We start from the raw sequence: 57,671 nt of genomic DNA, 5'->3' as shown, positions 1-57,671 counted from the left end.
CATGACCGTCGAAGACATCTTCGGCATGAACATGATCGACCCGTGGTTCCTGGTGCAGATCGAAGATCTGATCAAGGAAGAAGAGAAGGTCAAGACCCTCGGCCTGTCCTCCATCGACCGCGACCTGATGTTCCGCCTCAAGCGCAAAGGTTTCTCCGACATGCGTCTGGCCAAGCTGCTGGGCGTGACCGAGAAGAACCTGCGCACCCATCGCCACAAGCTGGACATCTTCCCGGTCTACAAGCGCGTTGATACCTGTGCGGCCGAGTTCGCCACCGACACTGCATACATGTACTCCACCTACGAGGAAGAGTGCGAAGCCGCGCCGTCGGGCCGCGACAAGATCATGATCCTGGGCGGCGGTCCAAACCGTATCGGCCAAGGCATCGAGTTCGATTATTGCTGCGTACACGCCGCTCTCGCCCTGCGCGAAGACGGGTACGAGACCATCATGGTCAACTGCAACCCGGAAACTGTTTCCACTGACTACGACACTTCCGACCGTCTGTACTTCGAGCCGGTAACGCTGGAAGACGTACTGGAAATCTGCCGTGTCGAGAAGCCAAAAGGCGTGATCGTCCAGTACGGCGGCCAAACCCCGTTGAAACTGGCTCGCGCACTTGAAGCTGCTGGCGTGCCGATCATCGGCACCAGCCCTGACGCTATCGACCGCGCCGAAGACCGTGAGCGCTTCCAGCAGATGGTTGAGCGCCTGAACCTGCGTCAGCCGCCAAACGCCACTGTGCGCAGCGAAGACGAAGCGATCCGCGCGGCCAGCAAGATTGGTTACCCGCTGGTGGTGCGTCCGTCCTACGTACTGGGTGGCCGGGCGATGGAAATCGTCTACGAAGAAGACGAACTCAAGCGTTACCTGCGTGATGCGGTGAAAGTGTCCAACGACAGCCCGGTGCTGCTGGACCACTTCCTCAACTGCGCCATCGAGATGGACGTGGATGCGGTCTGCGACGGCACCGACGTGGTGATCGGCGCGATCATGCAGCACATCGAACAGGCTGGCGTTCACTCCGGTGACTCCGCTTGCTCGCTGCCGCCATACTCGCTGCCTGCACACATCCAGGACGAGATGCGCGAACAGGTCAAGAAAATGGCCCTGGAGCTGGGCGTGGTCGGCCTGATGAACGTACAGTTGGCGCTGCAAGGCGAAGACATCTACGTCATCGAAGTCAACCCGCGCGCCTCGCGTACCGTGCCGTTTGTTTCCAAGTGCATCGGTGTTTCCCTGGCAATGATTGCTGCCCGTGTGATGGCCGGTAAGACCTTGAAGGAAATCGGCTTCACCAAGGAAATCATTCCGAACTTCTACAGTGTGAAAGAGGCGGTGTTCCCATTCGCCAAATTCCCTGGTGTGGACCCGATCCTGGGCCCGGAGATGAAGTCCACCGGTGAAGTGATGGGCGTGGGCGATACCTTCGGTGAAGCATTCGCCAAAGCCCAGATGGGCGCCAGCGAAGTGCTGCCTACCGGCGGTACTGCGTTCATCAGCGTGCGCGATGATGACAAGCCGCTGGTTGCAGGCGTGGCCCGTGATCTGATCAACTTGGGCTTCGAAGTCGTGGCCACTGCCGGGACCGCCAAGCTGATCGAGGCTGCCGGCCTGAAAGTGCGTCGCGTGAACAAGGTAACGGAAGGCCGTCCACACGTGGTCGACATGATCAAGAATGACGAAGTCACCCTGATCATCAACACCACCGAAGGTCGCCAGTCGATCGCGGACTCCTACTCCATTCGTCGTAACGCCTTGCAGCACAAGATCTACTGCACCACCACCATTGCTGCTGGCGAAGCTATCTGCGAAGCGCTGAAGTTCGGTCCTGAAAAAACCGTGCGTCGCTTGCAGGATCTACACGCAGGATTGAAGGCATGATCAAATACCCAATGACCGTCCAGGGCGCAAAAGCCCTGGAAGAAGAGCACGCCCACCTGACCAAGGTCGTCCGTCCAAAGCTGAGCCAGGACATCGGTACGGCCCGGGAATTGGGTGACCTGAAGGAAAACGCTGAATACCATGCTGCCCGCGAGCAGCAAGGTATGGTCGAGGCGCGGATCCGTGACATCGAAGGCCGCCTGCAGAATTCGGTGGTTATCGACGTCACGACCATCCCGCATACCGGCAAGGTGATTTTCGGCACCACCGTGGAAATCGCCAACGTCGAGACTGACGAAAGCGTGGTTTACCACATCGTGGGTGAAGACGAGGCCGACTTCAAACTCGGCAAGATCTCCGTCGGTTCGCCGCTGGCCCGCGCCTTGATTGCCAAGGAAGAGGGTGACGTGGTGGCCGTCAAGACGCCTGGTGGCGTGATCGAGTACGAGATTGTCGAAGTTCGTCACATCTGAAAGACGGCGCCCGCTTCGTGCGGGCGCCATGCTTTGGCAGTTTGCCCAGATGCTTTGGGTTGGCGGCCTATGGCTGTTACATATTGGTGTGCTGCCGGCGCTGGGCCTGATTGGCCTGGCACCGTTGCTGATCGATGAGGTCAGCGGATTATTAAGCGCGTTGCTGGTAGGTTTTGCAGCAGCGTGCGTGACGCTTCAGGCGCTGGTGCTGATCAAGGCCGAAGGCTTGGGGAGTCTGTGGCGGGATATTCGCGGGCAACTGCTGTTGATGGCGCTGTATGCGTGCGCAATGTTTTGCGTGGTGCGTATCTTTCTGCCGGAGGCGTTGCGCTGGCAGCTGTTCAGCTATCTTGTGCTAGGGTTTTCCGGGTTGGTGCTGGTTGTACAGCCGGCGCCAGGATGGAGTGGCAGGGCGTGCGAAGCACGCCCGTGACCCTTGTTTCACTTGAAGCGGTGTACGTTCGACAGTTGCTTGTTGGCGCTGAAGTTCTTGCGATACAGCAGCGCCATCTTGCCGATGACCTGAACCAGGTCCGCTTTGCCAGCCTTGCACAGTTCTGCAATAGCTGCCAGGCGCGCCTCGCGATCAAGGATGCTGACCTTGATCTTGATTAGCTCGTGATCGCCCAATGCGCGTTCAAGTTCGGCTAACACACCTTCAGTCAAACCGTTGTCAGCCACAATCAAAACTGGTTTCAGATGGTGGCCAATGGATTTGTACTGTTTCTTCTGCTCTTGAGTGAGCGGCATAATCTGACCCCTGCGTCTGATCTTGTAAAAAGCGGCGGCCAGTTTACCCGAGCGAGTCCGGGACCGCCCAGTTAATCACGACCCGTTTTATTTTCGAGGTGGCCCGTGGCCCGTTCCAAAACTAGCCTTAAGTGGCTGCAAGAGCATTTCAACGACCCTTACGTCAAAATGGCGCAAAAGGATGGCTACCGTTCCCGGGCCAGCTACAAACTGCTGGAGATCCAGGAAAAGGACAAGTTGATCCGTCCTGGCATGAGCGTTATCGACCTGGGTGCCGCCCCGGGTGGCTGGTCCCAGGTGACCAGTCGTCTGATTGGTGGACAAGGTCGTTTGATCGCTTCCGACATCCTGGAAATGGACAGCATCCCTGACGTGACCTTTGTTCACGGCGATTTTACCCAGGATGAAGTGCTGGCACAGATCCTTGAGGCCGTCGGAAATTCGCAGGTAGACCTTGTGATTTCCGATATGGCCCCCAATATGAGTGGATTACCGGCTGTTGATATGCCGCGAGCCATGTTCCTGTGCGAATTGGCACTGGACCTGGCAGGACGGGTACTGCGTCCGGGTGGTGACTTCCTGGTCAAGGTCTTCCAGGGTGAAGGCTTCGACGAGTATCACAAGAACATCCGCAAACTGTTCGACAAGGTACAGACACGCAAGCCTGACTCTTCCCGGGACAGGTCTCGCGAGCAGTATTTGCTGGGTCGCGGCTTCCGTGGCATTGAAGGCGCTGCCAGTGAAGAGCGTTTTTGAGAAATTTGACGGAGGCGATAGGTTTTTTTATATCGCTTTCGTCATGAAGCTTTACGAATATTGTGTAGTCAAAGTTTCACAAAGGGTTACAGACGGCGCCTGCCAGAGTTGTAGGTAATGTAGTAAGTTAGGCCGGTGAATATCATGCGAAGCACGCGCCAGTAGCGGAGCTTGCTTCAGAGGGTAGTTAATTGAACGATATGGCAAAGAATCTGATCCTGTGGTTGATCATCGCGGCTGTCCTCGTGACGGTGATGAACAACTTCTCCAGCCCTAACGAGCCGCAGACCCTCAACTATTCCGACTTCATCCAGCAAGTTAAGGATGGTAAGGTCGAGCGCGTAGCAGTTGATGGCTACGTGATTACCGGCAAGCGCAACGATGGCGACAGCTTCAAGACCATCCGTCCGGCAATCCAGGACAATGGCCTGATCGGCGACCTGGTGGATAACCACGTGGTTGTCGAAGGCAAGCAGCCTGAGCAGCAGAGCATCTGGACCCAGCTCCTGGTGGCCAGCTTCCCGATACTGGTGATTATCGCCGTGTTCATGTTCTTCATGCGCCAGATGCAAGGTGGTGCGGGAGGCAAGGGCGGGCCGATGAGTTTCGGCAAGAGCAAGGCGCGCCTGCTCTCCGAAGACCAGGTGAAAACTACCCTGGCTGACGTTGCCGGTTGCGACGAAGCCAAGGAAGAAGTGGGCGAACTGGTTGAATTCCTGCGCGATCCGGGCAAGTTCCAGCGCCTGGGTGGCCGTATTCCTCGCGGTGTGCTGATGGTTGGCCCGCCAGGTACCGGTAAAACCCTGTTGGCCAAGGCCATTGCCGGCGAAGCCAAAGTACCTTTCTTCACCATTTCCGGTTCCGACTTCGTCGAAATGTTCGTCGGTGTAGGTGCCAGCCGTGTTCGCGATATGTTCGAACAGGCCAAGAAGCACGCTCCGTGCATCATCTTCATCGATGAAATCGACGCCGTTGGTCGCCATCGTGGCGCCGGCATGGGCGGCGGTCATGATGAGCGTGAGCAGACGCTTAACCAGTTGCTGGTTGAGATGGACGGCTTTGAAATGAACGACGGCATCATCGTGATCGCCGCAACCAACCGTCCAGACGTACTCGACCCCGCGTTGCTGCGTCCGGGCCGTTTTGACCGTCAGGTCGTTGTCGGTTTGCCAGACATCCGCGGTCGTGAGCAGATCCTGAAAGTACACATGCGCAAAGTGCCAATGGGCGACGACGTGGCTCCGGCCGTGATTGCCCGTGGTACTCCAGGCTTCTCCGGTGCCGACCTTGCCAACCTGGTGAACGAGGCGTCGCTGTTTGCCGCCCGTACCGGCAAGCGCATCGTTGAAATGAAGGAGTTCGAGCTGGCGAAAGACAAGATCATGATGGGCGCAGAGCGCAAATCCATGGTCATGTCCGAGAAAGAGAAGCAGAACACCGCTTATCATGAAGCCGGTCACGCCATTGTTGGCCGCGTTGTGCCTGAGCATGACCCAGTCTACAAGGTATCGATCATTCCTCGTGGCCGGGCGCTGGGCGTCACCATGTTCCTGCCGGAAGAGGATCGCTACAGCCTCTCCAAGCGTGCCTTGATCAGCCAGATCTGCTCGCTGTATGGCGGCCGGATCGCCGAAGAGATGACCCTGGGCTTCGACGGTGTTACCACCGGTGCCTCCAACGACATCATGCGTGCCAGCCAGATTGCGCGGAACATGGTGACCAAGTGGGGTCTGTCGGAGAAACTCGGTCCTTTGATGTATGCCGAGGAAGAAGGCGAAGTATTCCTGGGTCGCGGTGGTGGTGGTCAAGCTGCCAGCTTCTCCGGCGAGACAGCCAAGCTGATCGACTCCGAGGTGCGCAGCATCATTGACCAGTGCTACGGCACGGCCAAGCAGATCCTCACCGACAACCGCGACAAGCTCGACGCCATGGCTGATGCCTTGATGAAGTACGAGACCATTGATGCCGAGCAGATTGACGACATCATGGCTGGTCGTACGCCTCGCGAGCCTCGCGATTGGGAAGGTGGTTCGGGTACTTCGGGCACGCCGCCAGTGGTACAGAACGAACGCCCTGAAGCCCCGATCGGCGGCCCGGCTGCTGACCATTAAGGTTTGAAATGACTTCTGCGTTGTCCTCGACCCGGTTGCCTTGCGGCAGCCGGGTTCTTGATTTGGCCCATACACACGTTATGGGCATTCTTAATGTAACCCCTGATTCCTTTTCCGATGGTGGTCGCTTCAGTCAGCTTGATGCTGCGTTGCGCCATGCGGAAGCGATGGTGGCTGCCGGTGCGACTCTGATTGACGTCGGTGGCGAATCAACCCGGCCCGGCGCGCGCGCAGTTTCTCCCCTGGAGGAACTGGAACGGGTTGCTCCGATTGTCGAGCGCATCCATCAAGAGCTGGACGTCATCATCTCTGTCGACACCTCGACCCCTGCCGTTATGCGCGAAACTGCGCGGCTGGGAGCAGGGTTGATCAACGATGTGCGCTCTTTGCAGCGCGATGGCGCTCTGGATGCGGCCGCCGCGACGGGGCTGCCGGTTTGTCTGATGCATATGCTTGGCGAGCCGGGCACGATGCAGGACGACCCGCATTACGACAATCTGGTCGGTGAAGTGAAAGGTTTTCTTGCCGAGCGCATGGCTCAATGCGCGGCGGTGGGGATTGCTCCCGAGCGGATAATCCTCGACCCGGGATTTGGCTTTGCCAAGACCTTGCAGCACAATTTAAGCCTGTTCAAGCATATGGAATCCCTGCATGCCCTTGGTCGCCCCTTGTTGGTCGGGGTTTCGCGCAAGAGCATGATAGGTCTGGCGTTGAATCGTCCCGTGGGTGAGCGGCTGCATGGCGGCCTGGCACTTGCGGCACTTGCCGTGGTCAAGGGTGCGCGCATCTTGCGCGTGCATGACGTGGCCGAGACGATAGATGTAGTGCGGATGATCGCAGCGGTTGAATCAGCCGAATAAGAATGATGGAGCACTTATGACTAAAAAGTATTTTGGCACCGATGGCATTCGCGGTCGGGTCGGCGAATTCCCGATTACTCCCGATTTCATGCTCAAGCTGGGCTGGGCCGCCGGCATGGCGTTCCGCAGCATGGGGGCCTGCCGTATCCTGGTGGGTAAGGACACGCGTATCTCGGGTTATATGTTTGAGTCTGCGCTGGAGGCAGGTCTGTCTGCTGCCGGCGCTGATGTGATGCTGTTGGGGCCGATGCCTACGCCGGCGATCGCTTACCTGACGCGTACCTTTCATGCTGAAGCCGGTATCGTGATCAGCGCTTCGCACAATCCCCATGATGACAATGGCATCAAGTTCTTCTCGGGCCAGGGCACCAAGCTGCCGGATGAGATCGAGCACATGATCGAAGAGTTGCTGGATGCGCCGATGACCGTCGTCGAATCGAGCAAGCTGGGCAAGGTATCGCGGATTAACGACGCTTCCGGCCGTTACATCGAATTCTGCAAAAGCAGCGTGCCTAGCAGCACCAATTTTGCCGGGTTGAAGGTCGTCATCGACTGCGCCCACGGCGCGACGTACAAAGTCGCACCGAGTGTGTTCAAGGAGCTTGGCGCAGACGTTACTGTACTGTCGGCGCAGCCGAACGGCCTGAACATCAACGACAACTGCGGCTCAACCCACATGGGGCAGTTGCAGGCGGCTGTCCTGGCTGAGCATGCCGACTTGGGCATCGCGTTCGATGGTGATGGCGACCGCGTATTGATGGTCGACCACACTGGCGCGATCGTCGATGGCGACGACCTGTTGTTCATCATCGCCCGTGACCTGCATGAGCGTAACAAGCTGCAAGGCGGCGTCGTCGGTACCTTGATGAGCAATCTTGGCCTGGAGCTGGCCCTGGCAGATCTGGGGATCCCGTTTGTGCGCGCCAATGTCGGTGACCGCTACGTGATTGCCGACCTGCTGGAGCGTAATTGGCAGGTGGGTGGCGAAAATTCCGGTCATATCGTCTGCTTCCAGCACACGACTACCGGGGATGCGATCATTGCGGCGCTGCAGGTGCTGCTGGCGCTGCGTCGCCGTGAAGAAAGCCTGGCCCAGGCGCGGCAGGCGTTGCGCAAGTGCCCGCAAGTGCTGCTCAACGTGCGCTTTGCAGGCGGTGACAACCCTATCGAGCATCCGGCTGTCAAAGAGGCCAGTGAGCGCGTGACTGCCGCCATGGCGGGGCGTGGTCGGGTCTTGCTGCGCAAGTCGGGTACCGAGCCTTTGGTGCGTGTAATGGTCGAGGGCGAGGACGAAACACAGGTTCGCGGCTATGCCGAAGAGCTGGCAAAACTGGTAACTGAAGTTTGCGCCTGAATTCGGCTTGCCAGTGATGATGTGGTTGGGTAACATCTGCGCCCACTTTGACCGACGAGGTACAGCATGCGTCGCACTATGGTAGCTGGTAACTGGAAGATGCACGGTACCCGCGCCAGTGTCGCTGAGCTGATCAATGGCCTTCGTCATTTGGCCTTGCCTAGCGGTGTTGATGTCGCGGTATTCCCGCCTTGCTTGTATATCAATCAAGTGATTGATGGCTTGAAAGGCAAGTCGATCCAGGTCGGCGCGCAGAACTCTGCGGTGGAATCCATGCAAGGTGCGTTGACCGGTGAGATTGCACCGAGTCAGCTGGTTGATGCGGGTTGCTCCCTGGTGCTTGTTGGGCACTCCGAGCGCCGCCAGATCATGGGCGAGCGTGATGGGACACTCAATCGCAAATTCGCGGCGGCACAGGCTTGCGGCTTGGTTCCGGTGTTGTGCATAGGGGAGACCCTTGAGCAGCGTGAGTCCGGTAAAACTCTTGAGGTTGTCGGGCGTCAGCTGGGCAGCATCATCGAGGAGCTGGGAGTCGGTGCCTTTGCAAATGCAGTAATTGCTTACGAGCCGGTCTGGGCCATTGGCACCGGGCTGACTGCTTCGCCGCAACAGGCGCAGGATGTGCACGCAGCCATCCGCGCGCAGTTGGCGGCAGAGAATTCTGAGGTCGCACGAGGTGTGCGGCTTCTATACGGCGGCAGCGTGAAGGCGGCCAATGCGGTCGAACTGTTCGGCATGCCGGATATCGATGGGGGGCTCATTGGTGGGGCTTCCCTGAATGCAGATGAGTTCGGTGCGATTTGTCGCGCCGCGGGAAACTGAAAAAATGCTGGAAACAGTCATCGTTGTTTTTCATCTGCTGGGTGCACTGGGCGTAGTTGCTCTGGTTTTGCTGCAGCAGGGTAAAGGTGCGGACGCTGGTGCGTCTTTCGGGGCAGGTGCTTCAAATACTGTGTTCGGAAGCCAAGGTTCCTCTACCTTTCTTAGTAAGTTTACTGCTATACTTGCCGCCGGTTTCTTCATAACCAGCTTGGGGTTAGGTTACTTTGCTAAAGAGAAAGCTCATGTGCTGACTCAAGTAGGTCTCCCAAACCCAGCAGTGTTGGAAGTACCAAAAGCAAAACCGGCTTCTGATGATGTCCCGGTGCTTCAAGAGCAAAAGTCGGCTACTCCAGCGACTGACGTACCTCCAGCTCAAGAGCAGAAGTAAGAAGGTTGTAAACGCTGTATTGCCGAGGTGGTGGAATTGGTAGACACGCAACCTTGAGGTGGTTGTGCCCATAGGGTGTAGGGGTTCGAGTCCCCTTCTCGGTACCAATTATCAGGAGAGCCCGCTGTTGCGGGCTTTCTTGTAGGTGGAAGGTTACATTGACCCTGTAAGGGATCGGTCGTATACTTCCGCCCCAGCTTTGTCGCGGGGTGGAGCAGTCTGGTAGCTCGTCGGGCTCATAACCCGAAGGTCGTCGGTTCAAATCCGGCCCCCGCAACCAGTTTTAGCGGAGCCCCTTTTAAGGGGCTTTTTGTTAGCTGGACACTTTCAACGCCGCTGTTCGACGGCGTTTCAAGGATGGGCGTTTCGCCCATTTTTTTATTTTGCACAGCATGCACATACATGCACGAGGGGGTTCAGGTGTCGAGCAAGCTAGAAGAGTTGCAGGCCTTGTTGGCCCCGGTGGTCGTGGCCCTAGGCTATGAATGCTGGGGTATTGAGTTTTCGGCTCAAGGTCGCCACTCAATGTTGCGCGTTTATATCGATAAAGAGGGCGGCGTGCTGGTGGACGATTGTGCCATTGTCAGCCGTCAGATCAGCGGTGTCCTGGATGTTGAAGATCCGATCTCCGTTGAATACACCCTCGAAGTTTCCTCGCCTGGCATGGAACGCCCACTGTTCACTATTGATCAGTTTGCAAAATTTGCCGGTGAACAAGTGAAGATCAAGCTGCGCTCTCCCTTTGAAGGGCGACGCAACTTTCAGGGCCTTCTGCGCGGTGTAGAAGAGCAGGACGTCGTGGTGCAGGTAGAAGACCATGAGTTCTTGTTGCCGATCGATATGATCGACAAGGCCAACATTATTCCCAGTTTTGACTGAGACGCGGATCCCGCGGATCCAATGGCTTGCGAAAGGCGAGGCGTACGATGAGCAAAGAAGTACTGCTGGTTGTTGAGTCGGTATCCAATGAAAAGGGCGTACCGGCAAACGTGATTTTTGAAGCGCTGGAGCTGGCCCTGGCCACTGCTACCAAAAAGCGTTTTGAAGACGAAGTTGATCTGCGTGTGGAAATCAACCGCCACACCGGTGCCTACGAGACTTTCCGTCGCTGGACGGTCGTCGAAGAAGCCGATCTTGATGATCCGGCCATCGAAACCTGGCCGAGCAAGGTTGCTGAAACGCATCCGGGCGCCCAGGTCGGTGATGTCGTCGAAGAAAAGATCGAATCCATCGAGTTCGGCCGCATCGCTGCACAGACTGCCAAGCAAGTCATCGTGCAGAAGGTCCGCGAAGCCGAGCGCGCTCAAGTCGTTGACGCTTATCGCGAGCGCCTGGGGGAAATCATCTCCGGCACCGTGAAAAAAGTCACCCGCGACAACGTGATCGTCGACCTGGGTAACAACGCTGAAGCGTTGCTGGCCCGCGAAGACATCATTTCCCGCGAAACTTTCCGGGTTGGCGTGCGCTTGCGTGCGCTGCTCAAGGAAATCCGCACCGAGAACCGCGGCCCTCAGTTGATCCTGTCGCGTACCGCGCCGGAAATGCTGATCGAGCTGTTCCGCATCGAAGTGCCGGAAATTGCCGAAGGCCTGATCGAAGTCATGGCTGCGTCCCGCGATCCGGGTTCACGCGCCAAGATCGCGGTCCGCTCCAAGGACAAACGCATCGACCCGCAAGGCGCTTGCATTGGTATGCGCGGTTCGCGCGTCCAGGCAGTGTCGGGCGAATTGGGCGGTGAGCGTGTGGACATCGTCCTGTGGGACGATAATCCTGCGCAGTTCGTGATCAACGCAATGTCGCCTGCTGAAGTGGCGGCAATTATCGTTGACGAGGATGCCCATGCAATGGACATCGCCGTTGGCGCAGACAATCTGGCTCAGGCCATCGGTCGCGGTGGTCAGAACGTACGTTTGGCCAGCCAGTTGACCGGCTGGACCCTGAACGTGATGACCGAATCGGACATCCAGGCTAAGCAGCAAGCAGAAACCGGTGACATTCTGCGCAACTTCATCGACGAGCTGGAAGTCGACGAAGACCTGGCACAGGTGCTGGTAGATGAAGGCTTCACCAGCCTGGAAGAGATTGCCTACGTACCGTTGGAAGAAATGCTCAACATCGACGGCTTTGACGAAGACACCGTCAACGAGCTTCGCGCTCGGGCCAAGGATCGTTTGTTGACTAAAGCCATCGCTACTGAGGAAAAGCTGGCAGACGCCCATCCGGCCGAAGACCTGCTCTCGCTTGAGGGTATGGACAAGGATTTGGCGATGGAACTGGCGGTGCGCGGCGTAATTACCCGCGAAGACCTGGCCGAGCAGTCTATTGACGACCTGCTCGACATCGACGGCATTGACGATGATCGTGCCGGCAAGTTGATCATGGCCGCCCGAGCCCATTGGTTCGAGTAATTAGGCGCGGCCTGAGGAGAGAAGTGCATGACGCAAGTCACGGTGAAACAACTGGCCGATGAGGTCAAAACACCGGTAGAGCGCCTGTTGCAGCAGATGCGTGAGGCAGGTCTGCCGCACACCGCCGCCGATGAAGGTGTGAGCGATAGTGAGAAGCAGTCTTTGCTGACTCACTTGAAGAGCAGCCACAAGGCGAAAGTGGAAGAACCGCGCAAGATTACATTGCAGCGCAAAACCACCAGCACCCTGCGTGTTGCTGGCAGCAAGAGCATCAGCGTTGAAGTACGCAAGAAGAAAGTCTTCGTACAGCGCAGCCCGGAAGAAATCGAAGCCGAGCGCAAACGCGAACTGGAAGAACGTCGCGCAGTAGAAAATGCTGCTCGTCAGAAGGCTGAAGAAGAAGCCAAGCGTCGCGCCGAAGAAGAAGCGCGTCGCCAGCCTGCTGCTGCGCAACCTGCTAACACTGAGGCCGTTGCTGCGCCTAGCGCGCCTGTTGAAGCTGTTCGTGAGGCCGCTCCGGTTGCCGCCGCGCCAGCTCCTGCAGCCGACGCTCGCAAACGCGAAGAACCTCGCCGCCCGGACAAACCACGTGCCGACGATAACAATCGTCGTGGCAGTGGCGATGGTGAGCGCAAAAACGCTCCACATCGTGCTTCGGTCAAAGAGAAGGCCCCAGCGCCACGCGTTGCCCCACGTACTACCGACGAAGAAAGCGACAGCTTCCGTCGCGGTGGTCGCGGCAAGGCCAAGCTGAAGAAGCGCAACGCCCACGGTTTCCAGAGCCCAACCGGCCCTGTCGTGCGTGATGTGCAGATCGGCGAGACCATCACTGTTGGCGACCTCGCCAATCAGATGTCGGTCAAGGCTGCTGAAATCATCAAGTTCATGTTCAAACTGGGTACCCCAGCGACCATCAACCAGGTACTGGACCAGGAAACTGCCCAACTGGTTGCTGAAGAGCTGGGCCACAAAGTGACCCTGGTCAGCGACACCGCCCTGGAAGATTCCCTGGCCGAGTCCCTGAAGTTTGAAGGCGAGACGTTCTCCCGTGCGCCAGTCGTGACCGTAATGGGCCACGTTGACCATGGTAAGACCTCGCTGCTCGACTATATCCGTCGTGCCAAGGTAGCTGCAGGCGAAGCCGGCGGCATCACCCAGCACATCGGTGCATACCACGTTGAAACCGAACGCGGCATGGTCACCTTCCTCGACACCCCTGGTCACGCCGCGTTTACCGCCATGCGTGCCCGTGGTGCCAAGGCGACTGACATCGTGATCCTGGTAGTTGCAGCGGACGACGGCGTAATGCCGCAGACCATTGAAGCTGTCCAGCACGCTAAAGCCGCTGGTGTTCCTCTGGTTGTTGCAGTGAACAAAATCGACAAGCCGGGCGCCGATCTCGATCGCATCCGTAGCGAACTGTCGGTTCACGGCGTGACTTCCGAAGAGTGGGGCGGTGATACGCCATTCGTTTCGGTTTCGGCGAAAGTCGGTACCGGTGTAGACGAACTGCTCGAAGCTGTCCTGCTGCAAGCCGAAGTTCTCGAACTGAAAGCAACTCCATCGGCCCCAGGTCGTGGTGTTGTGGTTGAATCGCGTCTCGACAAGGGTCGTGGCCCGGTTGCAACCGTTCTGGTTCAAGACGGTACCCTGCGCCAAGGCGACATGGTCCTGGTCGGTTCGAACTATGGCCGTGTACGTGCCATGCTCGACGAGAACGGCAAGCCAATCAAGGAAGCCGGTCCTTCCATCCCTGTCGAGATCCTCGGCCTGGACGGTACCCCGGACGCTGGCGACGAGATGAGCGTGCTGTCGGACGAGAAGAAAGCCCGTGAAGTGGCTCTGTTCCGTCAAGGCAAGTTCCGCGAAGTCAAGCTGGCCCGTGCTCACGCCGGCAAGCTGGAAAACATCTTCGAGAACATGGGCCAGGCAGAGAAGAAGACGCTTAACATCGTCCTCAAATCTGACGTTCGTGGTTCCCTCGAAGCGTTGAACGGCGCCTTGAATGGCCTGGGTAACGACGAAGTGCAAGTGCGTGTGGTCGGCGGCGGTGTCGGTGGTATCACCGAATCCGATGCCAACCTGGCGCTGGCCTCCAACGCTGTACTGTTCGGCTTCAACGTGCGTGCCGATGCTGGCGCACGGAAGATCGTCGAGCAGGAAGGCCTGGACATGCGTTACTACAACGTCATCTACGACATCATCGAAGACGTCAAGAAAGCCCTCACCGGCATGCTTGGCAGCGACGTCCGGGAGAACATCCTGGGTGTGGCCGAGGTGCGTGATGTGTTCCGCTCGCCGAAATTCGGCGCGATCGCCGGTTGCATGGTTATCGAAGGTGTTGTGCACCGTAACCGTCCAATCCGTGTACTGCGTGAAGACATCGTTATCTTCGAAGGCGAGCTGGAATCCCTGCGCCGCTTCAAGGATGACGCTTCCGAAGTACGTGCCGGCATGGAATGCGGTATTGGCGTCAAGAGCTACAACGACGTCAAGGCGGGTGACAAGATCGAAGTCTACGAGAAGGTCCAGGTTGCTCGCAGCCTCTAACTCGCGTACTTCAAGGGCCACGCAGCGCCCGGGCATGCAAATGCCTGGCGCTGTGTCCGGACTCTAAACGCAACGCCCGGTCTGGCTTTTGTCAGGCCGGGCGTTTGCCGCTTTCAGACCCCACGGGTTTCACCGTGTGGCAGCAACAGGTAACAAGACATGGCAAAAGAATACAGCCGTACCCAACGTATCGGCGATCAGATGCAGCGTGAGCTGGCACAGCTGATCCGTCGTGAAGTAAAAGACCCACGTGTTGGCCTGGTCACCATCACCGCCGTTGAAGTCAGCCGTGACGTTGGTCACGCCAAGATCTTCATCACCGTGATGGGCCAGGACAACAGCGAAGAAATCGCGCAAAGCATCAAGGTGCTCAACTCCGCCGCAGGTTTCCTGCGTATGCAGTTGGCCCGTGAAATGAAGCTGCGCAGCGTTCCTCAGTTGCACTTCCACTACGACGAAAGTGTCGTGCGTGGCGCGCACCTGTCGGCACTGATCGAGCGGGCCGTGGCTGAAGACAATCAGCACCCGGAATCCGCCACGCCTGAAGACGCCAAGGAGTAATCGGTGGCTCAGGTCAAACGTATCCGTCGTAATGTCAGCGGCATCATTCTGCTCGACAAGCCCATTGGTTTTACCTCCAATGCGGCGTTGCAGAAGGTTCGCTGGCTGCTCAATGCCGAGAAGGCAGGGCACACCGGCAGCCTCGACCCCTTGGCCACCGGCGTGTTGCCGTTGTGCTTCGGCGAGGCCACCAAGTTTTCGCAATACCTGCTCGATTCCGACAAGGGCTACGAGACCCTGATGCAACTGGGCAAGACCACCACCACGGCAGACGCCGAAGGTGATGTTTTGCAGGTTCGCGAGGTGACCGTTGGTCGTGCTGATATCGAAGCTGCCTTACCTGCTTTTCGTGGGCAAATCAGTCAGATACCGCCGATGTACTCGGCTCTCAAGCGTGATGGCCAGCCTCTATACAAGCTGGCACGTGCAGGGGAAGTGGTGGAGCGCGAACCGCGTTCTGTTACTATTGCGCGCTTGGAATTGCTCGCCGCTGAAGGCGACACCGCCCGGTTGGCGGTGGACTGCAGCAAAGGCACCTATATCCGTACCCTCGTGGAAGATATCGGTGAGCAACTAGGCTGTGGCGCATACGTTGCAGAACTGCGACGCACCCAGGCAGGCCCTTTCACCCTGGCCCAGACGGTCACGCTGGAAGAGCTGGAAGCGGTACATGCCGAAGGCGGCAACGAAGCGGTTGATCGCTTCCTGATGCCATCGGACAGCGGTTTGCTGGATTGGCCATTGCTGCACTTCTCGGAGCACAGCGCGTTCTACTGGCTTAACGGCCAGCCGGTACGTGCACCGGATGCCCCGAAGTTCGGCATGGTACGGGTACAAGATCACAACGGTCGCTTTATCGGTATCGGTGAAGTGAGCGAAGACGGGCGCATCGCGCCGCGTCGACTGATTCGGTCAGAATGACCGAAACCAGTTTGTGGTAAAAGCGCAGTAGCTTTTACTCAAACTGGAACGAGGGTGGCTGTTAGCAGGCATGGTCACTACTCATTTTTAGATACAGGGATTTGTCCCTGGCCTGTTGAAACTGCCCTTTGGGTGGTTTCCTGAAAAAAGGATTGCCTCATGGCTCTCGACGTTCAAGAAAAAGCACAAATCGTTGCTGACTATCAGCAAGCTGTTGGTGACACTGGTTCGCCAGAAGTGCAAGTTGCACTGCTGACCCACAACATCAACAAGCTGCAAGGTCACTTCAAGGCCAACGGTAAAGATCACCACTCCCGTCGTGGTCTGATCCGCATGGTAAACCAGCGCCGTAAGCTGCTGGACTACCTGAAAGGCAAGGATCTGGGTCGTTATCAGACTCTGATCGGTCGCCTGGGTCTGCGTCGCTAATAAGCGATTGCGCTAGAGGTTGGTTGGCTGTCGTGTGTCAGTGGGTTTCCCGCTGGCCCATGGCAGGCTTCCAGCCTCAAGTTTTATCTGGATACACGTTTTACCCTGGACAGGCGTTGGGCCGATTCCCGACATTGCCCAAGAATTTCGCAAGAAGACAAGTTCCCCAAGAGCCACAAAGAAGGTAGGACACCGTGAACCCGGTTATCAAAAAATTCCAGTTCGGTCAGTCGACCGTTACCCTCGAGACAGGCCGTATCGCCCGTCAAGCCTCCGGCGCAGTGCTGGTTACCGTTGACGACGACGTCACCGTATTGGTGACCGTTGTAGGCGCCAAGACCGCTGACCCAAGCAAAGGCTTCTTCCCTCTTTCCGTTCACTACCAGGAAAAGACTTACGCTGCAGGTAAGATCCCTGGTGGTTTCTTCAAGCGTGAAGGCCGTCCTTCCGAGAAAGAAACCCTGACTTCCCGACTGATCGACCGTCCGATCCGTCCGCTGTTCCCAGAAGGCTTCATGAACGAAGTGCAGGTTGTCTGCACCGTCGTTTCCACCAGCAAGAAGACCGATCCGGACATCGCTGCGATGATCGGTACCTCGGCGGCCCTGGCCATCTCCGGTATTCCTTTCGATGGCCCGATCGGCGCTGCCCGTGTTGCATTCCACGAAAGCACCGGCTACCTGCTGAACCCGACTTACGAACAGCAGAAAGCTTCGAGCCTGGACATGGTCGTTGCCGGTACTTCGGAAGCCGTGTTGATGGTTGAATCGGAAGCCAAAGAGCTGACCGAAGACCAGATGCTGGGCGCTGTACTGTTTGCTCACGACGAGTTCCAGGTTGTGATCAACGCTGTCAAGGAACTGGCCGCTGAAGCTGCCAAGCCAACCTGGACCTGGGCTCCTCAGCCAGAAGCTACCGCACTGCTGGGCGCTATCCGCTCCGAGTTCGGCACCGCTATCTCCGACGCCTACACCATCACCATCAAGGCCGACCGTTACGCTCGCCTGGGTGAGCTGAAGGACCAGGTTGTTGCCAAGCTTTCCGGTGAAGAAGGCCAGCCTTCTTCCAGCGAAGTCAAAGCAGCCTTCGGCGAAATCGAATACCGCACCGTTCGCGAAAACATCGTTAACGGCAAGCCACGTATCGACGGCCGCGACACCCGCACCGTACGTCCGCTGAACATCGAAGTCGGCGTTCTGCCAAAAACCCACGGTTCGGCCTTGTTCACCCGCGGTGAAACCCAGGCCCTGGTTGTTGCAACACTGGGTACTGCCCGTGACGCACAGCTGCTGGACACCCTGGAAGGCGAGAAAAAAGACCCGTTCATGCTGCACTACAACTTCCCTCCGTTCTCGGTAGGTGAGTGTGGTCGCATGGGTGGCGCTGGTCGTCGCGAAATCGGTCACGGCCGTCTGGCCCGTCGTTCGATTGCAGCCATGTTGCCTGCCGCCGACGTGTTCCCGTACACCATTCGCGTTGTGTCGGAAATCACCGAGTCCAACGGTTCCAGCTCCATGGCTTCGGTCTGCGGCGCTTCCCTGGCTCTGATGGATGCCGGCGTTCCGATGAAGGCACCGGTTGCCGGTATCGCCATGGGCCTGGTTAAAGAAGGCGAAAAGTTCGCCATCCTGACCGACATCCTGGGCGACGAAGACCACCTGGGCGACATGGACTTCAAAGTAGCCGGTACCGCCAAAGGTGTTACCGCGCTGCAGATGGACATCAAGATCAAGGGCATCACCGAAGAAATCATGGAAATCGCTCTGGGCCAAGCCCTGGAAGCGCGCCTGAACATCCTCGGTCAGATGAACCAGATCATTGGCCAGTCCCGTACCGAACTGTCGGAAAATGCTCCGACCATGATCGCGATGAAAATCGACACCGACAAAATCCGTGATGTTATCGGTAAAGGCGGCGCGACCATTCGTGCGATCTGTGAAGAGACCAAGGCTTCGATCGACATCGAAGACGACGGCTCGATCAAGATCTTCGGCGAAACCAAGGAAGCGGCTGAAGCGGCACGTCAGCGCGTCCTGGGTATCACTGCTGAAGCCGAGATCGGCAAGATCTACGTCGGTAAGGTTGAGCGCATCGTCGACTTCGGCGCATTCGTCAACATCCTGCCGGGCAAGGACGGTCTGGTTCACATCTCCATGCTGAGCGATGCTCGCGTTGAGAAAGTGACCGACATCCTGAAAGAAGGCCAGGAAGTGGAAGTGCTGGTACTGGACGTGGACAACCGCGGCCGTATCAAGCTGTCCATCAAGGACGTAGCAGCAGCCAAGGCTTCGGGCGTTTAATCACCCCGTCGCTGCAAGCTGAAAAAGGACTCTTCGGAGTCCTTTTTTTATGCCTGCGGGAAACTGTTGCGAAATCAGGCGTTTAGCCATACCCCAAAAGCCGCAACTTGCATGCAGGCACGTTCGTCTTCATGCAAGTTGCACGATTCCGAAAATCACCTGTTTTCATAACGTGTTGTTTTATAAGGATTTAATTGGCCACGTCGAGTTGGCACACTGTCTGCAATATCCCTGTTAACGCTGCAGCATCAAGGTTTACGTACTGCAGACTTTTAATAAAACAGGAGTTACTCGTATGAAGAAGTTCGCTCTCGCTACTGCTACCGCTCTGACCCTGGCCATGGGTGCTAACGTAGCCTTTGCTCAGACTTCCCAAGCCCCTATGACGCTGGCGGCCGGTGAAGTCACCAAGGCTAAAGAGTCCACTTCGGATACCTGGATCACCACCAAAGTCAAAGCTGACCTGCTGACCGAGAAAGGTATTCCTGGTTCGGACATTAAGGTTGAGACCAACAAAGGTGTGGTTTCCCTGTCCTCGACAGTTGCTATCTCTGACGCTCAGAAAGCTACTGCTGTAGCGATCACCAAGAAAATCAAAGGCGTAACCGCAGTTTCGGCTGACGGCCTGATGGCTGGCGGCGCTACAAAGGCTGATAACGTCGACAAAACCAAAAGCGCAGCTGCTGGTGCCAAAGAGTCCACCTCGGACACTTGGATCACCACCAAAGTGAAAGCTGACCTGGTAACCGAGAAAGGTATTCCTGGCACCGACATCAAAGTCGAAACCAACAAAGGTGTAGTTTCCCTGTCGTCGACCGTCGCAGTGACTGAAGCGCAGAAAACCACCGCGGTGAACATCACCAAGAAAATCAAAGGCGTTAAAGCTGTATCGGCCGACGGCCTGAAAGCAGAGTAACGCTTAACGAATCGCCTGAGCTAGGCGGAGGCGGCCACGAGCGAGTCTAGTTATCCGCTCAATGCACCTCACAGGTTCATGCGACCGACCACACGGATGTGGTCATTACAGGCCCCGGCACTTGTGTCGGGGCCTGTTCTATTGTGGGTAGAAAAGTGGGGAGGTCAGCGAGGCTCTTGTGGCGAGGGGGCTTGCCCCCGTTGGGCTGCGTAGCGGCCCCTTGGTATGACGACGGTGATCCGCCAGAATGACCGCGACGCCCTCATTGGCGCCGCTACGCAGCCCAACGGGGGACAAGCCCCCTCGCCACAGGTGCTCAGCGGGTGCCGGTTTATTCGGCATCCAGATGCATCGGTGTTACCACCCGACCATCTTTCTCCGCTTCCCCAAGGTTTGCATCGATAAAGTAAACCCGCTCATCTTCCAGCTGCGCCTTGTCTACCAGGTAGTCCTTGATCGCGCTGGCGCGGTCCTGGCCCAGTTGGCGCAGCAACACGTCACTGCCACTCCAGAACTTGATCACACCGTCCCGCAGCTTGGCGGTGCGCTCGTCATTGCTCAGGTCTTTCCATTCGGCCGGAGGCTGTTGTTTCAGGCGGGTGCGGTAGATGCCTTCCAGCAGCGGCGCCTTTTCCTTTTCCGGTACTTCAAGCAGCGACGCCTGGGCCGGCACCTTGTCGCCACGGCGCTGGAGGATCTTGTAGTAGTTGTACTGGTATTCGCGTTCCAGCCGTTGTGCGGCCAAAAGCGGGCCGTCACTGCTGGCAGCGGCGGTGCCTTCGATCTCCAGGCGCAGCGCAGGGCGCTCCTTGAGGGCTTTGGCCAGGCTGTCGAGGGCCGACTGGGAATCCTTGCTCAGCTCGCTGGAGCCTGCCGCAAACGACACGTTGCCAAGGTCTTGGGCACCACCACCGCTGATCAGGCCGCCAATGAACTTGAATGGCGCCGTGGCCGCACGTACTACCAGGTTGCGCAGGGTCTGCCAGACAATCGGCATGACGCTGAACTGCGGGTTGTTCAAGTCGCCGGTCACCGGCAGTTCGATCGAGATCTTGCCGTCGGAGTCCTTGAGCAGGGCTATCGCCAGGCGAATCGGCAGGTCCACGGCGTCGGCGCTGTCGACCTTCTCACCCAGTTGCAGTTGCTCGACCACCACCTTGTTTTCGGCCTTCAACTGGCCCTTGGTGATGACGTAATGCAGGTCAAGGTTGAGCCGACCCTTGCGGATGCGGAACCCGGCAAACTTGCCCGAGTATGGCGTCAGGGTGGTCAGTTCGACGCGTTTGAAGCTGGTGGCGATATCCAGTGCGGCCATCGGGTCAAACGGATTCACGCTGCCCTTGATGGTGACCGGTGCATAACGGTCAACCTTGCCCTTGACGTCGACGCTCGCCGGTTTGGCCTGGCGACTGTCAATGGTGCCGATCTGGCCGTTGAGCTGCTGGATGGCCGTGGCGAAGTTCGGGGTCAGGCTGAAGTCGGCGAAGTTGGCCGAGCCGTCGTTGATCGCAATTTGACCAATATGAATGCCCAGGGGCTTCTCTTTGCTGGCCGCAGGTTTCGCCGCGGACTTGCCGGGGCTGTTGGCCGGCTGCGGGATCAGCAGGTCATCGATGTTGGTGGTGCGGTCATCGTTGATCATGAAGCGCGCATAGGGCTGCAACAGGTTGACCTTGTCGATCGACAGGCTGTCGCCATGTTGATAATTCACGCCTTCCAGCACCAGGCGCTGCCACTTGAGGAAGTCGCGGGTCTTCATGGTGTCCAGGGTGTGCAACTGGTCGACCTGGGCCCGGCCGGTCACCTGGAATGCCAGGGGGTCGGTGCTTTTCAGGTTCACGTCGAGGTTGCTGCCGAGCATGCCGCTACGCAGTTCCAGGCGGATAAACGGGCTGATATAGGACTGGGCGACGCGCAGGTCGATGTCTTTGGTGTCCACTTTCAGCTTGGCGCTGACCGGGCTCAGGTTGACCTGGCCGGTCGCCTCGAGCTTGCCTTGTTTGCCTACGCCGGTATCGAGCTTGAGGGTAAAAGGGCTCTGGTTAAGGCTGTCGAAACCCTGCAGGTCAAGGTTCAGCGGCCCGACTTCCAGGGCGACTGCCGGTTTGGCCGAGCGGTCAGCCAGATGCACTTGATAGTCGCGCAGCTGCACGTCCTTGAGCAGCACTTGCCAAGGCTTGCTCGGCGCTGCCGGTGCAGGTTTTGGCGAGTCGGCGGTAGCGGGTGCGGTGGCTGGCTCGGCTGCGGGTGCAGTTGCAGGTTTGCTCGGTTGGCTGGCAAACAGCTTCTGCCAGTCCAGCTGGCCGTCGGCTTCAAGGGCGGCCCAGGTTTCGAGTTTATTACTGCGGATCTTGCCGACGATCACTTGCTGTTTGGCCAGGTCCACGGTGGTTTCGCTGACGTCCAGCTTCTGCAGGCGCGCGAGCGGCCGGCCATCCGGTGCCTTGATCGCAAACGGCGCGACACTCAGGGCGACGTTGGTCAGGTTCAGCTCGGTTTCCTTGGCCAGGCTCAGCTTGTAGTCGGTGCTGAAGTTGAGGATGCCGTCTTCCAGAACCAGCGGCACCGCGTCACGTACATACGGCCACCAGACTTTCATCTTGCCGTCGGTAACCTTGAGTTTGCCCTCGGAGGCGATCGGGATCAGGCTGAAGTTGCCGGTCCAGTCGATCTGGCCGCCTTCAGGGCCGGCTGCCACCAGGGTCATGTCGGCGTTGTCATCGGGCAGCGTGCTGAGGTTTTTCAGCTCGAAATCGAGTTTGTCGTAGAGAAACTCGATCGGCTCGCTCGGGCGCAAATCCTGGAAGTGCACATAGCCGCCTGCCAGCTTGATGTTATCGATGCGCAGCGGGAATGGCTTGGCGTTTGGATCGGTTGGTGTCGGTTCGCTGGCCGGGAGTTTGAACAGCTGCGCCAGGTTGAGCTGGCCGGATTTGTCGAACAGCAGCTCGGTCTTGGGCTTGTCGAGTTGTACGTCGGCCAGGTGCAGGGCGCGGGTCCACAGGCTGTCGATCTGCAGGTTGGCATAGAGGCGTTCAAAGGCCACTTGCTCCTTGCCCGGCTCACCGATATTCAGGCCCCACACGGTCAGTTCGAGGCTGAACGGGTTGAGCTCGATACGCTCGACACGCGCCGGCACCGTGGCGTAGTTGGCCAACTGTTGGTTGGCCACGCGAAGGGCAATGCCGGGGAGAATCAGGAAGCCCAGCAAGCTGTACAGGGCAAGGGCGGTCAGCAAGGCGCCAGCGGCGCGAATCAATCCTTTGGGCATATGTGACGCCATCTATGTCAATCAAGAGTGCCTTGGAGTATGGCACGGGTTTACGGTTCCGAAGAGCCGGGCCTTTATTACTGCGCCCTGACCCTTTTGGGACAAGTCCTACAGTTGCAGGATCAGGGTCTTCAGCGGTGGTTGCTGGTCGTGGGACGGGAAGTCTGCGCCGGGTGTCATGACCTGCCATTCGCGCACCGGGCGCCCGGCCTTTTCGGCGCAGCGCAGGACCTGGTCGCGCCAGTCGTCCATGCTGACTTTTGCCAGGTTGTTGCAGCAGATCAGCACGCCGTTGTCGGCGGTGGTCAGCAGTGCAGGCTTGAGCAGGCTCTGATAGTCGCGCAGCAGGTCGACGGTGCCGAAGGCGCTCTTGGCCCAGGCCGGCGGGTCAAGCAGTACCAGGTCGTATTGGCGTTGCTCCAGGCGTGGATAACTCGGCAGTTTCTGGCCGCGACGCTGGCTGATGGGCAGGCCGGCCAGTTGGCGGATTGCCGGGAAGTAGTCGGACTGGATGAATTCCATCGTCGGCAATTGCGGGTTGAGCTGGCCGTTTTCGCGACCGACCGCCAGGTTGCCCTCGGCAAAGTCCAGGTTGCACACCTCACGAGCGCCACCGGCAGCAGCACTCAGGCCTACGCCGCAGGTGTAGGCAAACAGGTTCAGCACGCTTTTTCCGGCGCTGTGTGCCTTGACCCAGCCACGGGTGTTGCGCAGGTCCAGGAACAACAGCGGGTCTTGCCCGGCATGGCGGCCGCGCACGCGGTAATTGAGGCCCCATTCGTGGCCGACCAGGTCTTCCAGGGCTGCGGACTCGGCGCGGTACACCGTGTCTTCACGGTCGATGCGCGAGTTGCCCCGGGAGCGGTCGTTGTAGACCAGCAGCAGTTCAAGCCCCAGGTGCTGGTTGATTGCTTGATGCAGGTGCAACAGGTCGTCGCTTTCCAGCGACTGGTGAAAACTCTGCACCAGCAGTTGCGGGCCGTAGCGGTCGATCGTCAGGCCGCCGGCGCCTTCCTGGCTGCCGTGGAACAGGCGATAGCAATCGGTACCTTGTGCATGCAACTCGGCGAGCAGGTCCTGGCGATGATCGAGGGCGGCGCGCAGCGCCTGATTCAAGGAAGACATAGTGCGCGCCTTGCAGAGTAATTGGGGCGCGGGAGTTTAACAGTTATGGCTCCAGCAGGCCCATTCGCCTGTGGGCCCGCTGCACCGAACCATTGCGCATGGCCCAGCGCAACAACGGCGCGCTGCGCCTGACCCCGGCACGAATCATCTGGCGCTGGATCGGGCTTTGCTTCTGCCCGAGCATGTCGCTGGCCCAGTCCGGCAGCAGGTCGATACCGGCCTGCATCATCAGCGAGCCAAACGGCTTGGCCAGGGTGCTCGGAGACGGCGCATTGAGCAGCAGGCGCAGGACTTCGTGGCTGCGCTGGTCACACAGCAGTTGCGGGCGGATACGCTCAAGGTAATCGGAAATTTCCTGGCGCGAACGCGGCACATGGCGCGCGCCCAATTGCTCGGCCACCAGGGCGATTTCGCTGTAGTACCGGTCTTGATCCCTCGGAGATAAATCCGGGTTGCGATAACGCAGGTGGGCCGCGAGAAAGTTGCTGACCTCCGCCACATGCACCCAGGTCAGCAACTCGGGATCACTGGCGGCATACGGTCGGCCGTCCGGTGCATGGCCGACCACTTGCAGGTGAATGGTGCGCACTTTCTCGATCAGCCATTCGGCGTCACGCCGCGAACCAAACGTGGTGCCGGAAATGAACTGCGAGGTGCGTCGTAACCGCCCCAGCATGTCCTGCCGAAAGTTCGAGTGGTCCCACACGCCGGCCAACGCCAGCGGGTGCAATGCCTGCAACATCAACGCGCTGATGCCGCCGATCAACATGCTGCTGAAGTCGCCATGGACCTTCCAGCTCACCGAGTTCGGCCCAAAGAGACCCGGATCGCCCTTGGGGTTCTCCAGGTCGAGTTGGCCCAGCGACAAGCCGGTCAGGCTCATCAGCTGGTTTTCGATGCGGCTGCGAATGAATTCCATGGGTTCCTAGCGGTTGAGGCGCTTGTCGATCAGGCCGTCCACCACGCTCGGGTCGGCCAGTGTGGATGTATCTCCCAGGCTGTCCAGCTCGTTGCAGGCAATCTTGCGCAGGATCCGCCGCATGATCTTGCCTGAGCGGGTTTTCGGCAAGGCCGGCGCCCATTGAATCAGCTCGGGCTTGGCGAAGCTGCCGATTTCCTTGCTGACCAGGTCCAGCAGGTGCTTTTTCAGCGCGTCGTCGGGCTCGACGCCATTCATGGGCGTGACGAAGGCATAGATGCCCTGGCCTTTTACGTCGTGTGGATAACCGACCACCGCGGCTTCTGCGACCTGATCATGCAGCACCAGGGCGCTTTCGACTTCGGCGGTGCCGATGCGGTGCCCGGAAACGTTGATCACGTCGTCGATGCGGCCGGTGATCCAGTAGTCACCGTCCTCGTCGCGCCGCGCGCCGTCACCGGTAAAGTAGTAGCCGGGGTAGGGTTTGAAATAGGTGTCGATCATCCGCTGAGGGTCGCCGTACACGCTGCGGATCTGCCCTGGCCAGCTGGATTTGATCGCCAGCACGCCGCTGCCGGCGCCACTGATTTCCTTGCCTTGCTCATCGAGCAGCACCGGCACCACGCCGAACATCGGCTGGGTGGCGCAGCCGGGCTTGATCCGCTGGGCGCTGACCAGCGGGCTGAGCATGATGCCGCCGGTTTCGGTCTGCCACCAGGTGTCGACAATCGGGCAGCGTTGTTCGCCGACCGCGTTGAAGTACCAGTCCCAGGCCTCCGGGTTGATTGGCTCGCCGACACTGCCCAGCAGGCGCAGGCTGGCGCGGGAAGTGTTTTCCAGTGGGCCGTGGCCTTCCCGCATCAGCGCGCGTAACGCGGTCGGCGCGGTGTAGAAGATGTTGACCTTGTGTTTGTCGATCACCTGCCAGAACCGCGAGCTGTCCGGGTAGCTCGGCACGCCTTCGAACATCAGCGAGGTCGCACCATTGGCCAGTGGCCCGTACACGATATAGCTGTGGCCGGTGACCCAACCGACATCGGCGGTGCACCAGAACACTTCGCCGTCGCGGTAATCGAGCACGTACTTGAAGGTCATCGCAGCCTGCAGCAGGTAACCGCCGGTGGTGTGCAACACACCTTTGGGTTTGCCGGTGCTGCCGGAGGTGTAGAGGATAAACAGCGGGTCTTCCGCATCCATCTGCTCGGGCGGGCAGTCGTCGCTGGCTGCATTCAGGGCCTGTTGATACTTGAGGTCGCGCCCTTCAGTCCAATTGACTGCCGCGCCAGTGCGCTGCACCACCAGTACCGTGCTGACACCCGGGCAACTGGCCAGGGCCTTGTCGACATTCTGTTTCAGCGCCACCGGCTTGCCGCCGCGCACGCCTTCATCGGCGGTGATCACCGTGCGGCAATCGGCGTCGAGAATGCGGTCGCGCAGGGCGTCCGGCGAGAATCCGCCAAACACCACCGAATGCACCGCACCGATCCGCGTACAGGCCAGCATCGCGTAGGCCGCCTCGGGAATCATCGGCATGTAGATGCACACCCGGTCGCCTTTCTTCACGCCACGGCTTTTCAGCACGTTGGCCAGGCGGCTGACGTTTTGGTGGAGCTGGCGGTAGGTAATTTTGGAAGACGTCGCAGGATCATCGCCCTCCCAGATGAAGGCCGGCTGATCAGCGCGTTGCGCGAGGTGACGGTCGATGCAGTTGTAACTGACGTTCAGTTGGCCTCCGGCCAACCATTGCGCGGCGCCGGTCTTGATGTCGGATTTCTGGACGGTCTGCCAGGGCGTGGTCCAGTCGAGAAAACGCTTGGCCTGTTCGGCCCAGAACGTATCGGGTTGCTCGACGGATTGGCGGTAGAGGCGCTGGTAGTCCTCTTGACTGAGTTGCGCAGCCCGGCGGACGGCATCGGCGGTGGGGAACGTGCTGATATCGAACATGAGGGATCCTTATTCTTGTTTTTTGCGACAAGAGGGGAGCTTTGCGACCCTCGTAGGAGCTGGCAAGCCAGCTCCTACGAGGGTCCGCTCCCGCAGGTTCAGACCCTCATTGTAGTGCTGATACCATCAACCGCGGTGACGGCCGCGGAAGTAGTTGATCAACCCCTGGGTGGACGCATCGTCCGCAGGCTGTTCTTCGGTGCCGGTCAGGCGGTTGTAGACGCCTTTGCCCAGCTCCTTGCCCAGCTCCACGCCCCACTGGTCGAACGCGTTGATGCCCCAGATGACGCTTTGCACGAACACTTTGTGTTCATACATCGCCACCAGTGCGCCAAGACGGCGAGGGCTGATGCGTTCAACCACAATGGTGTTGCTCGGACGGTTGCCCGGGATCACCTTGTGCGGTGCCAGCTTCTGCACTTCGGCTTCGTCCATGCCCTTGTCGCGCAGCTCGGCTTCAGCCTCGGCGCGGGTCTTGCCGAGCATCAGGGCCTGGCTCTGGGACAGGCAGTTGGCGTACAGCCACTGATGGTGGTCGGAAACCGGGTTGAAGCTGACGATCGGCACGATGAAGTCGGCCGGGATCAGTTGGGTGCCCTGGTGCAGCAGCTGGTGGTAAGCATGCTGGCCGTTGCAGCCTACGCCGCCCCAGATAACCGGGCCGGTGTCGGTGGAAACCGGCGTACCGTCCTGGCGCACGCTCTTGCCGTTGGATTCCATGTCCAGCTGTTGCAGGTGCTTGGTGATGTTACGCAGGTAGTGATCGTACGGCAGGATTGCGTGGCTCTGCGCGCCCCAGAAGTTGCCGTACCACACGCCCAGCAGGCCGAGCAGCACCGGCATGTTCGCCTCGAATGGAGCGGTCTGGAAATGCTGGTCCATGGTGTAGGCGCCGGACAGCAGTTCCTTGAAGTTGGACATGCCGATGGCCAGCGCGATGGGCAGGCCGATGGCCGACCACAGCGAGTAACGACCGCCCACCCAGTCCCACATCGGGAAAATGTTCTCTTCGCGGATACCGAAGGCCACGGCCGCCGCGTTGTTGCTCGATACAGCGATGAAGTGGCGATACAGCTCGGCTTCCGAGCCACCCTGGGCCAGGTACCAGGCGCGGGCGGCCTGGGCGTTTTTCAGGGTTTCGAGGGTGTTGAAGGATTTTGACGAGACGATGAACAGTGTGGTCTCGGCGCGCAGCTTCATAGTTAGCTCGTGGAACTCGCTGCCGTCGATGTTCGCCAGGTAATGGCAGCGCACGCCTTTGTGGGCGTAGGACAACAGCGCTTCAGACACCAGCTCCGGGCCGAGGAACGAGCCACCGATACCGATGTTCACCACGTCGGTGATCGGCTTCTCGGTGTAGCCACGCCACAGGCCGTCGTGGATGCGGCCGACCAGGTCAGTGATCTGGTTCAGCACCTTGTGCACGTCCGGCATGATGTTCACGCCGTTGACCGACAGTTTGTCACCCACCGGGCGACGCAGTGCGGTGTGCAGCGCCGGGCGGCCTTCGGAAGAGTTGACCGGCTCGCCGTTGAACAGCGACTTGATCGCGCCCTGAAGGTCGACTTCCTTGGCCAGGCCTACCAGCAGGTCGCGGGTTTCGCTGGTGATCAGGTTTTTCGAGTAATCGAGGAAAAGTCCGCAGCTGCTCAAGGTGAACTGGGTAAAGCGCTGGGGATCGGCATTAAAGGCTTCGCGCATGCTGAAATCCTGCATGGCTTGGCGATGTTGATTGAGCGCTTGCCAGGCGGGCAGAGCGGTAACGTCATGAGGAGTGCGGTAGTACGCCATCGCTGCGGGTTTCCTTTTTATTGCTGGGACTGCTTTTAGGACACTTGAAAGCCGGGAATGTCCTGTCTTTGTGAAGATGACAGGCTCCGGTCAACGCCAACGAAGAGCGTAGGGCGAATACATTAAACCTAGCGTGTCGATCTGTCTTGGCTTTGTCTGCGCTGTGGCCGGTACTTTTTTATACCGGCCGATCAGGCAGTGCAACAGGCGGGGTGTGCGGCGGGGTCAGTTCAGGTGCAGATGCAGGTTGTCGATCAGCCGGGTGGCGCCCAGGTAGGCGGCGACCAGGATCACCAGGTCCTTGTCTTCGGCGGTGGCCGGACGCAGGTGCAGGCCCTGGCGAACCTCCAGGTAGTCCATGCGAAAACCTGCCGCTTCGATCTGCTGGACCTGTGCGGCGCGCAGTTTGGCGAAGTCGCGGTCGCCCGCTTCAATGGCGGCGGCAATCTGGCTGAGGCAGCGGTACAGCACCGGTGCGATCGCGCGCTGTTCGTCGGTGAGGTAACCATTGCGCGACGACAGCGCGAGGCCGTCGTCGGCGCGCACGGTCGGCTCGCCGATAATCTGGATCGGCATGTTCAGGTCATGGACCATGGCGCGAATCACCGCCAGTTGCTGGTAGTCCTTCTGGCCAAAGATCGCCAGGTCCGGCTGGACCATGTTGAACAGCTTGCTGACTACCGTGGCCACGCCTTCAAAATGCCCGGGCCGGCTGGCGCCGCACAGGCCTTCGGACAGTTGCGGCACGCTGACGCGTGTCTGGCCGGCCATGCCGTCGGGGTACATCTCCTCGACGGTCGGGGCGAACAGCAGGTTGCAACCGGCTTGCAAGAGCTTCTCCTGGTCGGCCGGCAGGGTGCGCGGGTATTTGTCCAGGTCTTCGCCGGCGCCAAATTGCAGCGGGTTGACGAAAATGCTCGCCACCACGAAGTCGGCTTGTTGCGCAGCCTTGGTGACCAGCGTGGCATGGCCGCTGTGCAGGTTGCCCATGGTGGGCACGAAGCCGATGCGTTTGCCCGCGCTGCGGGCATGGGTGACGGCGGCGCGCAGTTCGCGCACGGTCTTGACGGTGTTCATGCGGAGAATCCGTGTTCGGCGCCCGGGAAGGTGATGGCTTTGACTTCGCTGACGTAGGCGGCGAGGGCTGATTGGATACTGTCCTGGCCCGCCATGAAGTTCTTCACGAACTTGGGTACGCGGCCGGTAAGGGACAGGCCCAGCATGTCATGCAGTACCAATACCTGGCCGTCTGTGGCAGAACCGGCGCCGATACCGATCACCGGTACTTTAACGGCCTGGGTGATTTCCGCTGCCAGCTCGCTTGGCACGCATTCGAGCAGAATCATGCACGCACCGGCCTGTTCAAGGGCGATGGCATCGGCCCGCATCTGGCGCGCCTGGGCTTCGCCGCGGCCTTGTACCTTGTAGCCGCCGAGGATATTCACCGACTGTGGCGTCAGGCCCATGTGCGCGCAAACCGGCACGCCGCGTTCAGCCAGCAAACGAATCGACTCGGCGAGCCAGGCGGCACCTTCAACCTTGATCATGTGTGCACCGGCACGCATCAGTTGAGCACTGTTGGTCAGTGTCTGTTCGATGGTGGCATCGGCCATGAAGGGCAGGTCGGCAATGATGAAGGCGCCTTCGTTGCCGCGCTTGACGCAGGCCGTGTGGTAAGCGATTTCATCATTGGTGACGGGCAGGGTGCTGTCATTCCCTTGTAGAACCATGCCCAGGGAGTCCCCCACCAGCAACACTTCAACTCCTGCCTGGCTGCTGGCCTGGGCAAAAGTGGCGTCGTAGCAGGTCAGCATGGTGATCTTTTCACCTTTGAGCTTGAGGCTCTGCAAGGTGCTCAGGGTAACGTTTGGCATGAAAAGGGTCCTCATTCAGGCGCTTGGAAACAGCGAGTAACGCGCGTGAGTCTTCGTTTATACAGGCGCACTTTCTTAAGGATCAGTGCTTATAAGGCCTGGATTGCGCCCTTTAGCGCCGGGTAGGCGGCAGCGGGACGCCTATAGTCGTGAGGAGGACTCTGGAAGTCAATTGGATGTGTTACCGCATTGTTACGGCGATGGTGTTACCGCTGTTACTGATGCGATTCAGCAGTAAATGATGCGTAGTAAATGCAGGAGCGAGCTTGCTCGCGAAGGTCGTCAATGATGACGCGGGAAGCCTGGCGCCCAGCGGTGTTCTCAGGTTTTTCGCGAGCAAGCTCGCTCCTACAGGTTTGAAGGCAGGCGTTCCAGGCCGACAAACGGGCAGGCATCCAGCAGGTCGCCGAGCAGGCGGCCATCGGCCAGTTGCAGGCTGGCCGGGGCCAGTTCTGCCAGCGGGTAAAGCACGAACGCCCGCAAGTGCATTTGATAGTGCGGCACCTTCAGGCGCGGCTCATCGATCAGCCGGTCGCCAAACACCAGGACATCCAGGTCCAGGGTGCGCGGGCCCCAACGCTCAAGACGCTCGCGGCCCTGGTCATTCTCGATGGCTTGCAGCGCATCGAGCAGTTCCAGTGGTGCAAGCGCGCTGTCCAGGGCCGCGACCGCATTGGTATAGCGCGGCTGGCCCGGGAGCAGGGAATCACTTTGATAGAAGGCGGAGACGCCCGCCAGCGTGGTGTCCGGCAATTGCGCGAGGGCCTCGATGGCGTCGCGCAATTGTTGTTCAGGGGCAGCCAGGTTGCTGCCCATGCCGACGTAGATACGTTCCACGTGCTTACTCGCCCGACGCGCTCGATGAATCGCCAGCGCTGCGTTTGCGCTTGCTGCCACTGCTGCGGCGACGTTTTTTCGGGCCATCGCCGGTGGCTTCGCCTTTGCTGCTGAGCTCTTTGATCATCTCGCGGCGCTGGCTGTCGTTGGCGTCCTGGTAGTCGGTCCACCATTCGCCCAGGCCGTCGGTCTGTTCGCCGGCGCTTTCGCGCAGCAGCAGGAAGTCATAGCCGGCACGGAAGCGCGGGTTGTCCAGCAGTAGATCGGCGCGTTTGCCGCTGCGGCGTGGCAGGCGCTCCTGCATGTCCCAGATCTCGCGGATCGGCATGGTGAAGCGTTTCGGGATGGCGATGCGCTGGCATTGCTCGGCGATCAGCTCGTGAGCGGCTTCCTGCATGGCCGGAATTGCCGGCATGCCACGGTCTTGCAAGCGCATGACGCGTTTTGGAAGCGCTGGCCACAACAGGGCGGCAAACAGGAACGCCGGGGTTACCGGTTTGTTCTGCTTGATGCGCAGGTCGGTGTTGATCAAGGCTTCGCTGATCAGCGTGTGGGTGTAGGTCGGGTTGTACTCCAGTGCTTCGGCGCTGGCCGGGAACAGTGGGTCGAACAACTGCAGGTCAACCAGCATTTCGAAGGTGTCGGCAGCATAGCCGGAGAGGAACAGCTTGAGCACCTCTTCGAACAGGCGTGCCGACGGGATTTCCCGCAGCATCGGCGCCAGGTCGCGAATCGGCGCGGCCGTGTGCTTCTCGATGCCGAAGTTCAGCTTGGCGGCAAAACGCACGGCCCGCAGCATGCGCACCGGGTCTTCCTGGTAGCGTTGCGTCGGGTCGCCGATCAGGCGCAGCAAGTTGTTGCGGATGTCGTGTACGCCATTGGCGTAATCGAGGATGCGCTCGCTGACCGGGTCGTAATACAAGGCGTTGATGGTGAAGTCGCGGCGTTGCGCGTCTTCTTCCAGGGTGCCATAGACGTTGTCCCGCAGGATGCGCCCGCTTTCATTGCGGGAAGACTGGTTAGTGTCTTCTTCTTCATCGTTTTGCGGATGGTTGGCGCGGAAGGTCGCGACCTCGATGATCTCGCGACCAAAGTGGATGTGCACCAACTTGAAGCGCCGGCCGATGATCCGCGCATTGCGGAATTCGGCACGCACTTGTTCCGGCGTGGCGCTGGTGGCGACGTCGAAATCCTTGGGAGTGATATTGAGCAACATGTCGCGCACGCAACCGCCAACCAGGTAGGCCTGGTAGCCGGCGTTCTGCAAACGTTCGACGATGTTCACCGCATAACGGCTGAACTGGGCGCGTTGCAGCGAATGCTGGCTGCTATTGAGCACTTCAGGCGTGCTGCGTTTGTGTTGCGTACGACGCAAGGGAGAACGGAATGACTGGAACAACTTCTTCAGCATGGGATGCACTGTTTGAAGGAATGTTCGGCCATAACGAAGAATGACCGCATGATGGGCCGGGATTCTAGCATTTAGTCAGGGGATGGTGTAGGAACTAGCTGCAAGGCTTGAGCCAGAAGCTTAAAAGAAGGGTGGCAGGTGCCAAATCGCGGAAACTACAAGGGGAGCCGAAGCTCCCCCAGAAGTAGTTGCGTGCTCTATTTTTATTATTGGTTTCGGGCTTCTTGTTTTTGTTGATCGCCCTCGCCATGAAGCTTCACCTTCATGACACTCCCAATCGGGAGCCAAGAGCAAACGGATTGCTTTGGTCGCTGTGTTGCTGATCTACGATCCAACCAGTTCAGGCTCTGCCTTAGGGCAGTTTTTGTTGTTCTCGGCCTGGTTGCGGGGCAAGCCCCAAATGCAACGCCTCTCCAAAAGAATCAGTTAGCTGCGCCTCCGCCGTGTTGTTTTTGTTATGCGTGAGTCGATTCGTCTTATTTTTATTGTCTTGTACATTTGCTTGTTATTGTTTTTGTACTAAGCATATAGCAGGGTGCGTGCCAACTTTTGCGAGGCCCAGCAAAATAAGGGTTTGGGGCGTTTTCGGGTTTTTTGTAGGCGAAAAAAAGCCGGGGCTTCGTTACCGTAAGCCCCGGCTTTTGTTACGTGAAAAATCAGCGGTAACAGTTTTTTCACATCTGCGGGTGTTACCTGTGGGGGCGACCCACTCAGCTTTCGCTGGCAACCCCGGTCTTGCGCCGCGGGATACCCAGGCGCTGGCGCCGTTCCCACAGGCATTTACGGCTGACGCCCAGTTTGCGCGCCAGTTCGGTCTCGGTCATGTGGTCCTGGTGCTCCAGCACGAAATGCTGGAAGTAATCTTCCAGTGACAAATCTTCCGTCGGCTCGTGGCTGTTGTTACTGCCGCCACCTTGCTGCGGTGGCAAACCTATGAAGTCATCATCATCCAGGTCGCTGAGCTCGATATCGATCCCCAGCAGCTCGGCGGAAATTTCCGGGCTCTCCGACAGAATCACCGCACGCTCTACCGCGTTTTCCAGCTCCCGCACGTTACCCGGCCAGGAGTAGTGACGAATCGCCTGCTCGGCATCGGCAGCAAACTTCAGGTCGGTACGGTTGATGCGCGCACTCTGGCCCGCCAGGAAGGCCGTGGCGATTTCGTTGACGTCGGCGCCGCGCTCACGCAGGGCCGGCAGTTTGAGAGCTATCACGTGCAGGCGGTAATAAAGGTCTTCACGGAACTGGCCAATCTTGGCCAGGCTCTTCAGGTCACGGTGAGTGGCCGCAATCAGTCGTACGTCGACCTTTTGCGACTGTACCGAACCGACGCGACGTATTTCGCCTTCCTGGAGTACCCGCAGCAAGCGTGCCTGGGCTTCCAGCGGCAGCTCGCCAATCTCGTCGAGGAACAGCGTGCCGCCGTCGGCGGCTTCAACCAAACCCGCACGGCCAGCACTGGCGCCGGTAAAGGCGCCTTTTTCATGGCCGAACAATTCGGATTCGATCAGGGATTCGGGGATCGCCGCGCAGTTCACCGAGATCATCGGTGCCTTGGCGCGCTTGGACAGGTTGTGCAGGGCACGGGCCACCAGTTCTTTACCGGTACCGGACTCGCCCTGGATCAGTACATTGGAGTCGGTTGGCGCCACTTTGCGGATCTTGCTGTACAGGTCCTGCATGGGTGGGCAGGAGCCGATGATGCCGATTTCGCCGTTACTGTTATCAATACCGGGTTTTTCAGAACCATTGGCGGCCTTGCCCGCTGCCGGGCGTTCAGCCGGTGCGCTGCTGGCCGATTGACGGTCACGCAGGATTCGCGCTACGGCCTGGAGCATTTCGTCGTGGTCGAAGGGCTTGGCGATGTAGTCCACCGCGCCCATCTTCATGGAGTCCACGGCCGAGCGCAGGCTGGCGTAGCTGGTCATGATCAGCACCGGAGTGCCTTGGCCGAGCTTGATCAGCTCGGTGCCGGGGGCGCCTGGCAAACGCAGGTCACTGACGATCAGGTCGAACGTGGGAATGCTGAAACGCTCTTGGGCTTCCTGCACCGAGCCGGCTTCGCTGACCTGGTACTGATTACGTTCAAGCAGGCGACGCAAGGCAGAGCGGATAATGGTTTCGTCTTCGACGATCAAAATGTGCGGCATTGATTCAACTCTCTCGACGGTCTCAGTTCACAGCGGACGTCGCTTCGACATGACGCGGCAAGGTCACCCGAATACGGGTGCCGCGTTGGCTTTCGGTGTCAGCCGGGCTGTCGATGGTGATTTGTCCATAATGCTCTTCAACGATGGAATAGACCAGTGCAAGGCCCAGACCGGTACCTTCACCCGGATCCTTGGTGGTGAAGAAGGGTTCGAACAATCGATCCATGATGTTCTGTGGAATGCCGCTGCCTTCGTCCTCGACGATCAGATCGACCGTGTGCTCGAAAGCCTCGCTCTTGACCCGTACTGCGCTGCCGGCCGGCGATGCGTCGCGGGCGTTGGACAGCAGGTTGATCAGCACTTGGGCCAGGCGTTGTGAATCACCGTCGACCCAGTGTTCCGGGTCGCACAGGTTGAAGAACTGTACTTCGAAATTGCGCCGGTTCAAGGCCAGCAGCCCAATGGCATCCTGGGCCACTTCGGCCAGGCACACCGCTTCGTCGTGATTCTGATGGGCGCCCGCGTGGGCAAAGCTCATCAGCGACTGCACGATGCGCGAAACACGCTTGGTCTGCTCGAGAATCTGCCCGCTGATTTCGATGATTTCGCCGTCTTCTTCGCGCTCTTCCCGCAGGTTTTGCGCGAGGCAGGCGATACCGGTGATCGGATTGCCGATTTCATGGGCCACACCCGCGGCCAGGCGCCCGATGCTGGCCAGGCGCTCGGAGTGCACCAGCTTGTCTTCGAGCATCTGGGTTTCGGTCAGGTCTTCCACCAGCAGCACCAGGCCGCTGTTGCCGGGCGCCAGTGGCTCGTCGATGGCGGCCTTGTGCAGGTTGAGCCAGCGGGTCTGGCCATCCAGCGCCAGGTGCTGTTTGTGCAAGTGTTCGTCGGGCAGGTTGATGAAGCCCTGGAGCAATTCTTTCCACGGGTCGCCAATGGTGTTCAGGCGCGAGCCCACCACACGTTGGGCGGCGATGCCGGTAAGCTCTTCCATGGCCTTGTTCCACATCAGGATCTCTTGATCCTTGGCCAGGGAGCAGACGCCCATCGGCAGTTCCTGCAACGTCTGGCGGTGATAGCGGCGCAGGGCATCGAGTTCGGCGGCAAGGCCGGTGAGGCGGGAGTGGTAATCCTCCAGCCGGCTCTCGATGAAGTGGATGTCTTCGGTCACGTAGTTTTCGCCGCCGGCCTTGTAGGGCAGGAAGGTCTCGACCATGTCCTGGGACACGCTCGGGCCCATCAGGCCGGAGAGGTTGGCTTCGATACGGTCCCGCAGGCGGCGCAGGGCATAAGGCCGGCGCTCGTCGAACGGCAAGTAGAGATCGCGCAGGGCCTGCTCGACTTCCTTTTGTGCGGCCTTGGCGCCCAGCGGCTTGGCCAGTTGCGTGGCGAATTCCTGGGGTGAGGCCGCGTGCAGTTCGCGGCGTTGCGGGCGACGGACGTTGTCCACTGCGCAGGCTTCGGCAGCGCTGGTTTCTTCGGGGCTGGCGTTGGTGAACAGCGAGATCAGGGTGAACATCAGCACGTTGGCCGCCAGCGAGGCAATTGCCGCCATGTGCCAACTGGTGTCATCCAGCACGTAGATCATGTTCAGCAACGGGATGTAGAAGCCCTGCAGGTTGCCCACCAGCGGCAGCAGCATGGTCACGGTCCATACCAGGATCCCGGCGAGCAAACCGGCGATAAAGCCTCGGCGGTTGGCGGTCGGCCAGTACAGCACCGACAGCACGCCCGGCAGGAACTGCAAGGTGGCAACGAAGGCAACGATGCCCAGGTTGGCCAGGTCCTGTTCTGCACCCAGCAACAGGTAGAAGCCATAGCCGGCCATGATGATCGCGACGATCAGGGCCCGGCGGGTCCATTTCAGCCAGCGGTAGATATTGCCTTCGGCCGGCGGCTGGTAGAGCGGCAGCACCAGGTGATTCAGCGCCATCCCCGACAGCGCCAGGGTACTGACGATGATCAGCCCGCTGGAGGCCGATAATCCGCCGACATAGGCCAGCAATGCGAGGGATTTGCTGTTGGCTGCAATGCCCACGCCCAGCGTGAAGTATTCGGGATTGGTGGTGGCGCCAAGTTTCAGGCCGGCCCACAGGATCAGCGGCACCGCCAGGCTCATCAACAGCAGGAACAGCGGCAAGCCCCAGCTGGCGCTGACCAGCGAGCGCGGGTTGAGGTTTTCGGTGAAGGTCATGTGGTACATGTGCGGCATCACAATCGCCGAAGCGAAGAACACCAAAAGCAGCGTGCGCCATGGGCCTTCCTGCAACGGCGTGTGCAGCGCGGCCAGGGCGGTCTGGTTTTGCAGCAGCCACAGTTCCAGCTGTTGCGGGCCGTCGAATACGCCATACAACGCGTACAGACCGACGCCGCCGATGGCGATCAGCTTGATCACCGATTCAAACGCGATCGCAAACACCAGTCCTTCATGTTTTTCACGGGTGGCGATATGCCGTGAGCCGAAGAAAATCGTGAACAGAGTGATCAGTGCGCAGAAGCTCAATGCCACGCGGTGCTGCACCGGTTCGCGGGTGAGGATGCTGATGGAGTCGGCCACGGCCTGGATCTGCAATGCCAGCAACGGCAGCACGCCGATCAGCATGAAAATCGTGGTCAGCGCACCGGCCCAGGTACTGCGAAAACGGAACGCAAACAGGTCGGCCAGGGACGACAACTGGTAGGTGCGGGTGATTTTCAGGATCGGATACAACAGCACCGGCGCCAGCAAAAACGCGCCGGACACCCCGAGATAACTCGAAAGAAAGCCGTATCCATACTGATAGGCCAGGCCCACGGTGCCATAAAACGCCCAGGCACTCGCGTACACGCCCAACGACAAGGTGTAGGTCAACGGATGGCGAATGATCGCCCGCGGAATCATCCCACGTTCACTGATCCAGGCTACCCCGAACAACGCGGCCAGGTAGGCGGCGCTGATCAGCAGCATCTCGGTCAGGCTAAAGCTCATCGGCATCTTTTTGGCTCTGCAGGATGAAAGTCACGACGATCAGAATCAGCCAAAGCAGATAGGGCCGGTACCAGGCGCCTGTGGCGTCGATCCACCAATCCATGATGGCGGGAGAAAACAGGTAGATCCCGACGACCAGCAGCAGGACCAATCGATAGATGTACATGTTGGCCTCTGATTGAAAAACTGCGGCGATGGTAACGGATGGCTCGCAAGCTGCAAGCGCCTTCAGCGCAATTGCGCTTCGGCCAGCGTGAGTGTGCGCGGGATCTGTGCGGCATCCCAGTGTTGAATGCCCCAATCCAGCAGTTCCCGTGGGCTGGCGTGGTGCAGTTCGTCGCCCGCCGGCTGGCCCAGGGCGCGCAGTGCTCTTAACAGCAAAGGCGTGGCCTGGTCAGTGGTCAAGGGCGGTGAGCGGTAGGATTTGCCCAGCTTGTTACCGTCCGGCTGGATGATCAACGGCACATGCAGGTAACGCGGTTGGCGTAGGCCCAGCAGTTCTTGCAGATACAGTTGGCGCGGCGTGGAGTCGAGCAGGTCGGCGCCACGCACGATGTCGGTCACACCTTGCCAGGCATCATCGAGGACTACCGCCAGTTGGTAGGCATACAGGCCGTCGCGACGGCGGATGATGAAGTCGCCTACGTCGCGACCCAGATGCTGTCGGAATTCGCCTTGTACACGGTCGGTAAAGTGGTACTCCAACTCCGGCACCCGCAGACGGATGGCGGCATCTTGCTGGTCATGCCCGGCATTGCGGCACAGTCCCGGATAAATCCCGTTATAGGGCTCCAGTTGCTTGCGCGAGCAGGTGCAGGCGTAGGCCAGGCCATGATTGAACAGGCGGTTGAGCACTTCGGCGTAGGCATCGTGCCGCTCGCTTTGTCGGACCAACTCCCCGTCCCATTCGAAGCCGTAGCGTTCAAGGGCATTCAGGATTGCGGCCTGGGCGCCGGGCTCTTCCCGTGGCGGATCGAGGTCTTCCATGCGCATCAGCCAGCGGCCTTGGTTGGCGCGGGCGTCGAGGTAGGAGGCGAGGGCGGCGACCAGGGAACCGAAGTGCAGGTGTCCGCTGGGCGTGGGGGCGAAACGCCCGATATAGGAGGAGGCTGTCATGGGCCGGATATTACTGGAAAACCAGCAAACGCCAGAAACAAAAATGGGGCGTTCGCACGCCCCATTTGTCCAGCCCGGCAGTGATTACTTGCCGACCTGTTTTTCCTTGATTTCAGCCAAGGTCTTGCAGTCCACGCACAGGTCGGCGGTAGGACGCGCTTCCAGGCGGCGAATACCAATCTCGACGCCGCAGGACTCGCACCAGCCATACTCTTCTTCTTCGATGAGTTGCAGGGTCTTGTCGATCTTCTTGATCAGCTTGCGCTCGCGATCACGGGCGCGCAGTTCAAGGGCGAACTCTTCTTCCTGGCTGGCACGGTCTGCCGGGTCCGGGAAGTTGGCCGCTTCGTCCTTCATATGGTCAACGGTACGGTCAACCTCTTGCATCAAGTCCTGTTTCCACTGCTTCAGGATCTTGGAGAAGTGTTCGCGCATGGGCTTGCCCATGTATTCCTCACCCTTCGCCTCGACGTAGGGTTGGAAGCCGCTGATGCTCTGTTGCTTTGCTTGGGTGGGCATGAATGGACCGCCTCTCACTCTTCTAATCCATTGCGCAGGATTGCAACATCACCGACACCTGCCGGCCCTGCGGCTGCAAGCGGGCGAACTTACCAGATAGATTCGGGGTGCGCCACTCCCGGTTGTCGAGGCACCGTCTCCTGAGGCTTGCAAACCGCCGCAGGCCCCAGCAGGGCGGGCTTGTACGGTCTCGAATGTTGATTTTAGCTGTTTTGCAGGTAGTTGCTTGCCGTGCTTGCTACATGTCTTGGGGCAATAGAGCAGGTTTTGCGCGGCGGGTTGGGTAGAATCGGGGTTTGTCCTCAGAGTTAAGGAAGGCTAATGGCTCAGCCCTACAGTGCGCGCAGCCGCGCTATCGAACCTTTCCATGTCATGGCGTTGCTGGCGCGGGCCAATGAATTGCAGGCCGCCGGTCACGACGTGATTCACCTGGAAATCGGCGAGCCGGACTTCACCACCGCCGAGCCCATCATCAAAGCCGGGCAGGCGGCGCTGGCCAATGGCAAGACCCGCTATACCGCGGCCCGCGGGCTGCCGGAGTTGCGGCAAGCCATCAGCGGTTTCTACCAGCAGCGCTACGGGTTGAGCATCGATCCCGAGCGAATCCTGATTACACCCGGCGGCTCGGGAGCCTTGTTGCTGGCGAGCAGCCTGCTGGTGGATCCCGGCAAGCACTGGCTGCTGGCAGACCCAGGCTACCCCTGCAACCGCCACTTCCTGCGGCTGGTGGAGGGCGCGGCCCAACTGGTCCCGGTGGGCCCCGAGGTACGTTATCAACTGACCGCCGACCTGGTGGCGCGCCATTGGGATCAGGACAGCGTGGGCGCGTTGGTCGCGTCGCCTGCCAACCCTACCGGCACCATCCTGACGCGGGACGAGTTGGCGGGGTTGTCGAGCTCCATCAAGGCGCGCAATGGGCATTTGGTGGTGGATGAGATCTACCACGGCCTGACCTACGGCACCGATGCCGCCAGCGTGCTGGAAGTCGACGATGAAGCCTACGTCTTAAATAGTTTTTCGAAGTATTTCGGAATGACCGGATGGCGCCTGGGCTGGCTGGTGGCGCCGCCTGCTGCGGTGGGTGAGCTGGAGAAACTGGCGCAGAATCTCTACATCAGCGCGCCGAGCATGGCCCAGCATGCGGCCCTGGCCTGCTTCACCCCGCAAACATTGAACATTCTTGAAGATCGCCGGGCCGAGTTTGGCCGGCGTCGCGATTTCCTGCTGCCAGCCCTGCGCGAGTTGGGTTTCGGTATTGCCGTGGAGCCGGAAGGCGCGTTCTACCTGTATGCCGATATCAGCGCATTCGGCGGCGATGCCTTCGCGTTCTGCCGGCACTTCCTCGAAACCGAGCACGTTGCGTTCACGCCGGGCCTGGATTTCGGCCGTTATCAAGCCGGTCACCATGTGCGTTTTGCCTACACGCAAAACCTTGATCGCCTACAGCAAGCCGTTGAACGGATTGCCCGCGGCCTGCGGAGTTGGCAAGGCTGATGCGCTTTAATCCTCCCCTTGAAGAAGGCCGGCTGATCCGCCGCTACAAGCGTTTTCTCGCCGATATCGAAACCGTTACCGGCGAGTTGTTGACCATTCACTGCCCGAACACCGGCTCGATGTTCAACTGCATGGTGGAAGGTGGCCAGGTCTGGTTCAGCCGCTCCAATGACCCCAAGCGCAAGCTGCCAGGCACCTGGGAAATCAGCGAGACCCCACAAGGGCGCCTGGCGTGTGTGAACACGGCGCGGGCCAATCAGTTGGTTGAAGAAGCGCTGCGCGCGGGGGGTATCACCGAGCTCAATGGCTTTACCGCCTTGAAACGCGAAGTCGCCTACGGCCAGGAAAACAGCCGGATCGATTTCCGCCTGGACTACCCGGCGGGCGCGGCATATGTCGAAGTCAAAAGCGTCACCCTCGGGTTTGACGGGACCTCGACGGCGGCGTTTCCCGATGCCGTGACCCAGCGCGGTGCCAAGCATCTGCGTGAGCTGGCGCATCTGGCGCGTGAGGGTGTACGGGCAGTGCAGTTGTACTGCGTCAACCTCTCGGGGATCGATGCGGTGCGTCCTGCCGAAGAAATTGATGCCGGTTATGCGGCAGCGTTGCGTGAGGCCAAGGCGGCGGGCGTCGAGGTGCTGGCCTATGGCGTGCGAGTAACGTCAGAGGAAATCTGCGTCGATCGCCGGCTGGAAGTATTGCTCGGCGACTAGAGTTGTACCCACAGGCCTTGTTCGTCCTCGCGGCCGGGCAGGGCTGTCAGGCTCTGGCCGGCGCAAGGGCCGGCGACGCACTCACCGCTTTCGATCAGGAACAGCGCGCCATGGGTGGCGCACTGGATCAGGCTGGCGCTGGGGTCGAGAAACTGGTGCGGCTGCCATTCCAGCGGCACCCCGCGATGTGGGCAGCGGTTGATATAGAAGTAGGCAATGCCTTCGCGGCGCACGGCAAACAGCTTGCGGCCGTCGATATCGAAACCGAGGCTGGCGTTGGGTGCGAGTTCGCTGGAGGCGCAGAGAAACTTCATATCGATCCTTAAGTGCCGCCGTTTGCGGGCTGCAAGGCTATCCTGGTTTTTGCCGCAGAGCCCGGTGCTTGACGTGCAAATGCAAACAATTATCAAATGCCGGCTTCGCCCGTAAGCTGACTGGGCGCTCTGTACGATGTCCGGCAGCCTTGATCTGTCACATTGCGAGTGTTTCAGCGGGCTCACCCCTTGGAAGGAAACCCTTTTATGCGCCTGAGTGCCAGTGCTATCGCGCTCGTTGTCGGACTGCTGGTCAACGCTGGGGCCCAGGCCTCTGAACTGCCACAACGCTGGGTCAGCGCCGGTGGTGCGTTGTCGGAATGGGTGACGGCCCTAGGCGGTGAGTCAAAGCTGGTGGGCGTGGATACCACCAGCCAGCATCCGGAATCCCTCAAGGCGTTGCCGAGCATTGGTTACCAGCGTCAGTTGTCGGCGGAAGGCATTCTGAGCCTGCGCCCGCAAATCCTGGTGGGCACCGAGGAAATGGGGCCGCCACCGGTGTTGGCGCAAATCCGCAATGCCGGTGTGAAAGTGGAGCTGTTTTCAGCCGAGCCGGATCTGCCGACGCTGCAGGGCAACCTTCAGCATTTGGGCAAGCTGCTGGGTAACGAAGCGAAGGCTGCAGAACTGTTCAGTGACTATCAGCAACAACTTGACCAACAAAAGAACTGGGTGGCCAAGGCCCAGGCCACTCAAAAGGCGCCTGGAGTGCTGTTGCTGCTGGGACATGCCGGCGGCAAACCGCTGATTGCGGGCAAAGACACGGCGGCTGACTGGATGTTGCAGCAGGCCGGCGGCCATAACCTGGCGACCCACGATGGTTACAAGCCGTTTTCCGTAGAGTCGCTGGCGGGGCTCAATCCTGAGGTGCTGGTGTTTGCCGATCGCGCTTTGACCGGGGATGCGGCCCGCGCCGCGTTGTTCAAGGAAAACCCGATCCTGGCTTCGACGCCAGCGGCCAGGAATGGACGCGTCTATGAGTTGGACCCAACGCTGCTGGTGGGTGGGCTTGGGCCGCGCTTGCCGCAAAGCCTGGTGAAGCTGTCTGCCGGGTTCTATCCGTCTCAGGCTAATACCGCCCCATGACCACTCTGGTTAAACCGCGAACCCTGTTTATCGGCTTGAGTCTGCTGTGTGTACTGGCGATCTGGTTGTCATTGGCCCTGGGGCCGGTGAGTCTGCCGTTAATGGACACACTGCGGGCAGCCTTACGCTTGATGGGTGTGCCAATCGAGGCCCAAGGCCTGGAGCAGGCGGAGCTGATCCTCGGGCAGATTCGCCTGCCGCGTACGTTGCTGGGATTGGCCGTCGGTGGGGTTCTGGCGCTTTCCGGCGTTGCAATGCAGGGGCTGTTTCGCAACCCCTTGGCTGATCCCGGGTTGGTCGGGGTTTCCAGCGGTGCGGCGTTGGGCGCGGCGATTGCGATTGTCGGTGGTTCGTTTTTTGGCGGTTTGCCGGATGCGCTCGGGCCTTATCTGCTGTCGTTGTGTGCCTTCCTCGGCGGTTTGGGGGTAACAGCGCTGGTCTATCGCCTGGGGCGGCGCAACGGCCAAACCAACGTCGCGACCATGTTGCTGGCGGGTATCGCCCTGACGGCGCTCGCCAGTTCGGCGGTGGGCCTGTTCACCTACCTGGCAGATGACGCTACCTTGCGCACCCTGACGTTCTGGAACCTGGGCAGCCTGAATGGCGCCAGCTACTCGCGCTTATGGCCGCTGCTGCTGGTCAGCGCCGGCGTAGCACTGTGGCTGCCGCGCCGGGCCAAGGCGCTGAATGCACTCCTGCTGGGTGAGTCGGAAGCGAGTCACTTGGGCATTGATGTTGAAGGCCTCAAGCGCGAACTGGTGTTCTGCACCGCGCTGGGTGTGGGCGCGGCCGTGGCGGCTGCGGGGATGATTGGCTTTGTCGGGCTGGTGGTGCCGCATCTGGTACGCCTGCTGGCAGGGCCGGATCATCGGGTGCTGCTGCCAGCCTCGGTGCTGGCGGGGGCGAGTTTGCTGTTGTTTGCCGATCTGGTGGCGCGCCTGGCCTTGGCGCCGGCGGAATTACCGATCGGCATTGTTACCGCGTTTATCGGTGCGCCGTTTTTCCTCTACCTGTTGTTACGAGGGCGCGCTTGATGCTGCGAGTAGAAGACCTGCAGATCCGCCGTGGGCGCAAAACTGTGCTGGCGGACATCACCCTGGACCTGCTGCCAGGAGAAGTGCTCGGCGTATTGGGCCCCAACGGTGCGGGAAAAAGTACATTGCTCGGTGCGTTATGCGGCGAGTTGCAGCCCGACCAAGGCCGTGTATGGCTGGATCAGCGTGAGTTGAAGGACTGGGGCGGAGCGCAGCGTGCCCAGCGGCTGGCGGTGTTGCCGCAGACCTCGACCCTGGACTTTGCCTTTCGCGTCGAAGAGGTGGTAGGCATGGGGCGCTTGCCTCATCAGACGGGCCGGGTGCGTGACGATGAAATCATCAATGCTGCCTTGCAGGCTGCCGACGTTAGCCATTTGAGCGGGCGCAGCTATCTGGCGTTGTCGGGCGGCGAGCGGCAGCGTGTGCACCTCGCACGGGTGCTGGCGCAGCTATGGCCGGGTGAAGCGGGGCAGACCTTGTTGCTGGATGAGCCGACGTCAATGCTTGACCCGCTGCACCAGCACACCACCTTGCAGGCGATCCGGCGCTTTGCCGACCGTGGCGCGGCGGTGCTGGTGATCCTTCACGACCTGAACCTGGCGGCGCGCTACTGTGATCGCATCCTGTTACTGGAGGATGGCCGGCCCCATGCGTTGGACACACCGGCACAGGTGTTGCGGCCTGAGCCGCTGAAGGCGGTATTCGGGCTGGATGTGTTGGTGCAGCCGCACCCGGAGCGCGGTCATCCGTTGATCATTGCCCGCTGAAAATCGCCGCAGTTTTTTATGGGCAAAAAAAGACCCGGCAAGAGCCGGGTCAAATAACCGTGATTAGCCTGATGAGGAGATAATCTGAGAGTCCGAACCAATGGTCTTTCAGTTATCGGCTGATCTCGCGACCAGTTGTGATAATCATAACGATTCTCATTTGAGAGTCAACATTTGTTTTTGCGGCCTCTGCGAATTTCCTCAAACTTCTGTTTGGAATCCCCGTAAACGCGGGTGCAAGTTGGCATCTCAATTCTTTTGGCGTGCCGTCAGAGCGTCCAGCTGACGATTTAAAGCTTCCTTGCGTTCAACGGGAATGTCATTCCAGTGCACATCCATCAGCGCGCCTTCAATGGCATACAACAACACTTTGGATGCCCTGAAACCGCGGGTGCGTACGGCACGGTACGCGTCGACTGCCCCCAGGCGGCGTAGGTCGGACGCACTGTGGATGCCCACCGCATGCAGCCATTGCGCCGACGTCTTGCCAAGGTTTTTCAGGTGTTGCAGCTCATCATTCATCAAGCCTCCTTGCGACGGCCGAATGGTTCGGTGGGTATCGTGACCAGGCAAGCCTGAAAGGAGTGTAGCGCTCAGTAGGAAAAGCGTAGTTCTTTGGTCGGCAACGACCTAAAAGCTTCTAAGGCAGGCGGGGGGGTTAGAGTAGGAAAGGGTGAAGCCCCCGGTACCTTGTGCGTAGCCGGGAGCCGATGCAGCGGTTTAGCGTGTGCGGTAGCGCAGGCGTGTGCCGAAATTGACGGACATCAGGATCTCATCGGCGCTTAACTCAGGGGGGAAATAAGTGCCGGAGATCTGGGCATGCGCCAGGCTCGCCCCTTCCAGTGGGCAGTCACGCAAATCCAGGCCGCGCAAGTCGGCGGAGCGGAAATAAGCGTCGGTGAAATCCACGCCCTCGGCATTCAGGTCGCGCAGGTCCAGGCCGCGAAAGTCGCCACCGCGCATATCGATGGTGCCGTCTTTCGGACGCTCCTGGTTGAAGCCGCGGATATCATCTTTATGCAGAAGCGCGTACAGCGGGGTATCAAGTAGCTTCGGCTGGCTCACAATGGCGACTCCCGTGTTGGAATTATGGCGCCATTATAGTGCCACTATTTCTCGGCCGTGAGCCCCTGAAGGCTGCACGACCAAGAAATATTTCTTACAGTCCCGGCAGGCGCTGGCGAATATGTGCCACCAATGCGTCCAGGGTCCCGCTTTCATTGGTCTCCACGCGCTTGCTGAGCAGCAACTCCTCGGCGCTGAGCGGGTCACGGGTGGCCTGCTGTTCTTCGATGATGGCCAGGGTGGCGTCGGAAGGGTCGTTCTTGTCCGCCTGACGTTGTGCCAGCCAAGCGGCGATTACCGCCTGTGGCGCATTGCAGTCAAGGATCAGGAATGGCGCGCCGGTGGCCTCGGCGATCTTGGCCGCCGCGTCGCGTTGTTCTCGCTTGAGGAAGGTCGCGTCCAATACCACCGGGAAACCGGCGCGCAGTACGGTGTCGGCGATTTCGTTCAGGCGCGCGTAGGTCGCGGCGCTGGCGTCTGCGGCGTAGATCCCGGCCTGCGGCGTGTTCTCGACCTTCTGCTCGCCGAACAGGCGCTTGCGCTCTACGTCCGAACGCAGGCGAATCGCCCCCAATGCTTCTACGAGGCGCATGGATACATGGCTTTTGCCAACGGCCGATACGCCATGGGTGATGGCCAGGAAGCGCGATGGGATGGTGCTGTAGCTTTCTGCCAGGTTGGCGTAGTTGCGGTACTGGCGCAGGGTGGTAGCGCGCTGCACCGCATCCGCCTCGGAAGGCATGCTGAACAGCGCGATCTTCGCGCGTACCAGGGCGCGGTAGGCTTTATAGAAGTTCAGTACTTCCAGGCCTTGATAGTCGCCGGTCAGCTCCAGGTACTGGCTGATGAAGCGTCGTGCCAGGCTCTTGAGGCCGCGGTCTTCCAGGTCCATCGCCAAAAAGCCGGTGTCGGCATACACGTCGGTGAAGCGGAACGGCTCGTTGAACTCGATGCAGTCGAAGATGACCACGTGGCCATCAATCATCGTGGCGTTGCCCAGGTGGATATCACCGTGGCATTCACGGGTGAAGCCATTGAGCTTGCGTTGTTCGAACAGTGGCTTGAGGCGCTCGAAGCTGCTTTCGGCCCAGGCCTGCAAGGCGTCCAGTTGTGCCAGGTCGGCCTTGTCGCTGAGGAACGGACGGATCTGCTCGAAGTTCTGCAGCACCGGTGCCATGACATCGTGCGGCGTGCCAGCAGAGTTAGTGGCCGGCACTTTCGGGGCATTCAGGTGAAAATGCGCGATCTGCCTGGCCATTTCGTCGATGTGCGCGCTGGTCAGTTCGCCGTTGGCCTGCAGAGTGCTGAGCAGTTGGCTTTGCGGGAACTGGCGCATTTTCAGCATGTAGTCGACCACCGGACCGTCGCCGCCCAACTGCGGTGCCTCGGCGCTGCCGGTGATCGGCAACACTTCAAGATACAAATCATCGGTCAGGCGCTGGTTGAGGCGCAGCTCTTCATTGCAGAAGTGGCCGCGGGCTTGCAGGGTGGTGAAATCGAGGAAACCGAAATTCACCGGCTTCTTCATCTTGTAAGCATAGGGCCCAGTGAGCAGGACCCAGGAAATATGGGTCTCGATGACTTGGAACTGATCCACCGGATGGGGAAACAGGGCCGGGTTTTGCAGGGCAGCAATCAGGGACTGGCTCACGGGCGATCCTTCAGAGTCTGGGAAAATTCATGGCGGGCATTATGGCTCCTACAGGCGGTCGTGCAAACCGCTGTCCGGCTCATGTTGGTCATCAATAAAGTGCGTATAATCCGCCGCCATGACTCGTACCCGATCTCCCCGTTCCCGTAAAAAACCTCCTTCCCGCGGCCTGCGCCCTTGGCTGGGCTGGGTGCTTAAGCTCAGCCTGGTAGGGCTTGTCGTGATCGCCGGCTTCGCGGTTTACCTCGATGCCGTGGTCCAGGAGAAGTTCTCCGGCAAGCGCTGGACCATTCCGGCCAAGGTCTACGCGCGCCCGCTGGAACTGTTCAGCGGCCAGAAGCTGAGCAAGGATGACTTCCTCACCGAGCTCGATGCCCTGGGCTATCGCCGCGAACCCGTGAGCAATGGCCCCGGCGCCGCTGCCGTCAGCGGCAACACGGTTGACCTGAACACCCGCGGCTTCCAGTTCTATGAAGGCCTGGAAAAACCCCAGCCGGTGCGCGTGCGTTTCTCTGGCGACTACGTAGCCGAACTGTCCTCGCTCAACGGCTCGAAGTTGCCGGTGGTGCGCCTGGAACCCTTAATGATCGGTGGGATTTATCCGAAAAACCTGGAAGACCGCATCCTGATCAAGATCGATCAGGTGCCGCCTTACCTGCTGGATACCCTGATCGCCGTCGAAGACCGGGATTTCTACAGCCACTGGGGCGTATCACCGAAGTCCATCGCGCGCGCCCTCTGGGTCAACACCTCCGGCGGCAAGATGACCCAGGGCGGCAGTACGCTGACGCAGCAATTGGTCAAGAACTTCTACCTGACCAACGAGCGCAGCCTGACCCGCAAGCTGACCGAAGCCATGATGGCGATGCTGCTGGAGCTGCACTACAGCAAGCAGGAAATTCTTGAGGCGTACCTCAATGAAGTGTTCGTTGGCCAGGACGGTCAGCGTGCCGTCCACGGTTTTGGTCTGGCCAGCCAGTTCTTCTTCGGCCAGCCGTTGTCCGAGCTGAAGTTGCACCAGGTGGCGCTGCTGGTGGGCATGGTCAAGGGGCCGTCCTACTACAACCCGCGTCGCAACCCGGAGCGGGCGCTGGAGCGCCGTAACCTGGTGCTGGATGTACTTGAGCAGCAAGGTGTCGCCACCCCTGAACAAGTGGCCGCCGCGAAGAAAATGCCACTGGGTGTAACCACCCGCGGCAAGCTCGCCGACAGCTCCTTCCCGGGCTTTATCGACCTGGTCAAACGCCAACTGCGTGAAGACTACCGCGACGAAGACTTGACCGAAGAAGGCCTGCGGATCTTCACCAGTTTCGACCCGATCCTGCAGATGAAGGCCGAAGCGTCGGTCAATGACACCTTCAAACGCCTGACAGGTCGTAAAGGCTCTGACGACGTCGAGGCTGCGATGGTGGTGACCAACCCGGAAACCGGCGAAGTCCAGGCCATGATCGGCAGTCGCCAGGCCAGCTTTGCCGGGTTCAACCGGGCGCTGGACGCGGTGCGGCCGATTGGCTCGCTGGTCAAGCCGGCGGTGTACCTGACCGCGCTGGAAAAACCGAGCAAGTACACGCTGACCAGTTGGCTGTCCGATGACCCGCTGTCGGTCAAAGGGGCTGATGGCCAGATGTGGACGCCGCATAACTTTGATCGTCGCTCCCACGGTACGATTTTCCTGTACCAGGGCTTGGCGCATTCCTACAACATCTCGACTTCCCGCCTCGGCCTTGAACTGGGCGTGCCGAACGTGCTCAAGACGCTCGGCCGGTTGGGCATCACTCGTGAGTTCCCGGCGTTCCCATCGATGCTGTTGGGTGCGGGCGCGATGAGTCCGATGGAAGTGGCGACCATGTACCAGACCCTGGCCAACGGTGGTTTCAATACGCCGATGCGTGGGATCCGGAGCGTGTTGACGGCCGAAGGCGAACCGCTCAAGCGCTATCCGTTCCAGATTCAGCAACGCTTTGACCCGGCCTCGATCTACCTGATCCAGAACGCCATGCAGCGCGTGATGCGCGAAGGTACCGGGCGCTCGGCCTACAACGTGCTGCCGGCCAACCTGACACTGGCTGGCAAGAGCGGTACCAGTAACGATTCGCGGGACAGCTGGTTCGCAGGGTTCAGCCAGGACCTGCTGGCAGTGGTTTGGCTGGGGCGTGATGACAACGGCAAGACGCCGTTTACCGGTGCCACCGGCGCGTTGCAGGTATGGACCAGTTTCATGAAAAAGGCCGATCCACTGCCGCTGAACATGCCGCAGCCGGACAATATCGTCCAGGCCTGGATCGATCCGCACACCGGCCAGGGTTCCGATGCCAACTGTCCGGGCGCGGTGCAGATGCCGTATATTCGCGGCAGCGAGCCACCACCCGGTGCAGCGTGCGGAGCCAGTGCGCCCGCCAGTGCTGAATCGGTGATGGATTGGGTCAAGGGCTGGATGAATTAAGCAAAGAGGGTTTCACGTGAACAAGTTGTTGATTCCAGCTATTACAGTTTTGGCATTGCTCGGTGGTTGCGCCAGCGTGGAGCGGGGCTCTATTCCGGTGGTGGACTCCAGTACAACGGTGTCCAACAACGACCGGATCTCGGCCAACGGCGGCTTCCGCCAAACCGTTACCAACCGCCCTGCCCAGGCCCGGCCCCAGGCGCAAGCCGTGCCTCAGGACTCTGGTGTAGTGGTGATGATCCCGGGTGGCGGCGCTGCCACCTCGGCTCCGATCAGTACTCAGCCGTGGACCCCAGGCCCAAGTACATCGGGCCCGATCGACGCCACGCCGATTCAAACGGCACCGATCAACCAGGGCACCTACAACATGCCGTCGACGCCGAGTGGAATTCCTTCCGCCAGCAGTGCCGGCGGCCTGTCAGCCGATGAGCAGTTGGATGGCCCGGTGCTGGCGTTGCTCACCACTGCCCAACAGCAGCAGTCGGGCGGCGATCTGAACGGCGCATCGTCGAGCCTTGAGCGCGCCCAGCGCGTGGCACCGCGTGAACCGCAAGTGCTATACCGCCTGGCTCAGGTTCGCATGGCCCAGGGCGATGCCCCGCAAGCTGAACAATTTGCCCGTCGCGGCCTGACCCTGGCCAATGGCCGTCCAGACCTGCAGGCCAGCCTGTGGAACTTGATCGGTGATGCCCGCGAGAAGCAAGGCGATGCTGCCGGCGCCGCTCAGGCTCGGCAAAAAGCCAAGGTAAGCCTCTGATGGATGCACGCTTTCCGGCGATTGCCGAACAGTTGTTGTTGATCGAGCGCGAACTGCGCTTGCAGGGCTGGTGGGACGAAGTGTCCCCCAGTGCTGAAGCCTTGAGCAGTGTTGAGCCGTTTTCCGTCGACACACTGGACTTTCACCAGTGGCTGCAATGGATTTTCCTGACACGGATGAAGCAAATCCTCGAACAGGACCTGCCATTGCCCAATGCGTCTGGAATTCTGGAGATGGCCGAGATGGTTTACGCCGATCGGCCACTTGAGAGCCTTGGCCTGCGGACTGCGCTGAAAAAGTTCGATCAACTGATCGTCGACGCTCGTTAATTGCCTGGCTGCCGGTTTTTCCGGCAGTCTTGCGCATATTTCTACCGCTTTGCGCCATTCAGGCGAGTTTTATCCCTCCTCAAGCCCCTTTCTTCTACGTTCTCATGCGCTTAGTTGGAAAAAAGCGCAATTATTGCTTGACTTGGAGGGGCTGAAACAGAAGAATCCAAAGTCCGCTGTAGAGGGACTGCCAGAAGCAGACCCACTCAGCAGATCATGAGGCGCATACCCGCGCCGACCTGTTACACCCGCAACGCGTTACCTCGCGCTGGGTGGGAAAATCCCGCAACACTTGGGACGCTCCCAATACTTGCTCAGTCAGTGCTGACGTAGTCGGCGACCACCGTCGCTCATGCTCTGCTGAGAAGTAAACCTATTAAGACCCGTCGGTTTTTAACGGACGGTATTCTGGCGTTTTAGAGGTGAACAACGTGGAGCTTTTATCTGGCGGTGAGATGCTCGTCCGCTTTTTGCGTGACGAAGGCGTCGACTATATCTACGGGTACCCAGGTGGTGCTCTGCTGCATGTCTACGACGCACTGTTCAAGGAACCGGCTGTTACCCACATCCTGGTTCGCCACGAACAAGCTGCTACCCATATGGCTGACGGTTACGCCCGTGCCACCGGTAAAGCCGGTGTGGTACTGGTGACTTCCGGCCCTGGCGCGACCAATGCCATTACCGGCATCGCGACGGCCTATATGGACTCCATCCCGATGGTGATCATTTCCGGCCAGGTGGCGAGCACCATGGTCGGTACCGATGCATTCCAGGAAACCGACATGATCGGTATTTCCCGGCCGATCGTGAAACACAGCTTCATGATCAAGCATGCCTCGGAAATCCCGGAAGTCATGAAGAAGGCGTTCTACCTCGCACAGTCCGGTCGCCCGGGTCCTGTAGTGGTCGATATCCCGAAAGACATGACCAACCCGGCGGAAAAATTCGAATACATCTTCCCGAAGAAAGCCAAGCTGCGTTCCTACAGCCCGGCCGTTCGCGGGCACTCGGGGCAAATCCGCAAGGCGGCAGAAATGCTGTTGGCGGCCAAGCGTCCAGTGCTCTACTCGGGTGGTGGGGTGATTCTGGGCGGCGGTTCTGCACCGCTGACCGAACTGGCCAAGCTGCTCAACCTGCCAGTCACCAACACCTTGATGGGCCTTGGCGCGTTCCCGGGTTCGGACCGTCAGTTCGTCGGCATGCTCGGCATGCACGGCAGCTACACCGCCAACCTGGCCATGCACCATGCTGACGTGATCCTCGCCGTCGGTGCGCGGTTCGATGACCGGGTGATCAATGGCGCGAGCAAGTTCTGCCCGAATGCCAAGATCATCCACATCGATATCGACCCGGCATCCATCTCCAAGACCATCAAGGCCGACGTGCCTATCGTTGGTCCTGTGGAAAGCGTGCTGACCGAAATGGTCGCTGCGCTGAAGGAAATCGGCGAAGCCCCGAACAAGGATTCCGTTGCCAGCTGGTGGAAGCAGATCGACGAGTGGCGCGGTGATCGCGGCCTGTTCCCTTACGACAAGGGTGATGGCAGCGTCATCAAGCCACAGACCGTGATCGAAACCCTGTGCGAAGTGACCAAGGGCGATGCCTTTGTGACCTCCGATGTGGGCCAGCACCAGATGTTCGCGGCGCAGTACTACAAGTTCGACAAGCCTAACCGCTGGATCAACTCCGGTGGCCTGGGCACGATGGGCTTTGGTTTCCCTGCGGCCATGGGTGTGAAGCTGAGCTTTCCGGATACTGACGTTGCGTGCGTCACCGGCGAAGGCAGTATCCAGATGAACATCCAGGAACTGTCGACCTGCCTGCAATATGGCTTGCCGGTGAAGATCGTCTGCCTGAACAACGGTGTACTGGGCATGGTTCGCCAGTGGCAGGACATGAGCTACGGCAGCCGTCACTCCCATTCCTACATGGAGTCTCTGCCTGACTTCGTCAAATTGGTTGAAGCCTATGGCCATGTCGGCATGCGCATCACCGATCTGAAGGATTTGAAGCCGATGATGGAAGAGGCGTTCGCCATGAAGGACCGCCTGGTGTTCCTCGATATTCAGGTCGACACCAGCGAGCACGTCTACCCGATGCAGATCAAAGACGGCTCCATGCGCGATATGTGGCTGAACAAGACGGAGCGTACCTAATCATGCGGCACATTATCTCCCTGCTTCTGGAGAACGAACCGGGCGCTCTGTCACGTGTGGTCGGACTGTTTTCGCAACGCAACTACAACATCGAAAGCCTGACGGTGGCGCCGACCGAAGACCCGACCTTGTCGCGTCTGACGCTGACCACCGTTGGCCATGATGAGGTGATCGAGCAGATCACCAAGAACCTCAACAAGCTGATCGAAGTGGTCAAGCTGGTCGACTTGTCGGAGAGTGCCCACATCGAGCGTGAGCTGATGCTGGTCAAGGTCAAGGCCACGGGGGCACAACGGGCCGAGATCAAGCGCACTACCGACATTTATCGCGGGCAGATCGTCGATGTGAGCGCCAGCGTTTATACCGTTCAACTGACCGGTACAAGCGACAAGCTGGACAGCTTCATCCAGTCGATCGGGACGGCCTCGATTCTGGAAACTGTACGCAGTGGCGTCACCGGGATTGCTCGTGGCGACAAAGTACTCAGCATCTAACTCAAATTTAGCGAATGGCCTTAAACGGCCTGGATATATAGAGGAACCTCATGAAAGTTTATTACGATAAAGATTGTGACCTGTCGATCATCCAGGGCAAAAAAGTCGCCATCATCGGCTACGGTTCCCAGGGCCACGCTCAAGCGTGCAACCTGAAAGATTCCGGCGTTGACGTGACCGTTGGCCTGCGCAAAGGCTCGGCCACTGTTGCCAAGGCTGAGGCCCACGGCCTGAAAGTGACTGACGTTGCTTCTGCTGTTGCTGCTGCCGACCTGGTCATGATCCTGACCCCGGACGAGTTCCAGTCCGCGCTGTACAAGAACGAAATCGAGCCGAACATCAAGAAGGGCGCCACCCTGGCCTTCTCCCACGGCTTCGCGATCCACTACAACCAGGTTGTGCCGCGCGCCGACCTCGACGTGATCATGATCGCGCCGAAAGCACCGGGCCACACCGTGCGCTCCGAGTTCGTCAAAGGCGGCGGTATCCCTGACCTGATCGCGATCTACCAGGACGCCTCGGGCAACGCCAAGAACGTTGCACTGTCCTACGCTGCTGGCGTGGGTGGCGGTCGTACCGGCATCATCGAAACCACCTTCAAGGACGAGACTGAAACCGACCTGTTCGGCGAACAAGCCGTTCTGTGTGGCGGTACCGTTGAACTGGTCAAGGCCGGTTTCGAAACCCTGGTTGAAGCTGGCTACGCGCCAGAAATGGCCTACTTCGAATGCCTGCACGAACTGAAGCTGATCGTTGACCTCATGTACGAAGGCGGTATCGCCAACATGAACTACTCGATCTCCAACAACGCCGAATACGGCGAGTACGTGACTGGCCCGGAAGTGATCAACGCCGAGTCCCGTCAGGCCATGCGCAACGCCCTGAAACGTATTCAGGACGGCGAATACGCCAAAATGTTCATCAGCGAAGGTGCAACCGGCTACCCTTCGATGACCGCCAAGCGTCGTAACAACGCCGCTCACGGTATCGAGATCATCGGCGAGCAACTGCGCTCCATGATGCCGTGGATCGGTGCCAACAAGATCGTCGACAAAGCCAAAAACTAAGTCGTACGGATCAAGGGAAAACGCGGCTTAGGCCGCGTTTTTTCGTTTGCGGGGCAGGTTCTGGTATAAAGCTGCATCGTTTGCGGGCGAACACTCGCCGCAAGTTTCTGTCGAAATTTTTCACACCGTTGCAAGGTAAAGTCCATGAGCGAACGTCCCGAAGAGCCAAACCAGGCCTCTGACGCCGAAAGCCTGCTACCGATCGATGAACATGTCGAAGAAGGGCACGATGCTGAAGGCCGTAAAGTCCGGCATCGTGGCATCTATCTTCTGCCCAATCTGTTCACCACTGCGAACCTGTTCGCGGGGTTCTACTCCATCATCAATTCCATGAGTGCCCAGAGTGCGTTGGCGGCCGGCGATGCGGCCGGGGCCAGCAAGTACTTTGGTTTTGCCGCGATAGCGATCTTCGTCGCCATGGTCCTTGATGGCCTGGATGGCCGGGTTGCGCGGATGACCAACACCCAGAGTGCCTTTGGCGCCGAGTATGACTCGCTGTCGGACATGGTTGCCTTCGGTGTGGCGCCGGCGTTGCTCGCATTTGCCTGGGCGCTGGGTGATATGGGCAAGGTTGGCTGGATGGTTGCCTTCATCTATGTGGCGGGCGCGGCATTGCGTCTGGCGCGCTTTAATACCCAGGTGGGGACTGCCGACAAGCGCTACTTCATTGGCTTGGCCAGTCCGGCTGCGGCGGGTGTGGTAGCCGGTATTGTCTGGGCATTCAGCGACTACGGTATCCAGGGTTCCAAGATGTCGTTCCTGGTGGCCTTGATGGTTGCGGCGGCCGGCATGCTGATGGTCAGCAATATCAAGTACAACAGCTTCAAGGAGCTGGATCTCAAAGGGCGTGTGCCGTTTGTGGCTATCCTGGCAGTGGTGCTGGTGTTTGCCGTGGTCTTCAGTGATCCGCCGCGAATCCTGCTGCTGGCTTTCCTTGTGTATGCCGCGTCCGGCCCGGTGCAGTACCTTCTGCATCTTCGTCAGCGCAAAACGTTGCCTTAATGTAATTTCCCCCATACTCCGCAGTCTATTGGTGCATCTGTCCTCCAAAGCTGCGGAGTTGCCATGTTAATCAAGTTTCCCAAAGCGTCTGATTGCCAAGAATCGGATGTCACGCCTGAATCCCTCTATTTCTCTCGCCGCAGCTTGCTCGGTGGTGCGCTTGCCGGCCTGGCTGCCAGCAGCCTGCCGCGTTGGGCCAGTGCGGATGATGCGGCACGTTATGCCGATGTCGAGCCGGGCAATGCACCTGGCTGGTTTGCCGAAAAGCTCCCGGGTACCAAATGGCAGGCGATTACCGTCAAGGACGAGGCCATCACCCCTTTCAAGGACGCAACCCACTACAACAACTTCTATGAGTTCGGTACGGATAAGGGCGACCCTGCAGCCAATGCCGGGTCTCTGAAGACTGAGCCGTGGAGTGTGGTGATAGATGGTGAGGTCGCCAAACCTGGGCGCTATGCGCTTGAAGACTTCATGAAGCCCTATCAGTTGGAAGAGCGAATCTATCGACTGCGCTGTGTAGAGGCCTGGTCGATGGTCATTCCGTGGATAGGGTTCCCTATATCGGAACTGCTCAAGCACGTCGAGCCGACCTCGAACGCCAAGTACATTCGTTTTGAAACCCTGCAGGACCCCAAGAGCATGCCGGGGCAGCGGTCCAACTTCGCCTTGATCGACTGGCCTTATGTAGAAGGGCTGCGATTGGATGAGGCGATGAATCCCCTGGCGATCCTTGCGGTGGGCATGTATGGGCGGGAGCTGCCGAACCAGAACGGCGCGCCGTTGCGGTTGGTGGTGCCGTGGAAGTACGGATTCAAGAGCGTCAAGTCGATCGTGCGCATCAGCCTGGTCAGCGAGCAGCCGAAAACCACCTGGCAAAGTATTGCCGCGAGTGAGTATGGGTTCTACGCAAATGTGAATCCTACCGTCGACCATCCGCGTTGGACCCAGGCGCGGGAGCGGCGGTTGCCCAGCGGGCTGTTCAGTCCCAATGTGCGTGAGACACAAATGTTCAACGGCTACGCCGATGAAGTCGCTTCTCTTTATACGGGCCTCGATCTGCGGAAGAACTATTGATGCGCTATCCGATCTGGCGCATCGGCGTCTTTATAGCAGCGGCGGTGTGGCCGCTGTTCTGGCTGTACGAGGCCTGGAGCTTTGCGCTGGGACCTGACCCGGGCAAGGTGCTGATGGATCGGCTCGGGCTTGGCACCTTGATTCTGTTGTTAATAACCCTGGGTATGACACCGTTGCAGAAGCTCAGTGGTTGGGCGGGGTGGATCGCCGTGCGACGGCAACTGGGATTGTGGTGCTTTGCCTATGTGGTTTTGCATCTCGCTGCTTACTGCGTGTTTATCCTTGGGTTGGATTGGTCGCAGTTGGGGGTTGAGCTACGGAAGCGGCCTTACATTATTGTGGGTACCTTGGGATTCCTTTCTCTATTGGTGCTGGCAGTCACCTCCAACCGATACAGCCAGCGTCGCCTTGGTGTGCGCTGGAAGAAACTGCATCGTTTGGTTTACGTGATTCTCGGGCTTGGTTTGCTGCATATGCTGTGGATCGTGCGGGCAGATCTCAAGGAGTGGGCTATCTATGCATCTATAGGGGCGCTGCTTCTGGTCCTGCGTATACCACCGGTGACGCGCCGAATTCCCCGTCTTATTGCTAAAAAACCATCTTCTGCAACAAAAGCGTAATTAACCCTTGACGGCAGATTCTGGAAGTCTATAATTCGCCCCACTTCCGGCGCAGTCGAAACGGAAAACTCCTTGGCAAACAAAGAGTTATGTAGGTTTCGACAGCGAGTTGCCTCAGGTCATCGAAGCCCAGAAGGAGTTAGTAAGGCGGTGTTGTTTGGCCCTATTAACGTTTCGATTTCCTGGGGCG

General features: G+C 59.4%; 50 protein-coding genes and 2 tRNA genes (1 of these 52 running past the window's edge). 33 read left to right on the top strand and 19 right to left on the bottom strand.

What is annotated here, in order from left to right; genetic code table 11:
* The 3 genes in view from carB to HX801_RS02995 are tightly spaced (at most 28 nt apart) and all read left to right on the top strand, a layout consistent with a single transcriptional unit that may run on beyond the window.
* Nucleotides 1–1,885: the 3' portion of a carbamoyl-phosphate synthase large subunit gene (carB, locus tag HX801_RS03005; protein ID WP_177021525.1), read on the top strand. Its footprint begins 1,337 nt before the window's first position; 1,885 of the gene's 3,222 nt are visible here — the last part of the coding sequence; the start codon falls outside the window, past its left edge; the stop codon is at nt 1,883–1,885.
* On the top strand, nt 1,882–2,358 hold the full coding sequence (gene greA / locus HX801_RS03000; RefSeq protein WP_003212209.1) for a transcription elongation factor GreA: 477 nt from the start codon (nt 1,882–1,884) through the stop codon (nt 2,356–2,358). The genes carB and greA overlap by 4 nt, the downstream gene beginning before the upstream one ends.
* Before the next feature lie 28 nt (nt 2,359–2,386).
* Complete coding sequence (locus tag HX801_RS02995; RefSeq protein ID WP_003212207.1) at nt 2,387–2,791, top strand: hypothetical protein; 405 nt, start codon at nt 2,387–2,389, stop codon at nt 2,789–2,791.
* A gap of 8 nt (nt 2,792–2,799) precedes the next feature.
* Here HX801_RS02995 and yhbY read toward each other — a convergent pair whose 3' ends face one another.
* Entirely contained in the window at nt 2,800–3,108 is a 309-nt protein-coding gene (yhbY, locus tag HX801_RS02990; protein WP_003212205.1) for a ribosome assembly RNA-binding protein YhbY, read from the bottom strand.
* A gap of 105 nt (nt 3,109–3,213) precedes the next feature.
* Here yhbY and rlmE point away from each other — a divergent pair, with 105 nt between their 5' ends.
* From rlmE to HX801_RS02910, 16 genes are all read left to right on the top strand, one after another.
* Entirely contained in the window at nt 3,214–3,864 is a 651-nt protein-coding gene (rlmE, locus tag HX801_RS02985; RefSeq protein WP_003212203.1) for a 23S rRNA (uridine(2552)-2'-O)-methyltransferase RlmE, read from the top strand.
* 200 nt (nt 3,865–4,064) lie between these two features.
* Nucleotides 4,065–5,975 (top strand): ATP-dependent zinc metalloprotease FtsH, encoded by a 1,911-nt coding sequence (gene ftsH, locus HX801_RS02980; RefSeq protein WP_008436840.1) that lies wholly within the window; start codon nt 4,065–4,067, stop codon nt 5,973–5,975.
* 8 nt (nt 5,976–5,983) lie between these two features.
* A complete protein-coding gene (gene folP / locus HX801_RS02975; protein WP_087693399.1) occupies nt 5,984–6,835 on the top strand; it encodes a dihydropteroate synthase in 852 nt (283 codons plus the stop codon).
* A 16-nt stretch (nt 6,836–6,851) separates the two neighbouring features.
* Nucleotides 6,852–8,189 (top strand): phosphoglucosamine mutase, encoded by a 1,338-nt coding sequence (gene glmM, locus HX801_RS02970; RefSeq protein ID WP_003212196.1) that lies wholly within the window; start codon nt 6,852–6,854, stop codon nt 8,187–8,189.
* Between the two features lie 66 nt (nt 8,190–8,255).
* Entirely contained in the window at nt 8,256–9,011 is a 756-nt protein-coding gene (gene tpiA, locus HX801_RS02965; protein WP_003212194.1) for a triose-phosphate isomerase, read from the top strand.
* Nucleotides 9,012–9,015: 4 nt separating this feature from the next.
* On the top strand, nt 9,016–9,399 hold the full coding sequence (secG, locus tag HX801_RS02960; RefSeq protein WP_026078118.1) for a preprotein translocase subunit SecG: 384 nt from the start codon (nt 9,016–9,018) through the stop codon (nt 9,397–9,399).
* Between the two features lie 21 nt (nt 9,400–9,420).
* Nucleotides 9,421–9,506 (top strand) — tRNA-Leu (locus tag HX801_RS02955).
* A gap of 96 nt (nt 9,507–9,602) precedes the next feature.
* Nucleotides 9,603–9,679, top strand: a tRNA-Met gene (locus HX801_RS02950).
* Between the two features lie 140 nt (nt 9,680–9,819).
* The gene (gene rimP / locus HX801_RS02945) at nt 9,820–10,278 is read left to right on the top strand and encodes a ribosome maturation factor RimP (protein ID WP_003235029.1); all 459 of its coding nucleotides are present in this window, start codon (nt 9,820–9,822) and stop codon (nt 10,276–10,278) included.
* A gap of 47 nt (nt 10,279–10,325) precedes the next feature.
* Nucleotides 10,326–11,807 carry a transcription termination factor NusA gene (nusA, locus tag HX801_RS02940; RefSeq protein WP_003212187.1) on the top strand — a complete coding sequence of 494 codons (1,482 nt, stop codon included), beginning with the start codon at nt 10,326–10,328 and terminating at the stop codon, nt 11,805–11,807.
* A gap of 27 nt (nt 11,808–11,834) precedes the next feature.
* A complete protein-coding gene (gene infB, locus HX801_RS02935) occupies nt 11,835–14,357 on the top strand; it encodes a translation initiation factor IF-2 (RefSeq protein WP_003212186.1) in 2,523 nt (840 codons plus the stop codon).
* 159 nt (nt 14,358–14,516) lie between these two features.
* Nucleotides 14,517–14,918 (top strand): 30S ribosome-binding factor RbfA, encoded by a 402-nt coding sequence (rbfA, locus tag HX801_RS02930; RefSeq protein ID WP_003212184.1) that lies wholly within the window; start codon nt 14,517–14,519, stop codon nt 14,916–14,918.
* 3 nt (nt 14,919–14,921) lie between these two features.
* Entirely contained in the window at nt 14,922–15,839 is a 918-nt protein-coding gene (gene truB, locus HX801_RS02925; RefSeq protein ID WP_003212182.1) for a tRNA pseudouridine(55) synthase TruB, read from the top strand.
* Nucleotides 15,840–15,998: 159 nt separating this feature from the next.
* Nucleotides 15,999–16,268, top strand: coding sequence for a 30S ribosomal protein S15 (gene rpsO, locus HX801_RS02920; RefSeq protein WP_003177875.1), 270 nt, complete (start codon nt 15,999–16,001; stop codon nt 16,266–16,268).
* 194 nt (nt 16,269–16,462) lie between these two features.
* Nucleotides 16,463–18,568 carry a polyribonucleotide nucleotidyltransferase gene (gene pnp / locus HX801_RS02915; RefSeq protein WP_003212180.1) on the top strand — a complete coding sequence of 702 codons (2,106 nt, stop codon included), beginning with the start codon at nt 16,463–16,465 and terminating at the stop codon, nt 18,566–18,568.
* 295 nt (nt 18,569–18,863) lie between these two features.
* Nucleotides 18,864–19,484 (top strand): BON domain-containing protein, encoded by a 621-nt coding sequence (locus HX801_RS02910; protein WP_003212178.1) that lies wholly within the window; start codon nt 18,864–18,866, stop codon nt 19,482–19,484.
* Nucleotides 19,485–19,815: 331 nt separating this feature from the next.
* Here HX801_RS02910 and HX801_RS02905 read toward each other — a convergent pair whose 3' ends face one another.
* The 14 genes from HX801_RS02905 to dksA all read right to left on the bottom strand — a co-directional run bounded on the left by HX801_RS02905 (nt 19,816) and on the right by dksA (nt 39,412).
* Nucleotides 19,816–22,755, bottom strand: coding sequence for a DUF748 domain-containing protein (locus HX801_RS02905; protein ID WP_008436847.1), 2,940 nt, complete (start codon nt 22,753–22,755; stop codon nt 19,816–19,818).
* 108 nt (nt 22,756–22,863) lie between these two features.
* Nucleotides 22,864–23,880 (bottom strand): class I SAM-dependent rRNA methyltransferase, encoded by a 1,017-nt coding sequence (locus HX801_RS02900; RefSeq protein WP_177021524.1) that lies wholly within the window; start codon nt 23,878–23,880, stop codon nt 22,864–22,866.
* A gap of 43 nt (nt 23,881–23,923) precedes the next feature.
* Nucleotides 23,924–24,799 carry an oxygenase MpaB family protein gene (locus HX801_RS02895; RefSeq protein ID WP_008436867.1) on the bottom strand — a complete coding sequence of 292 codons (876 nt, stop codon included), beginning with the start codon at nt 24,797–24,799 and terminating at the stop codon, nt 23,924–23,926.
* Nucleotides 24,800–24,805: 6 nt separating this feature from the next.
* Nucleotides 24,806–26,743, bottom strand: coding sequence for an acetate--CoA ligase (acs, locus tag HX801_RS02890; RefSeq protein ID WP_177021523.1), 1,938 nt, complete (start codon nt 26,741–26,743; stop codon nt 24,806–24,808).
* Nucleotides 26,744–26,869: 126 nt separating this feature from the next.
* Nucleotides 26,870–28,534, bottom strand: coding sequence for a glucose-6-phosphate isomerase (gene pgi, locus HX801_RS02885; protein ID WP_003212168.1), 1,665 nt, complete (start codon nt 28,532–28,534; stop codon nt 26,870–26,872).
* A gap of 225 nt (nt 28,535–28,759) precedes the next feature.
* Entirely contained in the window at nt 28,760–29,611 is an 852-nt protein-coding gene (gene panC / locus HX801_RS02880) for a pantoate--beta-alanine ligase (protein ID WP_177021522.1), read from the bottom strand.
* Nucleotides 29,608–30,408 carry a 3-methyl-2-oxobutanoate hydroxymethyltransferase gene (gene panB / locus HX801_RS02875; RefSeq protein ID WP_102368085.1) on the bottom strand — a complete coding sequence of 267 codons (801 nt, stop codon included), beginning with the start codon at nt 30,406–30,408 and terminating at the stop codon, nt 29,608–29,610. Before panB ends, panC begins: the two co-directional genes overlap by 4 nt.
* A 348-nt stretch (nt 30,409–30,756) precedes the next feature.
* A complete protein-coding gene (folK, locus tag HX801_RS02870) occupies nt 30,757–31,245 on the bottom strand; it encodes a 2-amino-4-hydroxy-6-hydroxymethyldihydropteridine diphosphokinase (RefSeq protein ID WP_087693395.1) in 489 nt (162 codons plus the stop codon).
* Between the two features lie 4 nt (nt 31,246–31,249).
* Nucleotides 31,250–32,656 carry a polynucleotide adenylyltransferase PcnB gene (locus HX801_RS02865; RefSeq protein ID WP_003212161.1) on the bottom strand — a complete coding sequence of 469 codons (1,407 nt, stop codon included), beginning with the start codon at nt 32,654–32,656 and terminating at the stop codon, nt 31,250–31,252.
* A 710-nt stretch (nt 32,657–33,366) separates the two neighbouring features.
* Complete coding sequence (locus HX801_RS02860) at nt 33,367–34,806, bottom strand: sigma-54 dependent transcriptional regulator (RefSeq protein WP_177021521.1); 1,440 nt, start codon at nt 34,804–34,806, stop codon at nt 33,367–33,369.
* Nucleotides 34,807–34,828: 22 nt separating this feature from the next.
* A complete protein-coding gene (locus HX801_RS02855) occupies nt 34,829–37,783 on the bottom strand; it encodes a sensor histidine kinase (RefSeq protein WP_023659379.1) in 2,955 nt (984 codons plus the stop codon).
* Entirely contained in the window at nt 37,767–37,943 is a 177-nt protein-coding gene (locus tag HX801_RS02850; RefSeq protein ID WP_003176118.1) for a hypothetical protein, read from the bottom strand. The genes HX801_RS02855 and HX801_RS02850 overlap by 17 nt, the downstream gene beginning before the upstream one ends.
* 62 nt (nt 37,944–38,005) lie before the next feature.
* Nucleotides 38,006–38,893 (bottom strand): tRNA glutamyl-Q(34) synthetase GluQRS, encoded by an 888-nt coding sequence (gluQRS, locus tag HX801_RS02845; RefSeq protein WP_177019344.1) that lies wholly within the window; start codon nt 38,891–38,893, stop codon nt 38,006–38,008.
* An 84-nt stretch (nt 38,894–38,977) separates the two neighbouring features.
* On the bottom strand, nt 38,978–39,412 hold the full coding sequence (dksA, locus tag HX801_RS02840) for an RNA polymerase-binding protein DksA (protein WP_177021520.1): 435 nt from the start codon (nt 39,410–39,412) through the stop codon (nt 38,978–38,980).
* A 321-nt stretch (nt 39,413–39,733) separates the two neighbouring features.
* Between dksA and HX801_RS02835 the strand changes: the two genes are divergently transcribed.
* Complete coding sequence (locus HX801_RS02835) at nt 39,734–40,906, top strand: pyridoxal phosphate-dependent aminotransferase (RefSeq protein WP_177021519.1); 1,173 nt, start codon at nt 39,734–39,736, stop codon at nt 40,904–40,906.
* On the top strand, nt 40,906–41,619 hold the full coding sequence (gene sfsA / locus HX801_RS02830; protein WP_177021518.1) for a DNA/RNA nuclease SfsA: 714 nt from the start codon (nt 40,906–40,908) through the stop codon (nt 41,617–41,619). The genes HX801_RS02835 and sfsA overlap by 1 nt, the downstream gene beginning before the upstream one ends.
* On the opposite strand, the gene HX801_RS02825 is transcribed toward sfsA, so the two are convergent.
* The gene (locus tag HX801_RS02825; RefSeq protein WP_003212149.1) at nt 41,616–41,933 is read right to left on the bottom strand and encodes a Rieske (2Fe-2S) protein; all 318 of its coding nucleotides are present in this window, start codon (nt 41,931–41,933) and stop codon (nt 41,616–41,618) included. The two genes, sfsA and HX801_RS02825, sit on opposite strands and share 4 nt — an antisense overlap.
* A 207-nt stretch (nt 41,934–42,140) precedes the next feature.
* On the opposite strand from HX801_RS02825, the gene HX801_RS02820 reads away from it, so the two are divergent.
* From HX801_RS02820 to HX801_RS02810, 3 genes are read left to right on the top strand one after another with little or no spacing between them, the layout of a single operon-like run.
* The gene (locus tag HX801_RS02820; RefSeq protein WP_177021517.1) at nt 42,141–43,019 is read left to right on the top strand and encodes a hemin ABC transporter substrate-binding protein; all 879 of its coding nucleotides are present in this window, start codon (nt 42,141–42,143) and stop codon (nt 43,017–43,019) included.
* Nucleotides 43,016–44,053, top strand: coding sequence for an iron ABC transporter permease (locus tag HX801_RS02815; protein WP_003212144.1), 1,038 nt, complete (start codon nt 43,016–43,018; stop codon nt 44,051–44,053). The genes HX801_RS02820 and HX801_RS02815 overlap by 4 nt, the downstream gene beginning before the upstream one ends.
* Nucleotides 44,053–44,820, top strand: a complete 768-nt coding sequence (locus HX801_RS02810) for a heme ABC transporter ATP-binding protein (RefSeq protein WP_177021516.1) — start codon at nt 44,053–44,055, stop codon at nt 44,818–44,820. The genes HX801_RS02815 and HX801_RS02810 overlap by 1 nt, the downstream gene beginning before the upstream one ends.
* 249 nt (nt 44,821–45,069) lie before the next feature.
* Here the strand turns inward: HX801_RS02810 and HX801_RS02805 are convergent, their stop codons facing one another.
* The 3 genes from HX801_RS02805 to HX801_RS02795 form a co-directional block, all read right to left on the bottom strand.
* Nucleotides 45,070–45,342: a TfoX/Sxy family protein gene (locus HX801_RS02805; protein ID WP_003212140.1), complete on the bottom strand. Its 273-nt coding sequence runs from the start codon at nt 45,340–45,342 to the stop codon at nt 45,070–45,072.
* 198 nt (nt 45,343–45,540) lie between these two features.
* Nucleotides 45,541–45,885: a pentapeptide repeat-containing protein gene (locus tag HX801_RS02800; protein WP_008436884.1), complete on the bottom strand. Its 345-nt coding sequence runs from the start codon at nt 45,883–45,885 to the stop codon at nt 45,541–45,543.
* Nucleotides 45,886–45,979: 94 nt separating this feature from the next.
* Nucleotides 45,980–47,536, bottom strand: coding sequence for a bifunctional aminoglycoside phosphotransferase/ATP-binding protein (locus HX801_RS02795; protein ID WP_003212136.1), 1,557 nt, complete (start codon nt 47,534–47,536; stop codon nt 45,980–45,982).
* Nucleotides 47,537–47,654: 118 nt separating this feature from the next.
* On the opposite strand from HX801_RS02795, the gene mrcB reads away from it, so the two are divergent.
* The 9 genes from mrcB (at nt 47,655) to msrQ (ending at nt 57,481) form a co-directional block, all read left to right on the top strand.
* Complete coding sequence (gene mrcB / locus HX801_RS02790; RefSeq protein ID WP_177021515.1) at nt 47,655–49,979, top strand: penicillin-binding protein 1B; 2,325 nt, start codon at nt 47,655–47,657, stop codon at nt 49,977–49,979.
* Nucleotides 49,980–49,995: 16 nt separating this feature from the next.
* Nucleotides 49,996–50,736, top strand: a complete 741-nt coding sequence (locus HX801_RS02785; protein ID WP_177021514.1) for a M48 family metallopeptidase — start codon at nt 49,996–49,998, stop codon at nt 50,734–50,736.
* A complete protein-coding gene (locus tag HX801_RS02780) occupies nt 50,736–51,065 on the top strand; it encodes a YqcC family protein (protein WP_003212129.1) in 330 nt (109 codons plus the stop codon). The genes HX801_RS02785 and HX801_RS02780 overlap by 1 nt, the downstream gene beginning before the upstream one ends.
* Before the next feature lie 431 nt (nt 51,066–51,496).
* Entirely contained in the window at nt 51,497–53,221 is a 1,725-nt protein-coding gene (locus HX801_RS02775; RefSeq protein WP_008436892.1) for an acetolactate synthase 3 large subunit, read from the top strand.
* Between the two features lie 2 nt (nt 53,222–53,223).
* Nucleotides 53,224–53,715, top strand: coding sequence for an acetolactate synthase small subunit (gene ilvN, locus HX801_RS02770; RefSeq protein WP_003176102.1), 492 nt, complete (start codon nt 53,224–53,226; stop codon nt 53,713–53,715).
* Nucleotides 53,716–53,765: 50 nt separating this feature from the next.
* Nucleotides 53,766–54,782 (top strand): ketol-acid reductoisomerase, encoded by a 1,017-nt coding sequence (gene ilvC, locus HX801_RS02765; protein ID WP_003212125.1) that lies wholly within the window; start codon nt 53,766–53,768, stop codon nt 54,780–54,782.
* A gap of 144 nt (nt 54,783–54,926) precedes the next feature.
* The gene (pssA, locus tag HX801_RS02760; RefSeq protein ID WP_003212123.1) at nt 54,927–55,784 is read left to right on the top strand and encodes a CDP-diacylglycerol--serine O-phosphatidyltransferase; all 858 of its coding nucleotides are present in this window, start codon (nt 54,927–54,929) and stop codon (nt 55,782–55,784) included.
* A gap of 63 nt (nt 55,785–55,847) precedes the next feature.
* The gene (msrP, locus tag HX801_RS02755; RefSeq protein ID WP_003212121.1) at nt 55,848–56,861 is read left to right on the top strand and encodes a protein-methionine-sulfoxide reductase catalytic subunit MsrP; all 1,014 of its coding nucleotides are present in this window, start codon (nt 55,848–55,850) and stop codon (nt 56,859–56,861) included.
* A complete protein-coding gene (gene msrQ / locus HX801_RS02750) occupies nt 56,861–57,481 on the top strand; it encodes a protein-methionine-sulfoxide reductase heme-binding subunit MsrQ (protein ID WP_177021513.1) in 621 nt (206 codons plus the stop codon). Before msrP ends, msrQ begins: the two co-directional genes overlap by 1 nt.
* The last annotated feature ends 190 nt before the right edge of the window (nt 57,482–57,671 follow it).

The organism is Pseudomonas sp. G1002, assembly GCF_013385455.1.
Classification (GTDB): domain Bacteria; phylum Pseudomonadota; class Gammaproteobacteria; order Pseudomonadales; family Pseudomonadaceae; genus Aquipseudomonas.
Note: the sequence above shows the minus strand (reverse complement) of the source record. Positions and strands in the feature narration are given on the sequence as shown.

Coding starts and splice junctions, on each gene's coding strand:
- greA (WP_003212209.1), top strand. CDS start 1,882: ATGATCAAATACCCAATGACCGTCCAGGGCGCAAAAGCCCTGGAAGAA.
- HX801_RS02995 (WP_003212207.1), top strand. CDS start 2,387: ATGCTTTGGCAGTTTGCCCAGATGCTTTGGGTTGGCGGCCTATGGCTG.
- yhbY (WP_003212205.1), bottom strand. CDS start 3,108: ATGCCGCTCACTCAAGAGCAGAAGAAACAGTACAAATCCATTGGCCAC.
- ftsH (WP_008436840.1), top strand. CDS start 4,065: ATGGCAAAGAATCTGATCCTGTGGTTGATCATCGCGGCTGTCCTCGTG.
- folP (WP_087693399.1), top strand. CDS start 5,984: ATGACTTCTGCGTTGTCCTCGACCCGGTTGCCTTGCGGCAGCCGGGTT.
- glmM (WP_003212196.1), top strand. CDS start 6,852: ATGACTAAAAAGTATTTTGGCACCGATGGCATTCGCGGTCGGGTCGGC.
- tpiA (WP_003212194.1), top strand. CDS start 8,256: ATGCGTCGCACTATGGTAGCTGGTAACTGGAAGATGCACGGTACCCGC.
- secG (WP_026078118.1), top strand. CDS start 9,016: ATGCTGGAAACAGTCATCGTTGTTTTTCATCTGCTGGGTGCACTGGGC.
- nusA (WP_003212187.1), top strand. CDS start 10,326: ATGAGCAAAGAAGTACTGCTGGTTGTTGAGTCGGTATCCAATGAAAAG.
- infB (WP_003212186.1), top strand. CDS start 11,835: ATGACGCAAGTCACGGTGAAACAACTGGCCGATGAGGTCAAAACACCG.
- rbfA (WP_003212184.1), top strand. CDS start 14,517: ATGGCAAAAGAATACAGCCGTACCCAACGTATCGGCGATCAGATGCAG.
- rpsO (WP_003177875.1), top strand. CDS start 15,999: ATGGCTCTCGACGTTCAAGAAAAAGCACAAATCGTTGCTGACTATCAG.
- HX801_RS02910 (WP_003212178.1), top strand. CDS start 18,864: ATGAAGAAGTTCGCTCTCGCTACTGCTACCGCTCTGACCCTGGCCATG.
- HX801_RS02905 (WP_008436847.1), bottom strand. CDS start 22,755: ATGCCCAAAGGATTGATTCGCGCCGCTGGCGCCTTGCTGACCGCCCTT.
- HX801_RS02900 (WP_177021524.1), bottom strand. CDS start 23,880: ATGTCTTCCTTGAATCAGGCGCTGCGCGCCGCCCTCGATCATCGCCAG.
- HX801_RS02895 (WP_008436867.1), bottom strand. CDS start 24,799: ATGGAATTCATTCGCAGCCGCATCGAAAACCAGCTGATGAGCCTGACC.
- acs (WP_177021523.1), bottom strand. CDS start 26,743: ATGTTCGATATCAGCACGTTCCCCACCGCCGATGCCGTCCGCCGGGCT.
- pgi (WP_003212168.1), bottom strand. CDS start 28,534: ATGGCGTACTACCGCACTCCTCATGACGTTACCGCTCTGCCCGCCTGG.
- panC (WP_177021522.1), bottom strand. CDS start 29,611: ATGAACACCGTCAAGACCGTGCGCGAACTGCGCGCCGCCGTCACCCAT.
- panB (WP_102368085.1), bottom strand. CDS start 30,408: ATGCCAAACGTTACCCTGAGCACCTTGCAGAGCCTCAAGCTCAAAGGT.
- HX801_RS02865 (WP_003212161.1), bottom strand. CDS start 32,656: ATGCTGAAGAAGTTGTTCCAGTCATTCCGTTCTCCCTTGCGTCGTACG.
- HX801_RS02860 (WP_177021521.1), bottom strand. CDS start 34,806: ATGCCGCACATTTTGATCGTCGAAGACGAAACCATTATCCGCTCTGCC.
- HX801_RS02855 (WP_023659379.1), bottom strand. CDS start 37,783: ATGCCGATGAGCTTTAGCCTGACCGAGATGCTGCTGATCAGCGCCGCC.
- HX801_RS02850 (WP_003176118.1), bottom strand. CDS start 37,943: ATGTACATCTATCGATTGGTCCTGCTGCTGGTCGTCGGGATCTACCTG.
- gluQRS (WP_177019344.1), bottom strand. CDS start 38,893: ATGACAGCCTCCTCCTATATCGGGCGTTTCGCCCCCACGCCCAGCGGA.
- dksA (WP_177021520.1), bottom strand. CDS start 39,412: ATGCCCACCCAAGCAAAGCAACAGAGCATCAGCGGCTTCCAACCCTAC.
- HX801_RS02835 (WP_177021519.1), top strand. CDS start 39,734: ATGGCTCAGCCCTACAGTGCGCGCAGCCGCGCTATCGAACCTTTCCAT.
- sfsA (WP_177021518.1), top strand. CDS start 40,906: ATGCGCTTTAATCCTCCCCTTGAAGAAGGCCGGCTGATCCGCCGCTAC.
- HX801_RS02825 (WP_003212149.1), bottom strand. CDS start 41,933: ATGAAGTTTCTCTGCGCCTCCAGCGAACTCGCACCCAACGCCAGCCTC.
- HX801_RS02820 (WP_177021517.1), top strand. CDS start 42,141: ATGCGCCTGAGTGCCAGTGCTATCGCGCTCGTTGTCGGACTGCTGGTC.
- HX801_RS02815 (WP_003212144.1), top strand. CDS start 43,016: ATGACCACTCTGGTTAAACCGCGAACCCTGTTTATCGGCTTGAGTCTG.
- HX801_RS02810 (WP_177021516.1), top strand. CDS start 44,053: ATGCTGCGAGTAGAAGACCTGCAGATCCGCCGTGGGCGCAAAACTGTG.
- HX801_RS02805 (WP_003212140.1), bottom strand. CDS start 45,342: ATGAATGATGAGCTGCAACACCTGAAAAACCTTGGCAAGACGTCGGCG.
- mrcB (WP_177021515.1), top strand. CDS start 47,655: ATGACTCGTACCCGATCTCCCCGTTCCCGTAAAAAACCTCCTTCCCGC.
- HX801_RS02780 (WP_003212129.1), top strand. CDS start 50,736: ATGGATGCACGCTTTCCGGCGATTGCCGAACAGTTGTTGTTGATCGAG.
- ilvN (WP_003176102.1), top strand. CDS start 53,224: ATGCGGCACATTATCTCCCTGCTTCTGGAGAACGAACCGGGCGCTCTG.
- ilvC (WP_003212125.1), top strand. CDS start 53,766: ATGAAAGTTTATTACGATAAAGATTGTGACCTGTCGATCATCCAGGGC.
- pssA (WP_003212123.1), top strand. CDS start 54,927: ATGAGCGAACGTCCCGAAGAGCCAAACCAGGCCTCTGACGCCGAAAGC.
- msrP (WP_003212121.1), top strand. CDS start 55,848: ATGTTAATCAAGTTTCCCAAAGCGTCTGATTGCCAAGAATCGGATGTC.
- msrQ (WP_177021513.1), top strand. CDS start 56,861: ATGCGCTATCCGATCTGGCGCATCGGCGTCTTTATAGCAGCGGCGGTG.